This window comes from Shewanella sp. S23-S33 (assembly GCF_043359565.1).
Taxonomy (GTDB): Bacteria; Pseudomonadota; Gammaproteobacteria; order Enterobacterales; family Shewanellaceae; genus Shewanella; species Shewanella oncorhynchi.
The window spans coordinates 1-57,671 of the sequence record NZ_JBHFFD010000038.1 but is presented as its reverse complement, the minus strand read 5'-3'; the positions used below and the strand labels follow the sequence as shown (position 1 = coordinate 57,671).

The window sequence follows — 57,671 nt, the reverse complement described above, 5'->3', positions numbered from 1 at the left end:
AGGTAATAGATTATCTCATTGTGCAGAAATATTAATGCTATAAATGATTAACGGCAGAAAACGGAAATAGCCTGTAAGCTAAAATATTAAATAATATAAATTGAGTAGATATAGAGAAGTACAACGGAAATAAACAGAGGGACTGTTGAATTGGAGGTTCCCCTAGAGCCGACACCCCGGCACACGAGTCGCTTGCTGCGGTTGCTCCCTTCCGGGCCTGGCCGAGTTCACAAGTTATCATTGCGGGGGGACCCTAGGGTCACCATAACTTCGAACATTACTTTGAATGACATAAACCAAAGCATTGCTTGAACGCGAAGGATTATCCCCCATGGACCCTAAGGGATCAAGCGCTAATCGATAAGATCTCTTAATATCCCACCTAACTGCACAATCTATAAGCAAATGGAGTGATTGAAATGATAAAAGCCTGCAAATGCAGACTTTTATATATGTTTTACTGAATCTCTTATCATAAAAATCAGCAGGCTACAGCGCAATCATCGCCAAAGGTGGTTACAACTTGATCAAATGGCGATTTTGCTCAATTATCTTAGCCCCAACACCAGAGACATTCGCTAAGTCATCTATAGCATTGAACTTACCATTTTTAGTGCGATAGTCGACAATCGCTTGAGCCTTTGCGGCACCAATCCCTTTGAGTACGAGTAACTGCTCGGCTGAAGCGGTATTGATGTTGACTTGAGCGGCATCTGGCATAGCTTTCTTCACATCCGATGCCATTTCACCCGCTTCAGTTTTAGCCTGTACTTTCACGGCGGCCTTGGTTGGGGTTTCTGTTGCGATTGCTGGGCTTGCCAAAAAAGCCGTTAATGCTATGGCACTCATAAAAGCAGGTATACGATTTGTGGTTTTCATAACAATTCCTCTATTCCATGATTTGCGGCCTTTCGTCCTACTTCCGTGGCCTCAAATCAAAAATAGTCTAAGCTGTCCCGAAATACCAAATCGGCGTCATAAATATTCACTATCGCTAAACTTCTGTCTTCAGCTCAATGAGCCAGTGCTTGACTATGATAAAAAGATGCAAAAAGCATCCTTTTATCATTCAAATAGCTAACGGTCTTTAAAATAACAACATTCATTAAGCTAATCGAGCTAGCGCTTGGTTCAAGTCGGCGATGATGTCGTCACAATCTTCTAAACCAATAGAGATCCGCAGCAAATTATCACCAATCCCAGCGGCAGCCCTTGCCTCTGGCGTATAAGGTGAATGCGTCATCGATGCAGGATGTTGAATCAGGGATTCAGCGTCACCTAGACTCACCGCAATTGAGAACAACTTTAGATATCCGACAAAGGCCATGGCTTCTTCTAAATTTGCCGCCAGTTCAAACGCGATAACACCACCAGCACGTTTCATCTGCTGGCCAATGAATTTATGCCCTTGATGAGATTTAAGCCCGGGGTAATACACACGTGTAATGCTTGGATGTTCCGCCAAAAACTCTGCCACGCGCTGGGCACTATCGCAATGGCGCTGCAAACGCACATCTAAGGTTTTTAGGCCGCGTAAGATCAGCCAAGCATCATGTGGCGATATCACAGCGCCAATATCCTTTAAAATTTCATACTTCACTTTATGGAGCTGTTCTTCACTGCCACACACTATTCCCGCAATCACATCGCCATGGCCATTAAGATATTTAGTCGCACTGTGGACCACCAAATCAATGCCAAAATCCAGAGGTCTCTGCAGTAATGGCGTCATGAAGGTATTGTCGACAATACTGACCAACTGATGACGTTTGGCAATATTCGCAATTGCCGCTAAATCAAATACCTGCAAATGCGGATTGACTGGGGTTTCACAGAAAATGACCTTAGTATTGGATTTAATCGCCGCTTCTATTTCTGCTTCCGATGAAAAGTCCACTAGGGACACTTCAATACCAAAGCGGGCAAACTGAGTCGTCATTAGCGCATAAGTACAACCGTATACGGCATTCGACGCCACTAAGTGATCGCCCATCTGCAAATTAGCCAGCAATGCGGCGGATACTGCGCCCATACCAGAAGCAGTTGCTGCTGCGGCCTCAGCCCCTTCTAAAATCGCCATTTTACGTTCAAGCTCAGCGGTTGTCGGATTCCCTAAGCGCGTGTAAATATACCCCGGCTCATTACCCGCAAATCGCTCACCACCTTGCTGTGCAGACTCAAACACAAAAGTCGCACTTTGATAAAGCGGCGTCACTAAGGTACCAAAAGCCTCTCGCTCATGACCGCCATGAATAACCTGTGTTGCCGCCTTCCACATCTTGCCTGACTCATCTTGCATACCTAGCTCCTTGTCATTGGCATTGAGCAGTTCCCGTTCTTGATTGATTGTTGGTGTGGAGCGCTCAATGCCCGCATTATGGATAATCTAATAGATAAGTTAATGAAACATTAGCCCTATCGAATAAGCCCTACCATAACGCGGCCAAGCACTTAAGCCAGTAGCATGACGAAAATAGCAGCGATCAAAAGTGTAATTAACTTGTTACATAGCACTTAGTCATTCTCTTTATCTGCAAGAATCATAAAAAATGCGCTAAGGAACAAGTCCATTAGCGCATCTACTTTCGGCTATTTGAATCGTTTAATCATATGATATTCAATAGCATCTACTCTTTAGACTTATCTTTAGATGACCGCGATACCCTATCATCAACATCGGCGAACTGGCCTTTTAATGCGTCGCGGCCTTCCTTGGTAAACAGCTTGCCTGAAAACTGCTTAAGTTCGATCAACAATTCCTGATGCACTTTAGACAATTTAGGCCTTTGCTCTTCCCTAAACACAATCGGCCGACACAGCGCCATGGCTTGATATCCAAGGCGCGCTGTTAACATGCCGCCCCCTAAGCCTTGGGCCAAACGAGCAGACAATTTACCTGTCATTTCAACCGATAACAGCTGTGTTCCTAAATCGGTAACTAACTCAGTGGTGCCCGCGTAGATGATATTAATAATAATGCTGCGGATAAGTTTAATTCGGCTCCAGTAACCAAGTTCAATGCCATAACAGCGGGCGACATCTCGCAGCATACGTTGATTACGCCAGAGGATAATCGCCATATCGAGCACAGCTAAAGGACTGGCCGCCAGTAAAACTGCCGACTCGGCTGCATATCTTCTCACTACTTTCTTTGCCAGTTCATCCCGCTCAGTCAGCACTAAGTCCTCGAATAACAATACTTTCTCGGCATCATTATGTTCATCTTTTAATGAACGGCGAAGTTGCTGCAAACCTTGGCTGTCGCCATAGTGGCAAACGATATTATCGATAAAGCTGTCTGCTTCACCCATTTGCATGCTCTGCGCTAGCCTTGCACCTGTTTCTTGAGTATCGGCGACCTGTTTGAGTCGCTTGAGCTTACGGTATTCACTGACTGCGCCCGCCAATGCCCACGCACTGACAACCCCAAGCACCACACCATAAAAACTGAACAACCAAGGGCTCTCAAGCCAAGCATCCCTCAGTCCTAATCCTGTTTGAACTACTACGAGCAGCAATAAACTCGCGACTGCCAGACGAGCGAGCCAAGACCAACGGCGTGATTTTACAAGTTGAGGCGATACCGATTTAGCATCGATCATTTTAGGATGGGATGACAGCGTTTCATCCATCAATTCCTCAATATCAGCAGCCACTTCTTGCACTGGCGTATGGGGATCAAAGGCTTTCGCCCCTTTGAGCTCCTCTTTGCTAGGTTTGAGCTCCACTATTTGTGGGTCAAACAGTTGCTGCTTTTTCAGCGCCTTATGCTCAAATGAGTGTACAGAGGAATTAGAGGCCTGCTCATTTGGATTATCAGATAGCTTTAACGTCATTCCAACTTATCTCCCAGTAAGTACTGCAGCAAATGATCAAGACGAATATGGTCAAAATGCACTTGAGAGGGGTCAACATTGGCATTGCTCGGCGGTGCAAAGCCGACAAAGTTAAACCCTTGGTCACGCCAAAAATGCGCTTCAGGTAAGCGAGTGGGCACTTCGCCGGGAAACAAGGTCAGGGCTTTACCGTTGAGTCCCATCCCCTGCACGACTTCGACCTCACCGTCCTGAGTTGTCACCATGCCATGGCGAGTCGCCTTGATGGCGCTAATCGCCATCGTCTCCACTTTACAACCATCGAAACTGGCAAAATGCTGGCTGTGTTTCAACATATCGGTCAGCAGGGACAAAACATGGCTCTGCTGATCGCGGGTCACATGGTCAACCTTGCTCGCGGCAAACAACAAACGGTCGATGCGGGGGGAAAATAAACGCCGTAAATAACTCGATTGGCCAAACTGAAAGCTTTCCATAATGGCATTGAGCGCTGCGCCCATATCCTCAAATTGCTTTTTACCGCGATTCAACGCACTAAAACAGTCAACGAGTACTAACTGCCGATCAAAACCGGCAAAGTGGTTTTTATAGAAAGGCTTAACCACTTTAGCCACGTATTCTTGATAGCGTTTTTCCAGTACATGGAATCCACTGTGTTTATCGCTTTGCGAAAGCTCAGCAAACTTTTCATCATTAACCAATAACAGGGGGAAAAAAGCCAATAAGGGAGCCCCCTGCCATTCACCCGGCAATAACATGCGCCCAGGTTGCGCTTGGTAATAACCTTGCACGTGCACTAAATCATTGAGTAATAGCTGATATTGATCGGCAATCTGCTTTAATTGCTGCTCATCGGCGCTGGCGGCTAAATCCAATGATGTCAAAGATTGCTCAAACTCAGCATACAAGGGTGAGCTTTTAAGATTCTCGATGCGAACTTGTTGAGCGCGACACCAAGTTACAAAGTCTTGGCGCAGCATAGGTAAATCGAGTAACCATTCGCCAGGATAATCGACTATATCCAAATACAAGGTGGCGGTATCAGAAAACTTGGCCAGTAAGCCTTTCTTAGGTTGGTATTTAATAGCCAATCGTAACTCAGAAATAGTACGGGTAGAGGCTGGCCAAGTCGCAGGTTCGGAAGTGAGCGCTAACATGGCGCCTTGATAATCAAAACTAGCGATTTCAAGATCCGGCTGCATGGCACGCTTAACACCGAGTAAACGCTGATCGCGGCTCACCTGCCACAGTGGCAAAGCGCTGTTGTTACGTGCGTGAGGTAAGGTTGAGACAGGTCCAGAATTGAGTAACTGATTGACTAACCCCGTAATAAACGCTGTTTTTCCTGCACCAGAAAGCCCAGTCACGGCCAAACGTAAATGCCGGTCCGCGGTGCGATGTAACAGGGATTGGCCCTTTTGGGTTAATTTATGGAGCGAGGCATCAAGCATTCCCATAGAGACTTCCCTTATGTCGAATGATGTTAACTTATGTCAAGTGATGTTGACTATACACTGGAATGGAGCAGAGATTAAGCAACAAGGGCGGACATGGCCGCCCTTTAGAAGGGTTACAAACTATTGATTTGTCTTTTTAAATCAAAGTTGTCAGAGGTGACATGGCGTTCTAAATTTTGTAGCCTAACTTCTAGACTTCGAAATTGACGACTCACGTCGCTTAGCGCTTGCTTTGCGGGTTCTCCCGACTGCCACGGCTTCTTCTTCACCTCGATATCGTCTCTATCGTAATGCTTTTGCGGCTTGATGTCTAAAATCACCCACAAAGCGACATAGATGATAAATACCACACCTGAGCCGCCGAGTAAGAAGATAGACACAGTCAGCACTCGCACTAACCAAGTTTCAATCGCAAAGTACTCGGCAATCCCTGCACATACACCCGCTATTTTGCCTGACTGGGGAATGCGGTACAAAGTACGGCCATTAGATCCTCTCATGTTTCCCCCTCCATTCGGGCGATTCTGTATCCAGAATGGCCTCTAAGGTCTCGATACGCGCCGCCATTTTATCGGCCTTGGATATCAAATCATTGAGTTGTGAAAACTCTTCCTCAGTGAGTCCCTGGCTCACTTGTCGCTTACTGCGATAATGAAGAACTAACCATATTGGCGCGACTATCACCATGAAAATAATAATCGGCGCCATTAGCACGTCCATATCCATAACTCACCTCTGAATTGTTATTCTTTTGACTTAGTTGGCGCTTTACCTTTTACCTTGGCTTTGAGCGCTGCCAGTTCTGCATTCACAGAATCTTCCGCTTCTAGCGCCGCAAACTCATCGGCTAAGGTCTTCTTGCTGCCAAGATCGTAAGATTCAACTTGGGCTTCTAAGCCTTCGACACGGCGCTCATATTGCTCAAACTTGAGCATAGCATTGTCGATCTTGCTTGAATCTAGCTGCTTTTTCACTTCTAAGCGTGATGACGCGGTTTGAGTGCGCAAAATAATGGTCTTTTGACGCGCTTTTGCATCGAGCAGCTTTTCTTGCAACATACCCACTTCATCTTTCAAACGTGCGATATGTTCATCGATAACAGCTAACTCTTGATTCAGCGTATCGGCTAAACCGGTCGCTTTTTGTTTTTCAACTAAAGCGGCTTTCGCTAAATCTTCACGGTCTTTGGACAGTGCCAGTTCAGCCTTATCTTGCCAATCTTGCACTTGCTCTAACACGCGGTTGATACGACGTTGCAGCTCTTTCTTTTCAGCTAACACTTTAGCTGAGGTAGAACGCACTTCAACGAGTGTGTCTTCCATTTCTTGGATAATCAGTCGAACCATTTTTTCTGGGTCTTCGGCTTTATCCAGCAATGCGCTGATATTAGAGTTAATGATATCGGCGAAACGAGAGAAAATTCCCATAATCCTATCCTCAAATTGATGTTGGTCTCGTACAAGGTAATACACTAACCGTGCCAACTTTTACTTATTATTTAAATACAACAACTTAAACAAAATATTAACTTTTACTTCCTTTTACGCTTCAAGCCACTTATTATCATTTTCACCAAATTTTAGCGCGAAAGACTAAAAAATATCGTGGATAATAAATTTCAGCAAGACAACCTTATCGGTCAATCTAACGCCCTACTCGAAGTGTTAGAACATGTGTCGCAAATAGCGCCTCTGTCTAAACCCGTACTGATTATTGGTGAACGTGGCACTGGTAAAGAGCTTATTGCCGAACGCTTACATTATCTGTCTAAGCGCTGGGATCAAAGTTTTATTAAGCTAAACTGTTCATCTTTGAGTGAAAATTTACTCGAGAGTGAATTATTTGGCCATGAGTCAGGAGCCTTTACTGGCGCCAAAGGCAAACACGAAGGCCGCTTTGAGCGCGCCGACGGCGGCACCTTATTCCTCGACGAATTAGCCAACACCTCAGGACTTATCCAAGAAAAGCTCCTGCGCGTCATTGAATATGGCGAATTTGAGCGGGTCGGCGGCAGTAAAACCGTGCAGGCTGATGTTCGTTTAATCTGCGCCGCCAACGAAGATTTACCATCACTTGCTGACGCAGGCGAATTTCGTGCCGACTTGCTCGATAGACTCGCCTTCGATGTAATTACTCTGCCACCACTGCGTTGCCGCCCAGAAGACATAATGACGCTGGCGGAATATTTCGCCGTTGGCATGGCGCGCCAATTAAAACTGCAGCTGTTCAGCGGTTTCAGCGCCCATGCGGTCGAGCAATTAATGACCCACGACTGGCCGGGTAATATCCGTGAACTTAAAAACGTAGTCGAGCGCAGCGTTTACCGTAATGGTGGTGAAAATAGACCCATCGATCATATCACCCTCGATCCCTTTGCTTCACCGTATCGGCCCCAAACGCGGATCAAGACCCGCGAACGTCAAATCACCTCAGTCGCGCCAACAACCGTTGCCAGTACGTCGCAATCTGCGCCGATACTTGAGACTGAAGTACCCGCCAATACTGAGTCTTCAGTGCATAACTTTAATTTTCCGCTGGATTTTAAAGAGCAAACTGAGAAGTTTGAGATGGATCTTATCCAGCAGGCACTCTCAAGCAGCCAATACAACCAAAAGAAAACCGCCGACATGCTCGGATTAAGCTACCACCAACTGCGTGGCATCCTTAAAAAATACAATTTACTTGATAAAGCATAAGCAGATTGCCCACGGGGGAGATGCACTGCTAAAATAGCCGTTCATAGTCGATAAAATAATGATTTATAAATGAGTGTGCTAATTAGACGCCTGTGCCTAACAACTGCAGTTTCTTGCATGAGTTGGTTGTTGGTCGCGTGTGGCCCCCAACGACTCCCTTCTGGTTTGGTGTATTGCTCCGAAGGGAACCCTGAGTCTTTTAATCCACAATTGGTGACATCTGGCACGACAATCGATGCCACCTCGCATCAAATTTATAGTCGCCTAGTGGATTATGACACCCAGTCAGGCAAGCTTGTCCCTGCCTTGGCGACGAGTTGGGCCATGTCTGATGATGGCTTAAGCTATCGCTTCACTCTCAGGGAAAACGTGCAGTTCCAGCATTCAAAGCGTTTTTACCCAACTCGCCCCTTTAATGCCGACGATGTGTTGTTCTCCTTTAATCGTATTATCGATACCCAGCATCCTTATCATTTTGTCTCCCGCACGGGTTATCCCTTCTTCCAAAGTATTGGCTTTTCTCAGCAAGTTAAAGGGATAGAGAAGATAAACGATCATGAAGTGGTCTTTTACTTAACCCGCAAAGACGCTTCTTTTCTGTCGAATTTAGCCACCGACTTTGCGGTGATCTTATCCAACGAATACGCGCAGCAGCAGTTAGCTTTAGGTCATCCTGAAAACGTCGACCACTTTGCCATTGGTACAGGACCGTTCACCTTAGTGCAATACGCTAAAAACGAATATATCCGCTATCGCCGTAATCCCGATTTTTGGGGAGAGCCAGCAAAAATCGATATGCTGGTATTTGATATCACACCCAAAAGTACAGTTAGGCTCGCTAAGCTTATCGCAGGAGATTGCAGCGTTTCTGCGCTGCCCAAAGCAGGTGAACTGCCTGTTATTAAACAGCATCAAGAATTAAACATCGAATCACAACCAGGGCTTAACGTGGCATTTTGGGCCTTTAATACGCAAAAGCCACCGTTAGATGATGTTCGCGTACGTCGTGCACTGGCCTATGCTGTTGATAAACAAAATATCCTGCGAGCGGTTTATCAAAATACTGCCATTGAAGCCACCGGCGTTCTGCCGCCAGCATCATGGGCCTACGAAAATAACAAAGGACTTGTCGATTACAATCCGCAAAAAGCACGCGACCTATTAAAAGAAGCTGGTATAAAAAATCTCAGCATCAATATTTGGGCCATACCGGTTGCCCGCGCTTATAACCCCAATTCGTTGAAAACGGCCGAATTAATTCAATCCGATTTAGCAAACATCGGCGTAAAAGTGAATATCGTCAGTTACGATTGGAGCGTATTTAATCAGAGACTGAGCCGCGACGACTATGATTCTGTGCTGATTGGCTGGAATGCTGATAACAGCGATCCCGATAACTTTTTTAATCCGCTGCTGAGCTGCGCAGCAATGCAATCAAACAACAATCGTTCTCGCTGGTGTAACCCTGAGTTTGATGCCATCTTAAACAGCGCAAGGGAAGTATCAGATCAAGCGGAACGTAAAGTGATTTATCAACAAGCAGAAGCCTTTTTAGCTGAACAAGTACCTATGCTGAGTCTGGCCCATGCCAAACGTGTAGCGTTAACTCGCAGTGATATCAAGGATATGCAGCTTACGCCTTTTGGTGGGATTTCCTTCACCCATACTAGCCAAGCACCACAGGAGGCGAATTAATGTTTACATACCTACTGCGTCGCCTCAATTTATTTCTTGCTACTTCGTTAGTCATGGTGGGTGTCTTATTTTACGCTACAGGCTTGTTTCCAGTTGAGCGCACCTATGCACTCACTGGCATACATACACCGACGGCGACCCAACTGGTTCAAATAGAACAAGACTACAAATTAGATAAAAACCAAGCGTGGCAATTTATCGCTTACCTACAACAAAGGCTTAGCGGTAATTTAGGGATTTCAGTCACGTCACATCAAGAAGTCGCCGAAGAACTCAGTGCCGTCCTGCCCGCCTCCTTCGAACTTGCTGTGATGGCGGGCATTATCGCAATTTGCTTGGGCGTGCCCTTAGGCGTGCTCGCCTCCCAGAGTCAACATAAGCTCACCCAAAATACCATTATGGCGATTACCCTAACGGGCTACTCTGTACCCGTATTCTGGTTAGGTCTGTATCTTTCGCTTTGGTTTGGCGTCGATCTTGGTTGGTTACCAATTTCTGGACAAATCAATTTGCTCTATGAAATCAAGCCCGTCACTGGCTTTATGCTAGTGGATACCTTGTTGTCAGAGTCTGAATACGGCATGTCGGCATTTAAAGATGCCCTGCTGCATATCATTTTGCCTGCCACAACCCTGGCCGTGTTACCTTTTACTGTAGTGGTTCGTAGCACCCGTTCGGCAATGGTGAATGTGATGAATCAAACCTTTATCCGCGCCGCCGAAGCCAGAGGCATGCATACTGGCACGATTATACTACGCCACGCCCTGCCCAATGCGCTGATCCCCGTACTTAAACATTTAGGGCTAATGCTTGGCTCATTTGCCAGTTATGCCATAGTGGTTGAAATGATTTTCTCTTGGCCTGGTGTAGGATCTTGGCTGGTTTCAGGGATTTACCAACGGGACTATACTGTTATCCAAGGTGGGATTTTGGCCGTGGCCCTATTGATTATCTTCCTAAGTATCTTGATTGAAGTGCTGCACACAGCCTTTAATCCACTGAGCAGAAAAGACCTTTATGCCACCAGTTAAAATTTATCAAGAAGATCAAATTGCCTCTCCGACTATGCGGGTTTGGATTAACTTTTCGGCTAATCCTTTCGCCTTAGCGGGTCTGTGGACGATTGCATTTCTGCTCTTGCTAACCCTGTTTGGCCCTATGATTGCGCCCTTCCCACCAGAGGCACAAGATCCAAGAGCCTTGCTGTTACCACCCTCTTGGGACCCTTCAGGGACAGTGGCGCACTTTTTAGGGACTGACGATCTCGGCCGCGATATTTTTAGCCGATTATTACACGGCGCGCACTTGACCTTTGGCATGGCGCTGCTGATCGTCGTTACCGCATTATTCACAGGCTTTATCATAGGGTCGTTGTCGGGCATGATGCGGGGCTTAAAATCCAGTATTCTCGGGCACTTACTCGACGCGCTATTATCGATTCCTTCATTATTAATGGCCATTTTAGTAGTTGCTGTAATGGGACCAGGGCTTGAAAATGTGTTCTGGGCCGTCGGGATAGCCTTAACCCCACAATTTGTGCGCTCCATACACCAGTCAGTGCATGAAGAATTACAAAAAGAATATGTCACAGCCGCGCGTTTAGACGGCGCTAACTCGATGCAAATTTTTTGGTATGTCATTATGCCAAACGTGTGGGAAGTGGTGATTATTCAAACCACACTTGCCATTTCAGCTGCTATTTTAGATATCGCTGCCCTGGGTTTTTTAAGCTTGGGCGCACAGGCGCCGAGTCCAGAATGGGGCGCTATGGTCGCCCAAGGAATGGATAATTTACTAACAGCGCCTTGGGCCGTAACTATCCCAGGCTTAGCGATTCTTTTCAGTGTGCTTTCCATTAACTTGGTTGGCGATGGCCTACGGTCGGCGCTTGCGCCCATCAGAAACTAACTTATGCCCTTACTCGACGTACGAAATCTAACGATTGAACTCGATACGCCCCACGGTAGAGTGCGGGCGCTAGAAAAAGTCAGCTTAACGCTCAATGCGGGCGAAATTCATGGGCTAGTCGGTGAATCTGGCTCAGGACGAAGTTTGTTAGCCAGAGCAATTTTAGGCATCCCCGGCCCTAACTGGACTATCACAGCAGACCGCATGATGTGGGATGGCAATAACTTGATGGCCATGAGCTCAAAAGAGCGCCGTAATCTGATGGGTTCAGACATGGCGATGATCTTCCAAGATCCGTCTGGCAGCTTAGATCCAGCACAAACCGTCGGCAGTCAGTTAATGCAAGCTATGCCTAAAAATCCTAGCGCCTATTTTTGGCAACGGCGCAGGCATGCAAGACTTACAGCACAGAAATGGCTGCATAAAGTCGGGATCAAGAATCCGCGGCAGGTGATGTCTAGCTACGCATGGGAATTATCCGAAGGCGAATGCCAAAAGGTGATGATTGCGATGGCGGTTGCTAACCAGCCTCGCCTATTGATTGCAGACGAACCCACAAGCTCGATGGAGCTCAGCACTCAGGCGCAAATTTTCAGATTATTATCCCAATTAAATCAATTACAAAACGTATCGATTCTATTGATCAGCCACGAGCTGGAAACCTTAGCCCAATGGTGCGATCACTTATCCGTGCTCTATTGCGGTCAAGTCATGGAATCTGGGCCGACGGACGAAGTGATTAAGCAGCCTTATCATCCTTACACTAAGGCGTTACTCGAAAATATGCCCGACTATTCAGGCTCAGGTGGTCACAAGGCGATTATGCCTACCCTACCGGGTTCTGCGCCCGCCTTACAGCATTTGCCTATTGGTTGCCGTTTAGGGCCACGCTGCCCTGAAGCACAAAAAAAATGCGTTAATCAGCCAAATTTGAGTCATATCAAAGACCGCTATTTTGCCTGTCATTTCCCTTATCACGGCGAAACCCATAATGACGACCCCACTGCTTAAAGTTAATGACCTTTATAAAAGATATGATACTGGTTATAAGGGCTTTTCCCGCCAATATAACGATGCATTAGCGCCCGTATCCTTTGAACTCGAACGCGGTGAAACCTTAGCGATAGTGGGTGAGGCGGGTTCAGGTAAAAGTACCCTCGCCCGCATTTTAGTCGGTGCAGAGCCCCGCAGCGGCGGCGAGATTTTTTTCGAAGGTGAAGCCTTAGACAGCCGCAATGTGAAGCAAAGATGCCGCTTAATTCGGATGATTTTCCAAGATCCGAATACTTCACTGAACCCGCGCCTAACGATTGGTCAATTGCTCGATGAGCCGCTGCGTTTCAACACCCAAATGTCTGCGCAATCGCGGCACACCCAAGTGGTCGATACCTTACGAAAAGTAGGTTTATTACCCGAGCACGCGGAGTTTTATCCGCACATGATTTCCGAAGGGCAAAAACAACGAGTCGCAGTAGCACGAGCCTTAATGCTCAATCCTAAAATTATCATTGCCGATGAAGCCTTAACCGCTCTGGACCTTTCGGTGCGTTCGCAAATTCTTAATTTGCTGTTAAAACTGCAAAAAGATCTCGGCTTGTCTTATATCTTCGTGTCCCATAATCTCAATATTATTCGCCATGTCAGCGATAAAATTATGGTACTGCACAAAGGTGTAATGGTTGAAAAATCTGATACAGAACAAATATTTAACTCACCAAAACATGAATACACTCAGAGGTTGGTCCAAGAGCAGAGTCTGTTTGTTCACAAACGCTAAACTGCTCCAACCACTTAAATAATCTGGTGAATTGGCTAAAAATAGGTGCCATTTACCCGCCGAAATATTTATCCTATTGGTCATTTTGATAGAAGAAGCTTAAACATGATTATCAAACCAAAAATTCGTGGATTCATTTGTACCACTACACACCCTGTCGGTTGTGAAGTAAACGTTCAAGAACAAATCACCTTAACTAAAGCAAAAGGCAAGATCGCTAACGGCCCGAAAAAGGTATTAGTAGTCGGTTCATCAAGTGGCTATGGTCTGTCTTCACGTATCGCAGCCGCTTTTGGTAGCGATGCCGCAACGATTGGCGTGTTCTTCGAAAAGCCAGGTACTGAAGCGAAACCAGGTACTGCAGGTTGGTACAACTCTGCCGCTTTCGACAAATTTGCTAAAGCGGAAGGTTTATATTCTAAAAGTATTAACGGCGATGCCTTTAGCCATGAAGCTAAACAAAAAGTCATCGAGCTTATCAAGCAAGATCTTGGTGAAATTGACATGGTTGTTTACTCACTGGCATCACCAGTGCGCAAACTCCCTGATTCAGGTGAGCTTATCCGATCAGCTTTAAAACCCATTGGCGAAACTTACACAGCAACTGCCGTTGATACCAATAAAGACTGCATCATTGAAGCCACCGTTGAGCCAGCAACTGAGCAAGAAATTGCCGATACTGTCACTGTTATGGGCGGCGAAGATTGGGAACTGTGGATCAAAGCCTTATCTGAAGCCGGTGTATTAGCCGATAAATGCAAAACCGTAGCCTATAGCTATATAGGAACAGAACTGACGTGGCCAATTTACTGGCACGGCGCCCTTGGCAAGGCCAAGATGGATCTGGACCGCGCAGCAAAAGCGTTAAATGAACAACTGTCAGCCACTGGCGGCAGCGCAAATGTTGCAGTGCTAAAGAGCGTTGTGACTCAAGCGAGTTCGGCCATTCCTGTCATGCCTTTATATATCGCTATGGTATTCAAGAAAATGCGTCAGGAAGGTCTCCATGAAGGTTGTATGGAGCAAATCTATCGCTTATTCAGTGAGCGCCTATTCCGTGCCGATGGTGCAAAACCTGAGACAGACAGTGATAATCGCTTACGTTTAGATGACTGGGAACTGCGTGAAGATATTCAGCAACACTGCCGTAATTTGTGGCCACAAGTGACCACAGAAAACTTATCAGAATTGACTGATTACCGTGAATACAAAGCTGAATTTATTAAGTTATTTGGTTTTGGTATCGAAGGCATTGATTACGATGCCGACGTTAACCCATACGTTGAATTTGACGTTATCGAACTCTAATCAACTCGATAGCGAATCACTGCTTATCACAAACGTTAAACGCCACTTTTTAGTGGCGTTTTTATTTATAACTCCCAGATTAAGATGCGCTACACTAGCTGCAGTTGACCCCTAATAATCCCTCAATAAGGAAAATCAATGAAAATTAGCGCAAGAAACACCCTCAGCGGTACAATCAAATCCATAGAAATGGGCGCTGTAAACAATGAAGTAACAATCGAACTTGCACCCGGTGTCGTACTGACCTCTGTGGTGACTAAAGCTTCCTGTGAGCGCCTAGGGCTCAAAGTGGGTGATTCGGCTTATGCCCTCATCAAAGCCAGCAGCGTAATGATTGGCGTTGATGATTAACCATTCAATTCAGTAACGTGGCGATTGAAGTAATGGAATATGGAGTCTGACAGTGTTGCTATAGCAGATATCTTTCGAACTTCATTGGTAAACTTTATCGAATTAAAAAAACAAAAAGGCCAAGTGAACTCACTTGGCCTTTTCTATTTAATCAGTCGGATAGTAAATTTAATAACTCGCTATCCTCACTGAAATTATTCTTCTACAGGGTAAAGCACCTTGGCATTGGCTTTAAGCGAATCGATCAAGCCACGGTAGTCTGCTTCACTGTATTGTGCGTTCAGACGTTGTTTAAGTGCATTAACTAGCTCATCACTCACGCCTTCTGCAGCATTGACTTTATCCAGTGCAACCACAGCATAACCGTTTGCTAAACCAACGGTATCGACAACAGGAGTTGTACTTGGTGTTGGCATTTGGAACGCTTTGCCTACAATCGCAGCATCAACGTCTTGCGCGCCACGGCCTAGTTTCGCTTTAGACACTAAACCAAGATCAGTTGCACCCGCTTTAACTTGTGCCATCAGTTCCTGTGCTTTTGCACGGGCGGCTTCGTTTGCTTGGTCTTGCTTTAAGCGCTCAGTGATGTTGGCTTTCACTTCAGCTAAGGCCAAAGTGCCCGCATCGTGATGTTCTTTCACTCGGATAACAACCACATGGTTAGGTTCAAGCTCAATCACTTCACTGTTTAAACCTTTCAGCATCACAGTTTCAGAGAAGGCCGCTTTAACTAAGTCAGGCTTGTTTAGCTCAGCAGGTGCGTTATCGCGAGAAAACAGTGCTGTAGTCTTAACATCAACGCCAACAGCTTTTGCGGTTTCAGATAGTGTATCTGGCACTTCATAGCTGGTATCCGCTAATTTACTTTGTAAGCTATAGAACTGGTCAACCGCTTTCTTATCTTGCAATTGAGCCACTATCTTAGCTTTCACATCAGCAAACGGTACAGTCGCGCCAGATTGCACATCTAATAGCTTGATAATGTGGAAACCAAAGTCTGTTTTAACCACCGCAGAATGTTGGCCTTTATTTAATGCAAATAAAGCGGCATCAAATGCGGGGTCCATTACACCAGGTTCAAACCAATCCAGTTTACCGCCCTGCTCTGCACTCAAAGTATCATCAGAGTTAGCTTTAGCCAGATCAGCAAAATCGGCACCGCTATCTAATTGCTTAGCGAGATCTTCAGCCTTGGCTTTTGCTGCCGCTTCATCGTTACCTGGCATAACCAAAATATGCGCGGCAAGACGCTTCTCGTTAGAAACATATTGTGCTTTATGTTCTTCGTAATACGTTTGTGCTTCTTCATCAGAAACTGGATTATTTTTAGCAAAATCAGCAGCATTCAGTTCAACATATTCTAAGCTCACCATCTCAGGGCTCATAAACTGCCCTTGGTTTGCGTCGTAATAGTTTTTCACTTGCTCGTCAGTCACAACCGCTGTCGCTAAGAATGGTGCAGAATCGACAATAACATAGCGCACATCACGGGTTTGGCCTTGTAACTCAGCCAATTGCTTAGCTTCGCCAGGTAACACGAATTCAGTACCCACAAGGGCTGCAGTTAACTGACGACGGGTCATATCGACACGCATCATGTCTCTGAAAGTCTGTGGCTGATAACCTAACTGACGCAGAATCGCCTGATAACGATCGTTATCAAATTTGCCATCAGTTTGAAATGCCGGTTCAGCTCTCATTGCAGCAACAATTTGCTCGTCAGATACACGTAGACCCATAGCCTTAGCAGCTTGATCTATCAACTTGTCAGCCACTAAGCGTTCTAATACGCTCTGCTTAATGCTTTGTAAGTATTTTTCGTCAGCAGATAACGCAGCAAACATTTCACCTAGCTGTTGCTCCATGCGAGAGCGCTCGCTCTGGTACGCCTGCTCTAGCTCGGCTTTAGTGATCTTGTCACCGTTCACTTCTGCCGCAGGCACATCAGTTGTTGAACCTAAGTAACTACTGACTCCTGCAAATGCAAAAGATAAAATCACAAGTACGAGAATGCCTTTAGCAATCACGCCTTGCGAACCATCGCGGATCTTTTCTAACATCAGATTTCTCGCTTGTTGCGATTAACAAAATAAAAAGGCGCATCAGGTTGAGATGCGCCTTTCTGTAATTTATGGGGAATATTCAGACGCTACCACTGGTAAATTCTAAAACCCCGAGTAATGGTAGAAATTAAGCTTCATATTCCATTACTTTCAATTCGTAAAAAGCACTGATAAACAGTGCTTGTCATTACGAACGCCTTACAAAGGCTACGATATTAATGATTAATTAACAGCGTCTTTCAGTGCTTTACCAGCTTTGAATGCAGGAATTTTAGCTGCTGCGATTTTGATTTCTTCACCCGTTTGTGGGTTGCGACCAGTACGCTCAGCGCGTTCACGCACTTCAAAAGTACCAAAACCAACAAGAGAAATTTTATCACCTTCTTTCAGACCTTCGGTCACAGCAGCGATAAAAGAATCCAGTGCTCGGCCAGCAGCGGCTTTAGAAATGTCAGCACCAGATGCGATTTTCTCGATTAGTTCAGATTTGTTCATGTCATCCCCTTGAATGTAATTTTTTTGCGCCGCAACCAAATCCGTCTCTAGAGCGGTCTGCGGAGGCTTTTATAACAAGCTTGAATTCAAAGTTCAAGCTGAGTTCGAAAACCAAAGAATTAAAACTGGATACAGCTCAAAGCCAGTTGCGCCAAGGGCTTGGAGCAGCTGGCTCTCCACAGACCTAGGCTACCACAGGTCTGCGCTTTGTTAAGCCCCTTTTTTCATTTTTTTTAACGTGATAGCGCAATTTCTTGCGTTATGCCAAGTTTTTAACCACTTCGAAGCCTTCCACCGGCCTTTCTAGTGCCAGTTTTAACACTTCATCGACCCAACGCACGGGACGAATTTCTAAATCAGCAATCACATTGGCTGGAATTTCTTCCAAATCGCGCTCATTTTCTTTTGGAATAAGCACCAATTTTATGCCGCCGCGGTGTGCTGCTAGCAGTTTTTCTTTCAAACCACCAATAGGTAACACTTCACCACGTAAGGTTATTTCACCTGTCATGGCCACATCAGCACGCACGGGGTTACCCGTTAAGCTTGATACTAACGCGGTACACATAGCCGCACCAGCAGATGGACCATCTTTGGGTGTCGCACCTTCTGGCACATGCACGTGGATATCACGCTTCTCGTAGAAATCCGCATTGATACCTAATTGTTCCGCACGGGCCCGAACAACTGTCATCGCTGCTTGAATCGACTCTTGCATCACGTCGCCAAGGGAACCGGTATAGGTTAACTTCCCTTTACCTGGTACTGAGGTTGCTTCAATCGTCAGTAAGTCACCGCCCACTTGAGTCCAAGCTAAGCCAGTCACTTGACCGATTTGGTTCTTAGACTCGGCTTTGCCGTAATCAAAGCGCTGCACGCCAAGGAAAGACTTAAGATTCTCTTGGTTGACAGTCACAGACTTTACCGACTTATCGAGCAAAATCATTTTCACGACTTTACGGCAAATCTTAGACAATTCACGCTCGAGTGAACGCACACCCGCTTCACGGGTGTAATAACGGATAATGCCAACGATAGCACTATCATCGACTTTAATTTCAGTGGCTTTTAAACCATTGCGCTCGATTTGCTTATTCAGCAAATGTTGCTTAGCAATATTCAGTTTCTCGTCTTCGGTGTAACCCGATAAACGAATGACTTCCATACGGTCAAGTAGTGGCCCAGGAATATCCATGGAGTTTGACGTTGCAACAAACATCACATCGGATAGGTCGTAATCGACTTCGAGGTAATGATCGTTAAAGGTCGCATTTTGCTCAGGATCTAACACTTCTAATAAAGCAGAAGCCGGATCGCCGCGCATATCAGAACTCATCTTGTCGATTTCATCAAGCAAGAATAACGGGTTTTTCACGCCGACTTTAGCCATCTTTTGAATGACTTTACCCGGCATAGACCCAATGTAAGTACGGCGATGACCACGGATTTCCGCTTCATCACGCACACCACCGAGGGCAACACGCACATACTTACGACCGGTCGCCTTAGCGATCGATTGACCTAGCGAGGTTTTACCCACACCTGGTGGCCCCACTAAACACAGGATTGGCCCTTTAAGCTGACGCACTCGGCTTTGGACTGCCAAATATTCCAAGATACGTTCTTTGACTTTTTCAAGACCAAAATGATCGGTATCGAGTACTTCTTGGGCTTTGGCTAAATCACGTTTGATTTTAGAGCGTTGGCGCCAAGGCACAGCCGTCATCCAATCGACATAACTGCGAACCACCGTCGCTTCAGCCGACATTGGTGACATCATGCGTAACTTGTTAAGCTCGGCGAGGGCTTTCTCTTTCGCCTCAGCGGGCATATTAGCCTCTTCAATCTTACGATTTAAGGCTTCAAATTCGTCATGGCCCTCATCTAAGTCACCCAGTTCTTTCTGGATGGCTTTCATCTGTTCGTTCAGATAGTACTCACGCTGACTCTTTTCCATCTGTTTTTTAACGCGAGTCCGGATACGTTTCTCAACCTGTAATAGGTCGATCTCCGATTCCATCATCGCCATTAGATATTCCAGACGTTCGCCGACGTTGACCATCTCAAGCACAGATTGCTTATCTTCAAGCTTAAGTGGCATGTGTGCGGCCATAGTATCGGCCAGACGCGCCGCTTCATCGATACCCGATAAAGAGGTCAAGACTTCTGGCGGGATCTTTTTGTTCAGCTTGATATAACCTTCAAACTGACCAATAGCACTGCGCACTAACACTTCTTCTTCTTTGTCTTCCAGCGGTTCTGATTCCAGATACTCAGCTTTAGCCACAAAGAATTCTGTTTCTTGGGTATAACGGGTAATACGGGCGCGACGACCGCCTTCAACCAGCACTTTGACTGTACCGTCTGGCAGCTTAAGTAACTGTAAAATAGAGGCAACCGTACCCACTTCGAAGATGTCATCTTTTGATGGTTCATCGAGCTCGGCATCACGCTGCGCCACTAAAATAATTTGCTTATCCTGCGCCATTGCCGTTTCGAGACATCGAATAGATTTTTCTCGTCCGACAAATAACGGAATTACCATATGGGGATAGACCACCACATCTCGCAGTGGCAGCACGGGGAGTTCGATATGCGCTTCACGCTCTTGGGTCATAGTTCGATTCCGTTTTGGTGAAATGGATTAATACTGGAGTATATTGGGACGCTTTATGGAGTTTCAATGGCTAATACGAAAAAAGGAGTCCATTGGACTCCTTGTTTTTCAGTTTATTAGCGATCAGTACAATTATTGTTCGCCTGATGCCACTTGGGCCTCATTGTGCTCGTAAATCAAGATTGGGGCAGATTCCCCTTTCACGACTGATTCATCCACAACGGCCTTCACCACACCGTCAACGGATGGGATATCGTACATAGTATCCAGCAGAATACTTTCAACGATGGAGCGTAGACCACGGGCACCTGTCTTGCGAGACATGGCTTTGTGAGCAATCGCTTTAAGCGCATCTTCGCGGAACTCAAGCTCAACCCCTTCCATCTCAAATAACGCACTGTATTGCTTAGTTAGGGCATTTTTAGGTTGAGATAGAATTTGTACTAAAGCCTCTTCATCCAGCTCAGTCAGAGTCGCAACCACTGGCAGACGACCAATAAACTCAGGGATTAAACCGTATTTGACTAAATCGCCAGGTTCTACTTGCGATAAGGTTTCAGAGATCGTCGCTTTCTCTTTCTCGCCTTTCACCTGTGCACCAAAACCAATACCCGAGCCAACGTGCGCACGTTGCTCAATCACTTTCTCAAGCCCTGCAAACGCACCACCACAGATAAACAGGATCTTAGAAGTATCGACTTGTAAGAATTCTTGCTGTGGATGCTTACGGCCACCTTGTGGTGGAACCGCGGCAACAGTACCTTCAATCAGCTTAAGCAGTGCTTGCTGTACACCCTCACCCGATACGTCACGGGTGATTGATGGATTGTCTGACTTACGGCTAATTTTATCGATTTCATCGATATAAACGATACCACGCTGCGCCTTCTCAACATCGTAGTCGCACTTTTGCAGCAACTTTTGAATGATGTTTTCAACGTCTTCACCCACATAACCCGCTTCAGTCAGCGTAGTAGCATCTGCCATAGTGAAAGGCACATTGAGTGAGCGCGCAAGGGTTTCAGCCAGTAGGGTTTTACCGCTACCCGTTGGACCGATAAGCAAAATATTACTCTTGCCCAGCTCGATACCATCTTTAGGCGATGCATTTTTTAAACGCTTATAGTGGTTATACACTGCCACAGAAAGCACTTTTTTCGCTCTGTCTTGGCCAATAACATAATCGTCTAAATGTGCACGCAACTCATGTGGTGTCGGTAATTTATCGCTATCACGCTTTGGAGAGATTTCTTTAATCTCTTCACGAATGATGTCGTTACATAACTCAACACATTCGTCGCATACATACACTGATGGGCCAGCAATGAGTTTTCTGACTTCATGCTGGCTCTTTCCGCAAAAAGAGCAGTACAGCAATTTACCGCTGTCACCATTATTTTTGTTGTCGCCCATTAATTACCTCATTTGCAGTCTGCTCTACTGCCTGTCTTAAATTTGCTTAACTTTTACAAAGCATAGCTCAGTCAAAAGCAAAAATCAGCCGCGTTTCGTCATCACAGAGTCAACTAAGCCATATTCGACGGCTTGAGTTGCACTCATGAAGTTGTCACGATCGGTATCGCGTTCAATCACTTCGAGCGGTTGACCTGTGTGTTCAGCTAGCATTAGGTTAAGCTTATTTTTAATGCCTAAGATTTCTTTGGCATGAATAGCAATATCTGATGCTTGACCTTGGAAACCACCCAGCGGTTGATGGATCATCACGCGAGAGTTTGGTAAACAGTGACGCTTACCCTTCTCACCACCGGCTAACAAGAAAGCGCCCATACTAGCGGCTTGGCCGATACAGACAGTGCTAACATTCGGTTTGATAAACTGCATGGTATCATAAATCGCCATGCCTGCGGTGACAGAGCCACCTGGGGAGTTAATGTATAAAAAGATATCTTTATCTGGGCTTTCTGATTCTAAGAATAATAGTTGCGCCACGATAAGGTTTGCCATGTGTTCTTCAACTTGACCTACCAAAAAGATAATCCGCTCTTTCAACAAACGAGAATAAATATCGTATGAGCGTTCACCCTTAGCAGTCTGTTCGATCACCATAGGCACTAAAGCACTTTGTATGTCTGACGCATTATGCATTATTCACTTCCCTAAATAAAAATGGCTCGCATGAGGAGCCTCATACGAGCCATTATAAATGGCGAACAGCTAATCAAGTCAAGCTTAGCTTATGCGCGACCAGTAGCCTTGTTCATAAATTCTTCAAAAGCGACTTGTTTTTCGGTCACTTTGGCAGATTTCAACAGTGCTTCAACCGCTTGCTCTTCTAAAGCAACGTTGCGCATGTTTTGCATCAGCTCTTTGTTGCTGTTGTAATAAGCAACTACTTCACTTGGATCTTCGTAGGCAGACGCCATAGAAGCGATCAAGCCTTGTACACGTTCGTCTTCTGCTTTCAGTTCGTTCGTCTTGATGACTTCGCCTAATAACAGACCGATTTTAACGCGACGAGCAGCTTGTTCAGTGAACAATTCCGCTGGCAGTTCAGGCATGTTAGCAGTTTGACCACCAAAGCGTTGCATGGCTTGTTGACGCAGTACGTTAACTTCGCCATCGATCAGTGCTTTTGGCAGAGTGATGTCGTTGTTCGCTAACAGACCGTTGATCACTTGCTCTTTCACGTTAGCTTTTAACGCTTGCTCAAGTTCACGGTTCATGTTTTTACGGATTTCAGCTTTAAGGGCTTCTAAGCCACCTTCGCTGATACCGAACAGAGCAGCAAACTCATCGTTTACTTCTGGCAGGTTAGCAGCTTGAACTTCAGTCAGCGTAATCGCGAACTTAGCGGCTTTACCTTTCAGGTTTTCAGCGTGATATTCTTCTGGGAAGTTCACGTCGATAACAAATTCTTCGCCCGCTTTGTGACCTAAAATACCCGTTTCAAAACCAGGGATCATACGGCCGCTACCTAATTGCAGTTCGAAATCGTCAGCTTTGCCGCCTTCAAACTCTTCACCGTCAACTGAGCCAACAAAGTTCATTTTCACTTTGTCGCCATCAGCAGCTTCACGCTCAACAGCAGCGAAAGTCGCGTGTTGTTTACGTAAGGTTTCAATCATAGTGTCAACGTCAGCGTCAGTCACTTCAGCTTTTGGCTGTTCTACTTCGATTGCATCTAAGCCTTTCAGCTCAACTTCTGGATAGATTTCAAAGGTAGCGATAAATTCGAATTTTTCGCCATCAGTAGAACCAGGAACAAAAGTCGGTGCACCCGCTGGGTTTAACTTCTCAGCAATAATTGCTTCGATGAAGTTACGTTGCATCACTTCACCCATGATGTCTTGACGAATCGCTGCGCCGTAACGTTTGTTTATAACAGTAACAGGCACTTTACCAGGACGGAAACCTGGGATACGAGCACGCTTAGCTTCACGTTGTAAACTGTCTTTAACCAGCTTTTCAATTTGTTCAGCAGGAACAGAAATGGTCAGGCGACGCTCTAGGCCTTGGGTTGCTTCAACAGAAACTTGCATTGTTTTACCTCGAAATTTGTCTAACGTCCTTTGTAATAGCCGATTCATCAACTATTCAGGTATTCGTTTCTTGATCATTAAATTTGACTACAATGCCCACCACAACTGGCTTTAGGCACAGGTCGCTCATAGTTGATATCTATCAAGACGCGACATTATAGCCACCGTTTTCTGCAGAGTCGAGCCTCAACAGCCGAATCTGGGGTATAAAAAAAGCGACACAAGGTCGCTTTTTTTAATTTGTACTCAAAGTACTAAAAATGGGGTGACTGATGGGGCTCGAACCCACGACAACCGGAATCACAATCCGGGACTCTACCAACTGAGCTACAATCACCACTGAAACTGGTACGCCCGGCAGGATTCGAACCTGCGACCACCCGCTTAGAAGGCGGGTGCTCTATCCAACTGAGCTACGGGCGCATGGTTTACAGAATTTTCTGTATCCTAACCGATTTGGAAAGCATTTATGCTAACCCTATCATTTGCCTATTTTAGTTCAAATTATTTTGAATTCATCGAAGCAAACGACAATAAAGTGGTCGGTGATAGAGGATTCGAACCTCTGACCCTCTGGTCCCAAACCAGATGCGCTACCGGACTGCGCTAATCACCGAAGGTCTTACATTTTACTTGGTATCAACTCAGAGGGTTTCCTCTGGTCCACTCTCATCCAAAATCTGGATGCACTATCGGACTACGCTAATCACCTAAGGTCTTACATGACATTTTCAGCGCAAGATGAACACATCAGCCTGAGAACGGAGCGCATCTTATCCCCTCACTTTACACCCGTCAACGATTTTTTTATCGTTCGACTCTAGGTGCTGAATTATCAGGCTAATCTGGTTTTTTTTATCCACTTGGCAACGGCTTTAACCATGACACAGTAGCTGTGCCCTGTTAAAATAGCCACGATTGCCAATCTCTGTGTTAACTACTGTTTTCACCATCGCCCATATAAAGGATATCCTACACCCATGACAGCCCAAATAATCGACGGCAAGGCGATTGCTCAATCCATCCGCACTAAGCTCAGCGAAAAAGTCACCGCCCGCAAAGAGGCTGGACAACGCGTACCGGGTTTAGCCGTAATATTAGTGGGAGCCGATCCGGCATCACAAGTTTATGTTGGCAGTAAACGTAAGGCTTGTGAAGAAGTTGGATTTATTTCTCGTTCATACGATTTAGAAACAAACTGCACTGAAGATGAATTACTCAACCTGATTGATAGTCTTAATGATGATCCGACAATTGATGGCATCTTAGTGCAACTGCCATTACCCGCACATATCGAAGACTCAAAAGTCATCGAGCGTATCCGCCCAGATAAAGACGTCGATGGATTTCACCCGTACAACGTCGGCCGTTTAGCCCAGCGTATTCCGGTGCTGCGCTCTTGTACCCCAATGGGCATAATGACACTCATCAAATCCACCGGCGTTGATACCTATGGTTTAGATGCTGTTGTGGTTGGCGCATCGAATATTGTCGGCCGCCCAATGACCTTAGAGTTGCTGCTTGCTGGCTGCACCACCACTACTTGCCACCGCTTCACTAAGAATCTCGAACAAAAAATCCGTCAGGCAGATCTCGTGGTCGTTGCAGTGGGTAAACCCGGCTTTATTCCTGGCGAGTGGATCAAGCCTGGCGCGATTGTAATAGATGTGGGTATTAACCGTTTAGATAACGGCACCTTAGTCGGCGATGTGCAATATGACATTGCTGCGCAAAATGCCAGCTTTATCACTCCAGTCCCCGGCGGTGTCGGCCCGATGACGATTGCAAGCCTATTAGAAAACACCTTATATGCCGCCGAGCAGTATCATGACTAGGTTCTAGGTTCTAGGTTCTAGGTTCTAGGTTCTAGGTTCTAGGTTCTAGGTTCTAGGTTCTAGGTTCTAGGTTCTAGGTTCTAGGTTCTAGGTTCTAGGTTCTAGGTTCTAGCAAGCATAAAAAAACCTGCATGATGCAGGTTTTTTATTTACTGAAGATTTTCTTGAATTAAAAATATAGCGAATAAGCTTATTTCTTACGCCAAGTGGTGCCACTTGGACCATCTTCAAGCACAACGCCCAAAATATCTAAACGATTACGCGCCACATCCGCAGCAGCCCAATCCTTTTCGGTACGAGCACGGTTACGCTCAACGATTAAGGCTTCGATTTCGGCCACTTCATCGTCACTACCGCCGCCTTGAAAGAAGGCCTCTGGCTCTTGGCTTAATAGACCTAACACATCCGCTAATTGCTTCAAGGTGACCGCTAATGCCGATGCCTGTGCCATATCGGTCAGTTTTAAACGATTGATCTCACGCACCATATCAAATAGAACGGAATAGGCTTCAGGTGTATTAAAGTCATCATCCATCGCCGCTTTAAACTTAGCAATAAACTCTTCTGCAGGCGCCGCAACGACAGTTAAGTCGACATCTTTAATCGCCGTATACAAACGCTCTAAGGCTGAGCGCGCTTGTTTCAAGTTATCTTCTGAATAGTTCAGTTGGCTACGATAATGGCCAGATAATAAGAAATAACGCACAGTTTCAGCATCATAGTGACCAAGTACATCGCGAATGGTGAAGAAGTTGCCTAAGGACTTAGACATCTTTTCACGGTCAACCATCACCATGCCAGTGTGCATCCAATAGTTGACGTATGGCGTGTCATGGGCACAGCAAGACTGGGCGATTTCATTCTCATGATGTGGGAACTGTAAGTCAGAGCCGCCGCCATGAATATCAAAATGCAGACCTAAATGTTTGCTGTTCATGGCCGAACATTCGATATGCCAGCCAGGACGACCCGGTCCCCATGGGGATTCCCACGTTGGTTCGCCAGGTTTCGACATTTTCCACAACACAAAATCCATTGGATTTTGCTTGGTTTCGTCCACTTCAACCCGAGCACCGGCTTGCAGTTGATCTAAATTCTGGCCCGATAAACGGCCATAATCAGGATATGAGGCCACGCTGAAAAGCACATCACCATCGCTCGCCACATAGGCATGGCCACGGGCGAGTAATAACTCAACCATGTCGATGATTTCAGCAATATGAAGGGTCGCGCGCGGTTCAAAATCGGGACGCAACATATTTAAGGCATCGAAGTCTTGGTGCATTTCACCAATAAGACGCTCGGTTAAGGCTTCACAGCTTTCGTTATTCTCGTTAGCGCGCTTGATGATTTTGTCATCAACATCAGTAATATTGCGCTGAAAATTCACTTCATAACCCGCGTAACGCAGGTAGCGCACTATCATGTCGAAAGAAACAAAAGTACGGCCATGACCAATATGACAGAGATCGTATATGGTCACACCACACACGTACATCCCAATTTTCCCGGGATTAATTGGCTTAAATTCCTGTTTTTGGCGGGTAATACTGTTGTAAATCTTCAACATCGATATTCTCTTCAATGATACATTCAGGTGTAAAATCAAGGAGTCAGTCTATCACGGCCTGACAGGTTTTGAATACTGCACTTTGCGCGCAATCCGAGATAAGTTAGAATCGCGCCACTATTTACACAGAGTATGAAAACATGATCACATTACACACTAATTTGGGCGACATTAAACTGCAACTGAACGCTGAAAAAGCACCGTTAACAGTAGCAAACTTCATGAAATATGTTGACGAAGGTTTCTTCGACGGCACTATCTTCCACCGTGTGATTGACGGTTTTATGATCCAAGGTGGTGGCTTCAACGAAGACATGAGCCAAAAGCGTTGTAACGAGCCCGTGAAAAATGAAGCCAATAACGGTTTATCAAACCGCACTGGTACTGTTGCTATGGCCCGTACTTCTGATCCACATTCAGCCACTGCACAGTTCTTCATTAACGTGAACGACAACACTTTCCTCGATTTTAAATCAGAAACCTCACAGGGCTGGGGCTACTGCGTATTCGGCGAAATCGTTGAAGGCATGGATGTTATCGAAAAAATCAAAGCCGTTAGCACTGGTAACCGTGGTATGCATCAAGATGTGCCATTAGAAGCCATTGTGATTGAAAAAGTCAGCGTCGCGGCATAATACGGCGAATGCGAACTCTATTTATAGGTGATCTACACCTGAGTGCAGATCGCCTTGATATCACCCAAGCGTTCACTCGCTTTCTCGACACTGAACTCGATGATGCCGACGCCCTTTATATCCTAGGCGATTTGTTTGAAGTCTGGGTTGGTGATGATATTGCCTTGCCTTTTGCCCTCGACATCGCCGAAAAACTCAAGCAAGTATCACAAAAGTTGCCCGTGTATTTTATCCATGGCAACCGTGACTTCATGCTAGGCAAACAATTTGCGCGCGCCGCAGGCATGCAAATTTTACCCGAAGTCACTCGCCTCAATTTATACGGTGTCGACACTGTAATTTTGCACGGCGACAGCTTATGTACTTTAGATAAGGCCTACCAACGCTTTCGAAAACTGCGCAGTTTATCGCTGTCTCGTTGGCTGTACGGTTATTTATCCAAGAAAACCCGTCAGGGCATTGCTGATAAAATTCGCAGCAAGAGCAAAAGCAGCAATCAACAAAAAAGCTACACCATCATGGATGTAGAGCCCAATGCGGTCGATGTGTTATTTGCCAAGACACACACTAAGCATATGATCCACGGACATACCCACAGACCAGCCATTCATCAACTTGCTAATGGCTGTAAGCGTATAGTGGTTGGCGATTGGTATGAACAAGGCAGTGTGCTCAGTGTGAGCGCTGAAGGGATTTATTTACAGTCCTTACCCTTTGACCAGATGATGACCTAAAGGCATTGGCTTAAGTAGGCCTCATTTAGCGTTACTTAAGCTTAAATGGCTTAAATTTTTAGCTTTAATAGCTTGAAAATACTGTGATTAACGGTTTTTCGAACCGTTAATCGTTTCAGCTATATGGACTTAACTCTACTCGTTTGGGGAAGCAAAGCCGTTCAAATTAATTTAATAGAGGCGACCCACTGTGGAAACGAAACTCATCATCCTGCGCCAAAATCAACTCAGCTTCTAACTCGCCAAAGTACTTCACTCGCTCGCTAATATCCTCAGGTGAAACCAACTGAGCTAACGCAAGATAATCTTGATAATGTCGAGCTTCAGAGCGCAGCAGTGACACATAAAACTTACTCAGCTCACCGTCTAAATAAGGCGCGAGTTTAGCGAAGCGCTCGCACGAGCGAGCCTCAATATATGCCCCTACAATCAACTTATCCCGCAAAATATCTTTCTCATGGGTTGTCACATGACTCATCATGCCCTTGGCATAACGCCCCGCGCGAATATTGCGGTAATCAATACTGCGCTTGTGCATTAAATCCAATACTTGTTCAAAATGATGAAACTCTTCTTTAATCAAGCGGATTAAAGGTGAAACTAAATTCGCAGCAAACTTAAAGTTGGGCTTAGGTATAAGGTCAGTTACCAACTCATTCTTTTTCACATCACGGGCTAAAAAACTTTCCACATCATGTTCTTGCGAATAAATAAACTCTTCATAGGGTTTAGCCCACGCCAACAGAGCTCGACCACTGTCTTTATCTAACGCATATTTTCTTAGCAAAAAAATCGCTGTCTGAGCGGCTTTTAACTCACAGTTACAATGGTCGATCAGCAACTCATCCAAGGAATCTGATTTTATCGCGACATCAATCCAAGTTTGCGGTGTTTCACAGTGAAGAAATGCGTGGATGGGGGCAAGAAGTTGCAGCATGGACTCACTCAATATCATTCTGAATATCGCGCTATTTTACGCATATTTACTCATAAGCTATAGCATTAGGCTTAAGTAAACTTGACGCGCTGAACTTTTTGTTCAATAAATAATCTACACTCTAAAGAACTGAGATCCTGATCACACAGCCTCTCACTTCTCTATGTGTAACCAATCGATGGATAAAGAGACAGGACACCATTTTAACCTCGATTGTAGAGCTGTTATCAGCTCGTCTGACGTTTGGCGAGCCATTCATCAATGCTGAACAAGGATAATTATAATGATACTGAATCACTTAATGGGGCTATACACTCATCCAAAACAAGAGTGGCAAACAATTGAAAAAAACCATGAGGCACTGAAAAGTAGCTTAAGTCATGTAGTTCTTATCGCCTTAATTCCGGCGGTGTGCAGCTACATTGCTACGGCTTACATTGGCTGGAATCCTGGCGCAGGCGATCCTATTTACCTTACACCACAAAGCGCCCTGTTTATGTCTGCAGGCATGTATTTAGGCCTGATTGCAGGTGTATTCGCCCTTGCCTATTTAGCCTATTGGATGGCAAAAACCTTCGATGCTAACCCAACTTACACCCAAGCATTAGAGCTCGCGTCCTACACTGCAACCCCGTTGTTTATGGTCGGTTTAGCCGCATTATATCCAGTGCTATGGTTTATCATGATAGTGGGGTTGATTGGTTTAGCCTACTCAGTCTATTTACTGTACGCGGGGGTGCCTATCATTATGAATATCCCTGAAGAGAAAGGTTTTATCTACGCTAGCTCTATGGTGACAGCAGGCTTAGTACTCTTGGTGGGGCTAATGGCAACTAGTGTCATTTTATGGAGCTTAGGCTTTGGTCCTATGTACCAATAACCATTTTAATTCATCACAAATTTAATCAACAGCAACTCAAGCTCTACGTCGCAATTGATTTGTAGCAGAAAATAAAAAAGAAGGCCGCAAAGGCCTTCTTTTTTGAGTTGAATTAACGCTTTGAGCGAGTTAGCAGATCAGTTTGACTCATTCAGTCAAACAGCTCCACTTAAGCAAAATCACTCGAAAGAATCACGCAGCGCTACGGTTAAGTTAAACACTAAATTATCCGGCGATGAATCTTTGCTGTCAGCGCAGAAATAGCCTTCACGCTCAAACTGATAGGCTTGTTCCGCAGGTGCATTCACTAGGCTTGCTTCTGCAAAACCTTGTACAACGATCAATGATTCAGGGTTTAACACTTCATCCACAGTCTCTGCCGCAGCAGGATTAGGATCGGTAAATAAACGCTGATAGAGACGGAATTCAGCAGGCTTAGCTGTAGATGCCTCAACCCAATGGATCACGCCTTTAACTTTACGGCCATCAGCAGGGTTTTTACCTAAAGTTTCAGGATCATAAGTACAGTAAACCGTCGTGATATTGCCTTCGCTGTCTTTGTCACAACGTTCAGCTTTAATCACATAGGCATTACGTAAACGCACTTCTTTGCCTGTAACTAAGCGTTTGTATTGTTTGTTGGCTTCTTCTTTAAAGTCAGCCACATCGATCAATATTTCTCGGCCAAAGGCTAATTCACGCGTCCCCATGCTCTCATCATTTGGATGAGCGGCCGCTTGAATGTACTCAAGTTCACCTTCAGCATAGTTTTCAATGATGACTTTCAATGGACGTAATACGGCCATCGCACGCGGTGCATGTTCGTTCAATTCTTCACGAATACACGCATCTAACATGCCGACTTCAATCATATTCTCTTGCTTAGTCACGCCGATACGTTGGCAGAACTCACGAATTGAAGCCGGTGTGTAACCACGGCGACGTAAGCCTGCAATCGTTGGCATACGTGGGTCATCCCAACCTGACACGAGTTTACGGGTCACAAGGTCGTTCAGCTTACGTTTAGACATCAAGGTATATTCGAGATTTAAGCGGGAAAACTCGTATTGACGAGTACGATTCGGCGCTTGAAAATCGTTCAAATTATCCAACACCCAATCATATAAACGACGGTTGTCTTGGAACTCTAATGTACATAAAGAGTGGGTAATATGTTCTAACGCATCAGAAATACAGTGCGTGAAGTCGTACATTGGGTAAATGCACCACTTGTCACCTGTTTGATGATGATGGGCAAAACGAATACGGTAGATGATAGGATCGCGCATACACATGAATGGCGATGCCATATCAATTTTGGCACGCAATGCGCACTCGCCTTCTTTAAAACCACCGTCGCGCATCTTAGCGAATAAGGCGAGGTTTTCTTCGACAGATGTGTCGCGGAAAGGACTGTTTTTACCTGGCTCTTTTAACGTACCACGGTATTCGCGGGTTTCATCAGCATTTAAGAAACACACATAAGCCAAACCTTTATTGATCAGTTCAACCGCATATTGATGTAACTGATCAAAATAGTTTGATGAATAGCGAACATCCCCATCCCACTGGAATCCAAGCCAACGCACATCCGCCTGAATAGAATTTACATAATCAATGTCTTCTTTTTCAGGATTAGTATCGTCAAAACGTAAATTACACAGACCGTTATAGTCTCGCGCTATCCCAAAATTTAAGCAGATAGATTTAGCATGACCAATATGAAGATAGCCATTCGGTTCCGGCGGGAAACGAGTCTGTACACTCGTGTGCTTACCGCTTTGTAAATCTTCATCTATGATATTACGAATAAAGTTACTCGGACGTACTTCAGTGTCCACATGACTCATGGAATTCCTCTTTGCGAACAATGGCAATTTTAAGAAAACCAGCATGATCCTACAGATCACCACTAGTTACAATGCCTAGGGTTAAAAACTCTGGTTTTTGACTGTCTGGGGTTATAACCGCGATAGTAAAACAATAAAAGCAGCCATGAAAGCTGCTTTTATCTTTGACCTAACTAAGCTGACATTTATTATTCAGTCACGCCGACTCAGTAAATCTTACTCGGTGATAATGCGGATCCCAGGAATAATCTGCTGGCTTCTTTTACCTTTACGTTTCAACCACAGATAAAAAGCGGCTAATGCAAACAAGAAGAAACCAATCCACAGACTTGATTGAACTGGGTGCTGCGTAAAGGTAGCAGCTTGATAAACTACCGTTGCAGAACCATAAGCCAGTGAGAAAGTCCACGTTGCAGCAAACGTCGCCCACCGAGAACCAAACTCATGCACTAAGGCGCCCATTGCCGCAACACAAGGAGTATAAAGTAAGATAAACAGCAAGTAGGAGAAAGCCGCAACTTTACCACTAAAACCTGCTTGTAAAGCACCGAAAGTCGATGTCGCAACACCTTGTTCTTCAGCAACGGTTTCTTTATTGGTTAAATCACCGACCGACAGTTTAAGCGGATCTTCAAGATCTAAACCAAACAAGTTAGTTGGAATCGTTGCCAGAGCCGCATTAAAGCTTTCACTCAATGGTGCAAGTTCTTCATCTGTCGGCGCCGCGCTGCTGTATAGACTGTTTAAGGTACCAACAACCGCTTCTTTGGCGAAAATACCCGTGATAATACCGACGGTTGCAGGCCAGTTATCCTGCTCTATGCCCATAGGCGAGAAGATAGGCGTGATTTTTTGACTCGCGACACTCAGCAAAGATGCTTGGCTATCTTCATGGCCAAATGTGCCATCAACACCAATAGCATTGATAAAGTTCAATAAGGTCACGACCAGAACAATCGTTTTACCTGCGCCTAAAATAAAACTCTTAGTGCGTTTACCTGTACGAACCATAACAGCTTTCAGCTTAGGTAGTTCATAACTTGGCAGCTCCATCACCACAGCGCTACTGCTGCCGGGTAATAAAGTGCTTCTGAGTAATAAACCCGTACCGATAGCGGCAAAGATACCAATAATATACAGCAAGAAGACTAAATTCTGACCTGAATCAGGGAAGAAAGCAGCCGCAAATAGTGCATAAACAGGAAGACGTGCACCACAGGACATAAATGGTGCCATCATCCCTGTCACAATACGCTCACGCTCACTGCCTAAGGTTCGCGTCGCCATAATTGCAGGCACTGAACAACCAAAACCGACAATCATAGGAACGAATGCTTTACCAGGCAGGCCAATACGACGCATTAAACCGTCAACCACAAATGCAGCGCGCGCCATGTAGCCAGAACTTTCGAGGATCGACAAACCGAGGAAAAGCGCCGCAATAACAGGAATAAAGGTTGATACGGTTTGAATGCCTTGGCCGACACCTCCCGCTAAGATAGTGACCAACCAAGCCGGAGAGCCCATGCTCGTCAAGAATGAACCAAAGTGATCGACAAACAGTGCGCCAGCAAAAACATCAAAGAAATCAATAAAAGCACTGCCAATATTAATGCTGAACATAAACATCAAATACATCACAAACAAAAACACAGGAATGCCAAGCACAGGATGTAAAACGAGTTTATCTAATTTGTCACTGAGGGTGAGGAACCCTGACTCTTTCACTGAACCTTGAAAAACTTGTTCAACGAAATTAAAGCGCGTGGTCGCCACCATCACTTCAATATCATGGCCTTGCTGAGCGATAATCTGAGTACAGGAATTCACTTCATCCTGCAGTTCAGCATTTTTACAGCTACCACAACCCGAACCATTACCTAGCATAGCCAAAGCGCGGCCGCGACTTAATTGGGCATCTTTGCTGCAGAGTAACTGCACGCCCGCTTCAATTTGTTCATCATAGTGAAGCACTAATGGGGCTTCTGAGACTCGGCCTTGAAGTAAATCGAGTACCTGTGCCTGCACTTTAGCGACATCGGCAGGATCTCGCGAACACACGCCAATCACAGGGCAACCCAGCTCTTGGCTCATTTTCTTTAAATCGACTTTAATCCCACGTTTGACAGCCGAATCAATTTTATTCAGCACCACCACCATAGGGATAGCGAGTTCACGTAATTGGGCTGTGAGATATAAGTGACGTTCGATATTAGTGGCATCGACTAAATTGATAATGCCATCGACACGTTGCTCGGCAAGGTATTGCTGCGCAATTTGCTCATCAAGTGAACAATCGCAACTATTACCCGCAGGAAGAAGGTCGTAAATACCCGGTAAGTCTGTCAGATAGACGTCAGCACCGTTTAAGGTGAAATGACCAGTCTTTTTTTCGACCGTAACACCAGACCAGTTACCCACTTGCTGATTTGCGCCTGTTAGCGCGTTAAAGAGTGTAGATTTACCCGCGTTAGGGTTTCCTACTGTGACGCAATGAAACTGCTTAGCCATTCGTCTTTTCCACCTCAATGATGTCTGCCAAATCTCTGCGCATACAAAGTTTACTACCACGAATATCCAGTTCGAGACCAGAACCCATAGGTGCGTATCGGATCAATAAAAAACGCGTATTTGGCGTGATCCCCATGGACAACAACTTGCGCTTCACGGTTTGTGGCAGCGCCAAACGCCCCACTTCAGAAATAAGACCGCGATCGCCGGGACTGAGTTCGCTTAACTTCATTACGTATTCCACCTTGCAACAGGTTCAGCTCGAAAAACTGCGCCCATTGTAACCGAGCGATGACACTAATAACTTTACCTAGATCAAGATTTTTGATTGGTAACGATAATAGTTTTCAATTGTGTTGGGTATTATGTGATAAAAATTCCAATGAATAAACGACCAACCGAAAATAAAAATCCGCACCTTAGCATTAGTGACTATCAAGCGATGCACAGAAGTCAAAACGCTGTAAACAAATCCCACCCGAAGCAAGCGTGATCAAAATCACACTTAATCTATATCGCCTGTAAAATCATCCTTCTTTACAGTGAAAAGACCACGCAATGTTAAGCACGTGTCACACACTTGTTCTAATATTAACCAAGCTCAATAAGCTAAATTAGCAATGTCGAAAGCGTAAAAATAACAAATATAAATGCACTCGGGAAAACATAACCATGGAAATAGGGCTAAAGTTCAGAAGCATAGCTAAGGCTATGCTATGTATTTTGTTATCAATCGCGAGCGTTTCGGCCTCAGCGACCCCTTGGGATAACAAAAAACCAGAAGAAGTTGTTGCGACATTAGACAAAAAATTCGCCGAAGGTAAGTATTCCGCTAAAGGCGCTGATACTTGCCTGATGTGCCACAAAAAAAGTGCCGTGGTGGTGGCAATATTTGAGGGGGTTCATGGCAACCCCAATGTGAAAGATTCGCCTATGGCCGATTTGCAGTGCGAAGCCTGCCACGGCCCGTTAGGGAATCATAATAAAGGTGGCAAAGAGCCGATGATCACCTTTGGCGCAAACTCCCCTGTTCTCGCGCAAAAGCAAAACAGTGTCTGTATGAGTTGCCACAATGACAGTCACCGTACCGCATGGAAAGGCAATCACCACGATAACGCCGATGTCGCCTGTAGCAGCTGCCATCAAGTGCATACCGCAAAAGATCCTATCAGCGATAAAGCCAATGAAGTCACCATTTGTACCCAGTGCCATACCCAACAAAAAGCCGATATGCACAAGCGCTCGGCGCATCCATTACAGTGGCAACAAATGGTGTGCAGTGACTGCCATAATCCCCACGGCAGTTTAAACGATTCAAGCTTGAAGCAAATGAGTGTTAATGAAAATTGCTATAGCTGTCATGCCGAAAAACGCGGCCCTAAACTGTGGGAACATGCCCCCGTCACCGACAACTGCGCTAATTGCCATAATCCCCACGGCAGCGTGAACGAAGCCATGCTGATCAGCAAACCGCCACAACTGTGTCAGCAGTGCCACGCTTCGGATGGCCATAGCAGTAATGCCTATTTTGGCAATCAAACCAATGCCTTCACTTCTGGTAATTCCTGTATGAATTGTCATGGACAAGTGCATGGCTCTAACCATCCTTCTGGCAAATTACTGCAGAGATAACAAGGGAATGATCATGCGAACAGCTAAAATGTCTCACCCTAGCGCTTATTTCTCCCTCACTTTGCTGGCTTGGGCGATAAGCGGTGTTTTGACTCAAGCACACGCCGAAGGTTATGAGCTGCAAGAAGCGAATCGAAGTAGCATAAAGACAGAGGCATGGAGCTGTAAGCAATGCCAACCTAAGACAGGGCATATTGGCAATGTCAGTGCCAGCCTCGCTTACAACGATAGTGAGGACAGCCGTTTCGGTAACAGTAGTGGGACAGATAACGAGGGTCTCGTTGGCGCCGTCGGTGCGGATATGATGTACAAAACGCAGACGGGTTATCAAACCGAGCTGGTCGCGGATAAGTTAGGTTTTGATGCGGGCTCAGCCAAGCTCACAACAGGAAGGCCGGGAAACTATCAAATCAACTTAGGTTATAGAGGCTTAGCAAACTATAACCATAATCAACTCAAAAGCCCCTATACCTCAGTGCAAGATAAAATGTTATTGCCCGATAACTGGATAACAGGCGGCACAACGCAATCTATGCCTATGTTACAGAGCAGCCTTGTTAGCCAAGATTTAAGTATTCAACGTGATCGCTTTAGTATCGGTGGTTACTACGCGGGCAAAATATCACCTGAAGGTGACAATAACAGTCACTACAAAGCCTCGCTAAACTATCAGCATGAAGACCGCAGTGGCGCAAAAAAGACCAGTGCCAATATACTCACCAATAGCGTTATGCTAGCCCAACCAATTGATGACAGTACTGATGAAGTCGATGCGAGAATTTATTTTAACGGTTCAGGCTGGCAAGCAGGCATCAATAGCCAAATCAGCCAATATAAAAATGATCACCAAGCCATGCTGTGGCAATCAGCCTACACGCCCACCTTTGGTGCAGCATACCTAGGTCAGAATGCGGTCGACCCCGACAATAAAGCCTACAGAGTTGCCGCAGAAGCCTCAGGGGGGGCAAATGGTCAAAATGTATTGATGCACGCAGGCTTTAGCCGCATGACCCAAGATGACACCTTTATTCCTGCCACCATCAATGGCCCATCGCCCGTCCTGCCTGCGGATACCTTAAATGGCCAAGTCGATATTGTAGAGATGGACCTTAAATATTCAGGACGGATCAGCCAAGATTTAAGCATGCAGGCAAGTTACAACTATCAAGACAGAGATAACAAAACGGCTCAATTAGACTTTCCGCAGATCGTCACCGACAGTATTAATCAAGGCACAGCCCAAAATAGCCTTTATGATAAGCGCACCAAAAAACTCGAACTTAAAAGCAAATACCGTTTTACCTCAGCGGCTTATGCCGAAGCGGGTTACAGCCATAATGAAAACGATTATGCCGAACTCGACCGCCAATCCGTCGACGAGTCCGGCGTGTTTGCTAAACTAAGTTATCGCTATTCGCCCGCATGGTCAGCTTGGTTGAAAGGAGAAGCACTAGAGCGAGATGGCAGTGAATATCATCCCGTCGCAACCACTCAAAGTTCAAGTAATCCTTGGCTACGTAAATCCTACCTTGCCGATAGAAAAAGGCAGAAAGTCACCTTACACACGGATTATCAGAGCGATATTGGTCTATCTCTTGGTGCCAGCTTACACAGCATTAATGACGACTATCATCATACCTTCGTTGGTCTAACTCAGGTGTCCTATCTCGGTTACGACTTGTCAGCCCAATATGTGCTGAGCAGTGACCTCAATTTAACCGCCTTTGTTAACCAAGATTGGCGCGATTCAGACCAAGCGGGCAGTAATTCCTTCTCGACACCCGATTGGTACAGCACTGCCGAGGAAAAATCGACCTTGATTGGTGCAGGGCTTAGTTATCAAAACCTGTTCGATCATCACCTCGATATTGGTTTGGATTACAGCTATTCCGACGGACAGAGTGATACCGAAGTGACCTACGGCATCACCAGTCCCTATGGCGATTTTTACGCCCGCAAACACAATATTAATGCCTACGCCAAATATAAGTTTGCCGACAGTATGTCGCTGCGCGTCGATTGGTTATTCGAAAAATATCAAGATGCTAATTGGCAAAACCAAGGCACAAGCTGGGACACGATCCCCAACGTCCTCAGTTTTGGTGATATGGGCCACGACTACAACGCTCACTACTTAGGCTTGACCTTAAGCTACCAAATGTAACTTAGGCACTGACAGCGCATTCCAAGGATAGAAATATGAACAAGTTTGCAAAAATTCGCACTCAATTCAGTCTTATGCTGGCGTTAGTCTCGCTATTAAGCGCCTGTGGCGGTGATAACGGCCAAGATGGTAATCCCGGTGAGCCTGCGAAACCGCCTGCATTAACGATAACTAGCCTTAACATCATGGTCGATAAAGTCGCGATGACAGATGGCATTGCTCAAGTGGATTTTCAAGTAAGCAATCAAGATGATGAAGCCGTGATTGGTATCCCATCGGCGACATTTATTGCCGCGCAGCTTCTCCCCCAAGGTTATACAGGCGCGGGGAATAGCAGTGAATGGCAGCACTTTACCGCTGAAACCTGCGCGGCAACTTGTCCAGGCAGTCTCACAGATCATAAAAACGGTCACTACAGTTATACCTTCAGCGCCGCATTTAATGGCATGAATGGAGTGACGTTTATGCCCGAAGCGACCCAAAGAATGGTGGTCAAAATTGGCGGCGATAAACTTGCCGATAACACGCCCTTACCTATAACCAATCAGCATTATGACTGGCAATCTTCAGGTAGTAATGTCGCTTACACCCGCAACTTAGTCACAATAGAGACCTGTAATAGTTGCCACAGTAATCTTGCTTTCCATGGCAGTAGATATAATCAAATCGAAACCTGCGTCACCTGCCATAACAGCAAAAAAGTCAGTAACCCTGCGGATATTTTCCCACAAATGATCCACAGCAAACATTTAACCGGCTTCCCGCAACCCATTAGTGACTGCCAAACCTGTCACGTCGATAAGGCTGAGTTAACCGAACAGCAAAACTGGCGCAGAGTCCCGACCATGCAAGCCTGTGGTGCCTGTCATACACAGATCAATTTCCCCGCAGGCGAAGGACACCCAGTGCAAACAGATAACAGTAACTGCGTGGCGTGTCATAATGCCGACTGGACCGCAAGCGTACACAGTGATGAAGCTAAAACTGCGGCATTGATGCAATTTAGCCCAAGTATCACCAGCGCCAGTATGGATGCCAATGGTACGGTCACTGTTGCGGTTAAGCTGATGAATCCAGCCACAGGAACTGTGTATAGCGAAAGTGCCGATAAACTAAAATTTATCAATGATTTAAGGGTATATGCCAACTGGGGAACCAGTTTTGATTATGCGACCCGTTCAGCTCGCTCGATTAAACTGCCGGAATCCACACCCATATCAGGCTCTAATGGCATTTATATCTATACGATAGCGGGCCTTACTGTGCCAGCAGGCACTGAAACGGATCATGGCGGACTTGCGATTCAAGGCAGAGTCTGTGCCAAAGATAAAGTACTGGTTGATTGCACGACTGAACTGGCGGAAGTGTTAATGATTAAATCCAGCCACAGTTATTTTGATATGGCAGCATTGAGCAATGAAGGTCGCCGTAGCGTTGTGAGCAATGCAAGCTGCGGTAATTGCCATGGTGATCAAAAACTGAATATTCACGGCTCACGTAACGATCTCGATGGTCAATGCCAGCTATGCCATAACGCCAATATGCTGGCCGATGCGACGGCAGCCAATCCTTCAATCACGTCATTTGACTTTAAGCAGCTGATCCACGGTATTCACACCAGTCAATTCACGGGGTTTGAAAGCCTAAACTACCCAGGAAAAATCGGTAACTGTGCCCAATGTCACGTTAACGATACTGCGGGGATTTCTACCGTCGCCCTCCCCTTAAATTCAGCGGTACAACCCCTTGCCCTCGATAACGGCACTTTTACCAGCCCAATTGCCGCTGTGTGTAGCAACTGCCATTCAGATACCAGCACTCATAACCACATGGCTCAGCAAGGTGCTGTTTTTGCAGGTACAAAATCCGATGCAACCGCAGGAACTGAAACCTGTGCTTTCTGTCATGGACAGGGCGGAGTCGCGGACGTGTTGAAAGTGCATCCAATAAACTAACCCTATGATGCTGGCCTAAAAAGGCCAGCAACTGCAGATATAAAAGGAACTCATACGATGCAGTCATCTACTCCTAAAGAAATAGTCAGATCTCAGTCACATTACCCGCCTAAAGTGACTGATAAATACCAGTGACTTAGTTAGCCTTACAGATGGAAAACTAATTCCACACATCTTATGCGGGTAATGAGATTTATTCTTATTTGCCAAGCGTTTGATGATGATTACAACTATTGCAGGGAAATATCATGATGAAACGGTTCAATTTCAATACCGCAACAAAAGCGATGTTGGGTGCCGGTTTACTCTCTCTACTACTCACCGGTTGCGGTGGTAGTGACGGTAAAGATGGTGAAGACGGAAAACCTGGCGTTGTCGGTGTTAATATCGATTCAACTCCTACACTGAAAGCAAGTTTCACTAACGCCACAGTCGATGCAGGTAAAGTGACTGTTAATTTCACATTAGAAAATGCGAATGGTGTGGCTGTACTTGGCTTGAATAAAGATCACGACATTCGCTTTGGTATTGCGCAACTTAGCCACGTAACAGTAGCAACAGAAGATCCAGCAAAACCCGCTGACCGCGGTTACCAATGGCAAGCCTATATCAATACGAAAAAAGAACCTGGCACAGTGCCTTCTGGCGTGGATAACCTCAATCCATCCGCTCAATATCAAGCCAACGTTGAAGCTGCAGCCAAGTGTGATACATGTTTAGTCGATCATGGTGATGGCAACTACAGTTATACCTATCAAGCCAATATCGCCAATGTCACTGAGCCCTTAGCCATCACTTACAGCGCTGAAGCGACTGAACGTGCAACCTTAGAGCTTGAGTTACCACAACTTTCAGCAAACGCACATTTTGACTGGCAGCCTTCAACAGGTAAAACAGAAGGAATCCAAACACGTAACGTTGTTTCAATAACAGCCTGTTACACCTGTCACCAACCAGAAAGTTTAGAGTTACACGGCGGCCGCAGAGTTGATATTGAGAACTGTGCATCTTGCCATACGGCAACATCTGGTGACCCTGAATCAGGCAATAGCATTGAATTTACTTACATGATTCATGCTATCCATAAAGGTGGCGAACGTCATACTTATGATGAAACTGGAGCGGAAGTTCCTGCACCATATAAAATTGTGGGGTATGGCGGTAAAGTCATTGACTATGGCAAGGTTGGTTTCCCATTAAAACCTGCCGCGGATTGTGCGGCCTGTCACGTAGAAGGAACGAGCGCGCCAGCTAATGCCGATCTATTTAAGGCTGATTTAAGTAATCAAGCCTGTATTGGTTGTCACACTGAAAAACCATCTGCTCACCACAGCAGCAATGACTGTGTTGCCTGTCATAATGCAACTCAACCCTATGGTGGAACAGGCAGTGCGACTAAACGTCATGGCGATGTGCTGAAAGCTTACTCTGACACTAAAACTATGGGTATTAAGTTCAGCAATGTAGGTGTCAATGCCACAGGCAAAATCACTTTCGATGTTCAAGTTATTGATAAAGATGGCAATGCGATTGACAAAGCCTTCGTGAACCAGGGCTCGCGTGTTGTAGTTGCATGGGATTCTGATAAAGACTTCCCGAGTTCTGCTACGGCTTCTTACAGTAACCGTCGCATTGCTCTAAGTGAAGGTACCTATAACGAAGCCAATAAAACCTACTCATTGACTGGCACTAAGTTCAATTTACCCGCAGATGCAAATGGTAAAACATTCGAACTATGGTCAACATTGGAAGTATGTTTCAACAATGGTGGCTATGGCGTTGCGGATGTTGTGATGACAGATTGTGCGACAGCTAACACAAACAAAGTCCCTGTCAAAGAAGCTCCTTATCACTTCGTTTGGAAAGATAATGCTGTGGATAGCACAGCTAAAGCAGCTACTCGTCGTGATATTATTGACCCAACAAAATGTCAAGGTTGTCACAATCAAGAAATTCACCACTATGACAATGGTGTAAACTGCCAAACTTGTCATACATCAGACAAAACCCTTAAAGCCGATTCAAGCTATCCTGGTGGCAAAATCCCAACTAGCTTTGCTTGGAAAGCTCACGAACGTGAAGGCCATTATCTAAAATATGCAGGCGTACAATCGGGCACTGTGCTTAAAACCGATTGCGCTACATGTCATACTGTAGATAAATCAAACGTCATTACAGGTATTACCTTAGGCCGTGCACCTGAACGCACATGGCGTTTTGGTGACATCAACAATAACGGTACCGATATTTGGGTCTCTTCTGATGCAGGCGCATGTTTAAGCTGTCACCAGAAATATCTCTCTGATGCCGCTAAATCTCATATTGAAGCTAACGGTGGTATCTTAAACGGTACTAGCGCAGCCGATGTGCAAACCCGTGCATCTGAAAGCTGTGCGACTTGCCATACACCAGCTCAATTGAGTGAAGTCCACGGTAACTAAACAGAGATAACGCTCTCATTCAGAGCAATGTTTTTATCGTTATTAAAGAGAGAGGTTGTTACCTCTCTCTTTATATTCTTCCCTTTCAAAACCCTGCTGTTTTTTTGTTCTAGAATCATTTTTACCTCTCGCTTTAAATACCTCTTTAGAAATAGAAAGATCCAAGTCACACATTAGCAAAGGCCTTGGAGATTTTAAGGTCATGTTAGGTTAGCCTTTCCTTGGGGAATTCTATTTCCAGCATCCACTTAAGTCGCTTCTAGTGACCAAAAACACAGACATAGAATCTGTTGGCTCTAGAACATAGCGTTTAAGCAATGCCAAACCTATGCAGGGAAAAAAAATGATGAACGCACAAACAACTAAAATCGCACTGCTGTTAGCAGCAAGTGCAGTCACTATGGCCTTAGCGGGCTGTGGTGGCAGCGATGGTAATGATGGTAATCCCGGTGAACCTGGTGGCGAACCTGCTCCAGCGATTCAAACCCTTAATTTCGCCTTTGACAAATCTGTCGTCACTAACGGTATTCCGAGTGTTGAGTTTACCGTCACTAACGAAAATGATTTACCCGTTGTTGGCCTACAAAAAATGCGTTTTGCCGCAGCACAATTAATCCCACAAGGCGCAACGGGTGCAGGTAATGCGTCACAATGGCAGTACTTTGGTGATGAGACCTGTGATGTCGCTGCAACATGCCCAGGGACTTTCGTTGACAAGAAAAACGGTCACTACAGTTATACTTTTAGTATGAACCTGACCGCTAACACTAAAGTCACTTATAACGAACAGTTAGCTCAACGAGTATTAATCCGCGCTTATAACACTCCGCTTCCCGATGGTACTCAAGTACCAAACAGTAACGCCTTTGTCGACTTCACTGCCGATACTGGCGCACTGCCAACATACAGTCGCAAAATTGTCGCCACAGAAAGCTGTAATACTTGTCACCAAGATTTAGCCAATGTTAAACATGGCGGCGCGTATTCTGACGTTAATTACTGTGCAACTTGCCACACTGCAGGCAAAGTGGGCGTAGGTAAAGAGTTTAATGTTCTCGTTCACGCTAAACACAAAGACCTCACCTTAGGCTCATTAGAAAGCTGTCAAAGCTGTCACGCCGCAAATGAGGCTACGCCTGATTGGAGTAATTGGTCACGTATCCCAACTGCCGCCTCATGTGGAAGCTGCCATAGCACAGTGGACTTTGCTGCCGGTAAAGGTCACTCACAACAGCTAGATAACTCTAACTGTATCGCCTGTCATAACAGCGATTGGACTGCAGAACTGCACACAGGTAAGACTGCAGACAAAAAAGCCGTTATCGCTCAGTTAGGTATGTCAGCAGCACTTGCTGGTCAAGCTGATGATACTGCAGTATTAACCGTGTCTATCTTAGACAAAGATGGTAACGCAATTGATGCGGCAACCGTTCAAGATAAGATTAAACGTTTAGAGTCCGTTACCAACGTTGGCCCTAACTTCCCGATCATGGGCTACAACCCAAGTCCAGGTAGCGGTAAAGCGAAAATAGCGAAAGACTTAGTCAAAGATGGCGCATTGCAAGAAGGTGTAACCTTAGTTGACGGTAAATTAGTCTTTACAACACCCGCTCTGCCTTTCGGTGCAGGCGATACTGATACCGCCTTTACCATTATCGGTTTAGAAGTGTGTAGCACTGGTACAAGCTTAACCGCATGTACCGCAGACAGCGCAACAACGAGCATGAAAGCCGAACTAGCTTTTGGCACTAAGTCTGGTAAAGCACCGAGCATGCGTCATGTTAACTCAGTTGAGTTTGGTACCTGTCAAGGTTGTCACGGTGATAGCTTCGAAATTCACAAAGGCCACCATGCGGGTTTTGTGATGACAGAACAGCTATCACATGCAAAAGATGCCAGTGGTAAGCCAATCGTCGGTGTGGATGCGTGTGTCGCTTGTCATACCCCTGATGGTACCTATGCAAGTGGTGCTAACAAAGGTGCGTTGGAGATGAAATTACACGTTGTTCATGGTAAACAAGGTGTCATCAAAGAATGTACCCAATGTCATAACGACTTCAACCTAGATGCATTCAAGGTCAAAGGCGCTCTGGCAACAACTGCGGGTAAATACACCACGCCAATCACTGCCACTTGTACTTCATGCCACGCGCCAGAATCTATTGGCCACGGCTTAGAAAATATGGGCGCGATTGTGAACGGTGATTATGTTCAAGCCAATCAAGCGGCGCAGTCAGAAACCTGTTTCTACTGTCACAAACCCACACCAACAGATCACACTCAGGTGAAGATGTAATTTGCCCAAGCAGGGGGAGTTCGCTCCCCCTTTCTTGAATTTTGTTGGGACAAATTGGGAAGCCTATTATGAAGAACAGCCTAAAAATGAAAAACCTACTGCCGGCACTTGTCATCTCCATGGCAATGTCTGCAGTGATGTCTTTATGCATCACACCGAGTGCACACGCCTCAAAGTGGGATGACAAAATGACTCCAGAACAAGTCGAAGCCACCTTAGATAAGAAGTTTGCCGAAGGCAGCTACTCCCCTAAAGGTGCCGATTCTTGTTTGATGTGCCACAAAAAATCTGAAAAAGTGATGGACCTCTTCAAAGGTGTCCATGGCGCCATTGATTCATCAAAGAGCCCAATGGCTGGCCTGCAATGTGAAGCCTGTCATGGTCCTATGGGTCAACACAATAAAGGCGGCAACGAGCCGATGATCACTTTTGGTAAGCAGTCGACCTTAAGTGCAGAAAAACAAAACAGTGTCTGTATGAGCTGTCACCAAGATGATAAACGCGTATCTTGGAACGGTAGTCACCATGACAATGCCGATGTCGCTTGTGCCTCATGCCACCAAGTGCATGTCGCAAAAGATCCTGTGTTATCAAAAAACACCGAAATGGAAGTCTGTACTAGCTGTCACACTAAGCAAAAAGCAGATATGAATAAACGCTCGAGTCACCCACTAAAATGGGCTCAAATGACCTGTAGCGATTGTCATAATCCCCATGGGAGCATGACAGATTCCGATCTAAACAAGCCTAGCATTAACGAAACTTGTTACTCCTGCCACGCCGAGAAACGCGGCCCAAAACTGTGGGAACATGCACCCGTCACTGAGAACTGTGTGACTTGCCACAATCCTCACGGCAGTGTGAATGATGCCATGTTGAAAACCCGCGCACCGCAGCTGTGTCAGCAATGTCACGCCAGCGATGGCCACGCCAGCAATGCTTACTTAGGTAACACTGGTTTAGGTTCAAACGTCGGCGACAATGCCTTTACGGGTGGAAGAAGCTGTTTAAATTGCCACAGTCAGGTCCATGGTTCAAACCATCCATCTGGCAAGCTATTACAGCGCTAAGGAGACGAGAAAATGAAATTTAAACTCAATTTGATCACTCTGGCGTTACTAGCAAACACAGGTTTTGCAATAGCAGCCGACGGGTATGGCTTAGCCAATGCCAATACAGAAAAAGTCAAAATGTCCGCTTGGAGCTGTAAAGGCTGCGTTGTTGAAACGGGTACGTCTGGCACTGTGGGTGTTGGCGTGGGTTACAACAGCGAAGAGGATATTCGCTCGGCGAATGCCTTTGGGACTTCAAACGAAGTTGCGGGTAAATTTGATGCCGATGTCACCTTCCGTGGTGAGAAAGGCTATCAAGCCAGCGTTGAAGCTTATCAACTGGGCATGGATGGTGGCCGTTTAGATGTCAATGCGGGCAAACAAGGCCAGTATAATGTCAATGTAAACTATCGCCAAATCGCCACTTACAACAGTAATAGCGCCTTAACGCCCTACTCTGGTGTCGGCAGCGATAATTTAACCTTGCCAGACAACTGGGTAACTGCGGGTTCAAGCAGCCAGATGCCGTTACTGATGGACAGCCTAAATGCCTTAGAACTGTCGCTCAAACGTGAGCGCACAGGGTTAGGTTTTGACTATCAAGGTGAATCGCTGTGGAGTACGCATGTGAGCTACATGCGTGAAGAAAAAACCGGCTTGAAAAAAACATCAGGTGGATTCTTTAACCAATCCATGATGTTAGCTGAGCCAGTTGATTACACCACTGACTCCATTGAAGCTGGCATTAAACTCAAAGGCGATCGTTGGTTCACTGCACTTAACTACAATGGCTCAATTTTTAAGAACGAGTACAACCAGTTAAACTTCGACAGTGCTTTCAATCCAACTTTTGGTGCTCAAACCTCTGGCACACTCGCCCTTGACCCTGACAACCAGTCACACACAGTGTCGCTCATGGGTCAATACAACGACAATACCAATGTGTTAACAGGTCGTGTGCTTGCGGGACAAATGAGTCAAGACCAAGCATTAGTCACTTCAGGCTATGGCTATCAAGTGCCGACAGAGGCCGTTGATGCCAAAGTTGACCTCACAGGGTTGAACTTAAAAGTCGTCAGTAAAGTGACTAACTCACTGCGCTTAAGTGGTAGCTACGACTATAGCGACCGTGATAACAATACTCAAATTGAAGAGTGGACCCAAGTCAGCATCAACAATGTCAATGGTAAGGTGGCCTATAACACCCCTTACGATAACACTAGCCAACGCTTCAAAGTGGCGGCGGATTATCGTATTACCCATGGACTGAAGCTTGATGGCGGCTATGACTTCAAACGTGACGACCGTAATTATCAAGACCGTGAAACCACGGATGAAAATACTGTTTGGGCACGTTTGCGCGTTAACAGCTTTGAAACTTGGGATATGTGGGTTAAGGGCAGTTACGGTCAGCGTGATGGCTCGCAATATCAAGCTTCTGAATGGACATCTTCTGAAACCAACAGCCTGTTACGTAAGTACAATCTGGCTAACCGCGACAGAACCCAGATTGAAGCTCGAGTCACCCACTCGCCAATCGACAGCTTGACCATAGATTTCGGTGCCCGTTACGCATTAGATGACTACTCTGACACAGTTATTGGCTTAACTGAGTCAAAAGACACCAGTTATGATGCCAACATCAGCTACATGATCACCGATGATTTACTGGCGACAGCCTTCTACAATTACCAAATCATTGAGTCTGAACAAGCGGGAAGCAGTAATTACAGCACCCCAACATGGACAGGATTCATTGAAGACAATGTAGATGTGGTCGGGGCAGGCCTTAGCTACAACAACTTGCTTGAGAACAAGTTACGCATGGGATTGGATTACACTTATTCAAACTCCGACAGTAACACTCAAGTCAGACAAGGTATCACAGGCGACTATGGCGATTATTTTGCCAAAGTGCACAACATTAACTTATATGCTCAATATCAAGCCACCGAGAAAATGGCGCTGCGCTTGGATTATAAAATTGAGAATTATAAAGACAATGATGCCGCCAATGATATCGCCGTCGATGGGATCTGGAACGTCGTAGGCTTTGGCAGCAATAGCCATGACTACACAGCGCAAATGATCATGCTGAGCATGAGTTACAAACTCTAATCGATACTGTTCATAACACGAAAAGCCCGCATGTTGCGGGCTTTTGTTTAAGCGCAGTATTATCTTTTAAAGCGATAACATCATGGCAGATAACAGTAAAAATCTTGAATAAGATCAGACTCTGGCGCGAAAGTCCGCCCATAAAAACCTTAATCCTTGAGTTTTGGCTCACTTTAGCGGATCTTAATTCAATCTTTTAGTTAATCCTCTGAGCCCATGCGTATTTATTCTTCACTCTCCCAATCTCAGTGGCTGTTATCACTTTCTGCACTATTGGGGCTAAGCCTATTACCCTTACCCGCCATGGCGTTCGACCCTTCGGGTGGTGCAGCGAGCCTATTTATCATTTTAGGCCTAGGTGGTTTTACCTTAATCAATCTGTTTCTACAGGGCTTATTCTTTTTTGCGGGTCAGTATCGTAGCGCCACTTTTGCCAAACGCCATGTATTAAGCGCACTAATAGTGCCATTAATTGCCATTGCGTTAGCCATTTATGATCATAGAGGTTGGAGTGATTTCGCCCTTAACTTAGGCATTATCTGTGTCGGTATTGGACTGATTTTATTGCCACTACAGCTTTGCCAAATCGATAAGCCCACCAATCGCAATGCTGATTGGATAATCAGCCTAGGGGCATTATTTATCTTAACTTTGAGCTATGTGATTGCCCCCTTAGCCTTCTTTACGATTGTACTGGCCCACATCTGTTTAGCTTCAAGCCCAAATCAAATTCCTAAGATATTAAGTTATATCGGTTTAATCCTTGGCTATTCTCTTTTTGGCTACTGGATATATCAAACAGTGATGATGCTCCAATCCTGATTGAAATGAATGAGCAACGATAAAATTAGCGATTAAATTGACTAAGACGAATCTCACTAAAGCGCCATCGCCACTTTGCGTAACTGTACCGCCATCATGCTCGGCATCAATGGCTAAACTGCTGGCAAAAATCAGCGCCTGTACTTTATGTCAGGCCCATTTACCCTTAGCGCCCAAGCCGATATTGCAGGCCAGTACCCAAGCGCGGATTTTGATTGCAGGCCAAGCTCCGGGCATGAAAACCCACCATAAAGGCATACCTTTTGACGATGCCAGCGGTGAACGGCTGCGCACTTGGTTGAATGTCACGCGGGAGCAATTCTACGACCCCAATCTTTTTGCCATTATCCCTATGGGATTTTGTTTTCCGGGCAGTATCGAAAAAAACGGTAAAAAGCAGGGTGATAAACCACCGCGCCCCGAATGTGCTGCCACTTGGCATCAGGCCTTGCTCGCCCTAATGCCACAAATAGAGCTAATTGTGATCCTCGGCCAATATGCCATCGACTATCATCTACCGCGCGAATCGTCCGAGGCCGTAAACCCCACTTCGCCGATCACTAAGCATCAAACAACCGGCACTAACGTAACGGTCATCCCCAAACTGAAACCAATAACAGTGACCCAAGCATGCGCGCAATGGCAGCAATATTGGCCTAAGTATCTTGTCTTGCCGCACCCAAGCCCGCGTAATAATCTTTGGCTTAAGCAGCATCCTGAGTTTGAACGCGATATGCTACCCAGATTAAGAATGCGTATTGCATCCCTATTAAACCTTCAACCCCACTAGGCGCCTGTATGTATCTACTTGATTCTGTCATCGCTAAGCAAATTGTGAGCCGCACAATGAAAATCATTGGCCACAATATCAATGTGATGAACGGCCAAGGGGTGATTTTAGGCTCAGGCGACCCTAAGCGTATTGGCTCAACCCATGAAGGTGCGCTGCTAGCGATAGCCCAAAATCGCAATGTGGAGATCAGTCAAGAAGTCGCCTCAGGGCTGCATGGCGTTAAGCCAGGCATCAATTTACCCTTACATTATCAAGGACAAATTATCGGCGTCGTCGGCATTACCGGTGATCCACGTGAGCTCACCCATTATGGTGAGTTACTCAAAATGACCGCCGAAATGATTGTTGAACAAGCCAACCTGCAGGATAAATTGCAATGGGAGAATCGCCAGCGTGAAGAGTTTATTCTGCAACTGATCAAAGCTGAAACCGATGATGCACAGTTGCACCGCTGGGCAAGACAACTCGACATTGATATCAGCCTGCCAAGAGTCGCGGCCATTATTGAGATCAGCGAGAAAAACATCCAGAAACACCATTTAAAAACCGACACAACCCCAGCGGCCTTGTTCTTAGCTGAGGCATCCACTCAGCCCGCCGATGAACGTAGCCCCAGAGTCAGTGAAACCCTCAAGCAAGTGCTGCATCTTTTGCAATATCCTGACCGTGGTAACTTGATTGCCATGACCTCAATGTCGCAGTTGGTGATCCTAAAGCCTGCTTTTTTAGATGGAAAACAATGGGATCCTGAGCTTGAAAATCAGCGTATCGATAAGCTGTTGCAGCGCTTACCCGCCCAAATGGATTTAAACTTTAAAATTGCCCTAGGCCATTTCTTCCCGGAAAAAGGTGGGATAGCGCGCTCCTATCACACGGCTCAAGAAACCTTAGCACTCGGTAAGCAGCTCAATGCAGAAGGGAATAAATACCTGTTTGAAGATTATTCCCTACAAGTGTTACTTGCAGGGCTAAAACATGACTGGCGCGGTCAGGCGCTGGCAACGCCCTACCAGCAACTCGCCAAGGCGGACAAAAACGGCCAATTACGCAAAACCTTAGCGGCATACATCACCCACTTTGGCGATGCACAGCAATGCGCGAATGCCCTGTTTATTCATCGCAATACACTGAGATATCGCCTTGATAAAATTCAGCAAATCACCCAAGCCGACATTCAATCCCTGCATGGATTATTAAGCCTGTATCTTGGGCAATTAATTGATACTTCGACTCGCTTAACTTAACGCTCAAATGACTTAGCAACTCAACAGATTAGCCAGAAAAAAGCCCGCAGATGACGGCGCCGACCTGATGGCCAGATCAATTGAGTAAAACTTGGCCTGTACTAAAAAATTAATTGAAAGATTTATACCGTATCCCCTTTCCTATCCTTTCATATAGTATCGCGTCGATATGCAAGCGATCTCTACTTAGTCCATTGAAAGGAATGATAATGACATCAATCAAACTGACTTTACTCGCCAAAGCTTGTCTCATTAGCAGTATTGCGCTGACTTCACCTTCGTTAATCGCGGCCGAGAAAACCATTCCCGAACTGGTCGATGCCGTCAACGGCACACCCGATGCGGCAAGTCGCGAGGCGGGTAAAAATGTCAAACTGCGTAATCACACTAAGGGATTTTGTACCTCGGGCAGTTTTAAACCGAATCCACAATTACAACAAACGTTGGCAATTCCATTTTTTAATCAAGATAGTATCAAGGTCACAGCCCGCTTTTCCCTCGGCGGTACAAATCCGCAGATCTCAGATAAAACTGCTGGGCGCTTTATGTCACTCAAAATTGATGGCGATAAAGAGAACCTTAACTTTGTCACCACTAACGTTCCTGTTTTCTTTGCCAAAAATCTCGAAGAGTTTTTTAACTTTCAAACCAAAGTGAAACAAGGTCCTGAAGGTAAACAGTGGCTTATTGATAATCAACCCAGCGCCAAAGCTTTTTTCGACTATGTTAAACAGTTGCCTCCCAGCCCAAGTTTTGCCAACAGCCGCTACTTTGGTGTAAATAGCTTCCTGTTCAGCACGCCAAAAAACAGTGTTCTTCAAGGTGAAACGGTCGCGGGTAAATGGATTTTTGAACCTGTCGCAGGTACTGCCGCGCTGTCAGCCAGTGAACTTGCCAGTCTCAGTGATGATTTTTTAAAGGCAGAATTACTCGAGCGCATTAAAACCCAGCCAGCACAATGGAACCTCTATATTCAACTCGCCGAAATGGGTGATGAGATTAATGACCCAACCGTGATCTGGCCTGAAACTCGCCAGCGTTTACTGGTAGGCCAAGTGATGATTAACGGCGAGCGAGATAGCGATCCCCAAGTACAGCAGTGTGATAAAGGCATATTTAACCCACTGTTATTGCCTAAGGGCATTACTGCATCTGCCGATCCGATACTCAATGCCCGCACCGCAGCCTATGTCGAATCCTTTATTCGTCGTCAATAAAGATGTCGAGTTAAGTCCCTCCTGTTTAGGATTGGCAAATAGCCCTATTTACCAATCCTTATCGACAAGCCTCCTCTTACCGACAAAACGCCTCCTCCTGCATTCGAATTCACCTAAGCATTTTTGTGCATGAGCACAAAAATGGCGAAACATAACGCGGTAATTCCGTGGATTTAGCCAAAGCTATTCAAACATACCTGCACAATAATAGGATGACCTTAAAGCAGCCCTCATTTGGACTCAGGCCCAAATAAGCACTGCGCCCTACAATATAAGTCAAAAAACTTACTCAAAAACTTCAGCCAAGAACTGAACGGGACAAACTATGAACTTAGTGCTTATTCTCATCGGCGTGATTGCATTTATTGTTATCGCGACCTCAAAATTTAAACTCCACCCCTTTTTAACCTTAATTCTGGCCGCCTTTATCGCGGCCTTCGCCTATGGCCTGCCAAGCGGAGAAATCGCTAAAACCATTACCACAGGGTTTGGCAATATTTTAGGCTATATCGGCTTAGTGATCGTCTTAGGCACTATCATAGGGATTATTCTGGAAAAAAGCGGCGCCGCCATCACCATGGCCGATGTGGTGATCAAGATATTAGGTAAACGCTTCCCGACACTCACTATGTCAATTATCGGTTATCTAGTGTCTATTCCAGTCTTTTGTGATTCGGGTTTTGTGATCTTAAACTCACTGAAACAATCGATGGCGAACCGCATGAAGGTCTCTAGTGTCTCCATGAGCGTTGCCTTAGCCACAGGTCTGTACGCCACTCACACCTTTGTACCGCCAACACCAGGCCCTATCGCCGCCGCAGGCAACTTAGGCTTAGAGTCCAACTTAGGCTTAGTGATCGGTGTGGGTCTCTTTGTGGCCGCTATTGCGGCACTCGCGGGTATGTTATGGGCAAACCGCTTTGCCGATGTTGAACCCGATGGGGAAGGCGCAGAAGAGCTTAAAGCGCAGGCCAGTGACTATGAAACGCTGAAAAAAAGCTATGGCACGCTACCAAGTCCATTAAAAGCTTTCGCACCGATTTTTGTGCCTATCGTATTAATTTGTTTAGGTTCTATCGCTAACTTCCCTTCAGCGCCTTTGGGTAAAGAAGGTGTGTTTGATGCGCTCGTGTTCCTCGGTCAGCCCGTTAATGCCCTGATGATTGGCCTGTTTTTATCCCTGCTGCTGTTAAAGGGTGAGAATAAGATCAGCGAATTTAGCGAACGCATCAGCCAAGGGCTCGTCACTGCCGCGCCGATTATTTTAATCACAGGTGCAGGTGGTGCTTTTGGTGCGGTATTAAAAGCCACGCCTATAGGTGACTTTTTGGGTACATCACTGTCGGCACTGGGTATCGGTATCTTCATGCCATTTATCGTCGCTGCCGCGCTTAAATCGGCGCAGGGTTCATCGACGGTAGCGTTAGTCGCAACCTCTGCACTGGTTGCGCCTATGCTTGGCGATATTGGTCTTGGTAGCGATATGGGCCGAGTGTTAACAGTAATGGCGATTGGCGCAGGTGCGATGACCGTTTCCCACGCCAATGACAGCTTCTTTTGGGTCGTCACCCAATTTAGCCGCATGAGCGTCAAACAAGCCTATAAAGCCCAAACTATGGCGACCCTAATCCAAGGTGTGACGTCCATGGTAACTGTGTATGTGCTAAGCCTAGTGTTGCTCTAATATTAATAAGTTCTTGATTCAATATTGTCCCTTGGGCACATACCGTGCCCAAGATATATCTCTGTTATACGCCCTAATAATTGCAACAGATTAATGTGCCAGTGATGGATATAAATGCCCTTATATCACCTCAGTTTTAGCACAGGGATGTTGTTGCACCCAACGTAAGTGGCCTTGGGTTTAGTGTTCAACATTGAGCCCTGTTTTATCCCATTTAGCTGTAGGATTTTTAATGAAAATAGTTATCGCCCCCGACTCATTTAAAGAAAGCTTAAGCGCGCTCGAAGTGGCCAACGCCATAGAACAAGGCTTAAAACAAGTGATACCCGACTGCGACATAATCAAAATACCCGTTGCCGATGGTGGCGAAGGCACAGTGCAATCTATGGTGGACGCCACAGGCGGCAGTATTGTCAGCTTAGAGGTAATGGGGCCACTGGGGCATAGAGTGCAAGCACACTATGGCATTCTTGGTGAAGGCATTCTCGGCACTGCGATCAATACAAGTTCTGCTTCAATTTCACGTGCAGATCCAACGAACAAATCGCCACATCGAGGCGCGATTGCCGTGATTGAAATGGCCTCAGCCTCAGGTCTGCACCATGTGCCGAGGGAGAAACGTAATCCGCTGCTTACCACAAGTTATGGAACAGGCGAGCTGATTTGTGATGCGCTTAATCGGGGGATAAAGCACATCATTTTGGGGCTAGGCGGCAGTGCCACCAACGATGGCGGCGCGGGTATGGCCCAAGCGCTGGATATTTTATTGCTCGATGGCCAAGGTAAAACCTTGCCTTCTGGCGGCGCAGCGCTGGCGAACCTTGCTCAAATCGATGTATCAAACGCTCATCCACTTTTACGTGAGTGCAGCTTCGAAGTTGCCTGCGATGTTGATAATCCACTGTGCGGTGAACGCGGTGCATCGGCGATTTTTGGTCCGCAAAAAGGTGCGACGCACGAGATGGTTAAGCAGCTAGATGCCGCTCTTGCCCATTATGCCGATGTGATTGCCCGCAATGGCATTAGCGATCACCGCGATCATGCGGGGGCTGGCGCGGCTGGCGGTATGGGTCTTGGCGTGATGGCTTTTTTACATGCCGAGCTTAAACCTGGGGTTGAGATTGTAATGCAAACCGTTGGCCTTGCGGATAAAATCCGTGGCGCCGATTTAGTGATCACAGGTGAAGGCCGCATCGATGGCCAAACCGTATTTGGTAAAACCCCAATGGGCGTGTTAAAGCAAGCCAAACTGCAGGGCATTCCCACTATCGGTATCGCGGGCTGCCTGGGTGAAAACGCCAATGCCATATTGGATCACGGTATGGCGGCTATCTTCCCTATCATCCCGCACTTAAGTCCGCTTGATGATGTGCTGGCCAATGCCAAACTAAACCTTTGCAATACCGCCCGAAATATCGGCGCGGTACTCATGTTAGGCCAGCGCTAATTTTAGGGCTAACATGAATTTTAGGGCTAATGCTCAGGCTTGATGAGTGGCTCGTCGAGTTAAACATAAAGGCGCCATAACGGCGCCTTTGCTTATTTAGGCCGCAACGCTTTGGTAACACAAAATTTTAGTGCTTGATGCCTAAAAGGCCTTGCAGTAAAGTGAGCTCCCTTTTTGGTATTCCGCTGATTGAACATTTGAGAGTCACTGATCGCGCATCACTGGTCGAGAATCACTGGTACGTTATACTCTTCGAGCCAATTTGCGGTTTCACTATAAAAATTAATAGACGGCAAGCCCAATGACCCAGAAACTCCCTCGCCAAGCCACCGCATCCGAAGCAAGCTTGCTCCGCATTTTTACTGCACCGGAAGATGCAAGCTCAACGCTGAGTATTATTGAGCAAAAGCTCTCCGAGGACTTAGCAGGCTTTTTGGGTGACAGTATCGCCGCGCTCGAAAAACCCTTGTCGGAAATCGAAACCGATTTTCAAGCCTTTGAGATCCCAACTCAGCCACGTTTTGTCTCCGATTACACCGACGAAATCATGCAAAATTTGGTGGCGCATTCGGTACACACAGCGGCGCCAAGTTTTATCGGCCACATGACGTCGGCACTGCCCTACTTTGTGTTGCCGCTGTCAAAAATGATGGTGGGACTCAATCAAAATCTGGTCAAAATCGAAACCTCTAAGGCATTTACGCCGCTTGAACGCCAAGTGCTCGGCATGATGCACCATTTGATTTATGCCCAAGATACGGATTTTTATCAAAGCTGGATGCACAGCGCCAATCATTCCCTCGGCGCATTTTGCTCCGGCGGCACGGTTGCCAACATCACGGCCCTGTGGATTGCCCGCAACCAATTATTGAAAGCCGATGGCGAGTTTAAAGGCGTCAGCCGCGAAGGCTTACTCAAGGCACTGCGCCACTACGGCTATGACGATTTAGCGATTTTGGTCTCGGAGCGAGGCCACTACTCGCTGGGCAAAGCCGTCGATCTGCTTGGCATCGGTCGCGACAATATTATCAGCATTCCCACTGGCAGCGATAACAAGGTCGATGTCGCGAAAATGCGCCAAGCCGCCCTTGAACTTGCTAGCAAGAACATCAAAGTGTTAGCGATTGTTGGCGTGGCAGGCACCACAGAAACCGGTAATGTTGACCCACTGACAGAGTTAGCGGCGCTCGCAAAAGAGTTAAATTGTCATTTCCATGTGGATGCAGCGTGGGGCGGCGCAAGTTTATTATCCAATAAATACCGCCACTTACTCGCAGGTATCGAACTTGCGGACTCAGTCACTATCGATGCCCACAAACAAATGTACGTGCCCATGGGCGCAGGCATGGTGTTATTTAAAGACCCAGAGTTCGCCCACGCCATTGCCCACCACGCCGAGTATATTCTGCGCCGAGGTTCAAAGGATCTCGGTAGCCAAACGCTGGAAGGTTCACGCCCCGGCATGGCGATGTTAGTGCACGCTTGCTTACAGATCATCGGCCGCGATGGTTATGAAATATTAATCAATAACAGCCTTGAAAAAGCCCGCTATTTTGCCGAACAAATCAAAGCCCATGAGGATTTTGAGCTAATCACTGAGCCAGAACTTTGTCTGCTGACTTACCGTTATGTGCCCGCCAGCATCCAAGCCGCCATGCAACTTGCCTGTGAGCAAGCAGACACAGTAAAACTCGCTCGCTTTAACGAGCTGCTCGATGGCCTCACCCAGTTTATTCAAAAGCACCAACGCGAACAGGGTAAGTCTTTCGTCTCCCGTACCCGCATTCAGCCAGCCCGCTACTTTAGGCAAGCGACCGTGGTATTCCGTGTGGTACTAGCCAACCCCCTCACCAGCCATGACATTCTCAATCAAGTGCTGGTCGAACAAAGCGAAATCGCCGCACTAGATAACGAGTTTTTACCCACACTCATGGCGATGGTTGCTGAATAGTGAGTTGTTTAGCGAAAGCTTTTAATCTCATTTAAATACAGAGTGTTAATCAAAAACAGCCGCAAATTTCTTGCGGTTGTTTTGTTTGTAGTGCTGGGATGAAGGAAGGTTAAGTTAAAACCAAGCACTTCTGCTCTCGTTGCGGATACGGCGAATTCCATTGCTTCCGTGACACGCCGTGAAGCCATCCATGGCGGCTC

45 protein-coding genes, 3 tRNA genes, 1 other RNA gene and 1 pseudogene are annotated in these 57,671 nt (G+C 45.9%); 26 read left to right on the top strand and 24 right to left on the bottom strand.

Annotated features, from left to right (window positions below):
• Positions 1-159: 159 nt before the first annotated feature.
• From ffs to pspA, 8 genes are all read right to left on the bottom strand, one after another.
• Positions 160-257: signal recognition particle sRNA small type (ffs, locus tag ACHA99_RS10140), an RNA gene on the bottom strand.
• A 259-nt stretch (positions 258-516) separates the two neighbouring features.
• Positions 517-879, bottom strand: coding sequence for a ComEA family DNA-binding protein (locus ACHA99_RS10135; protein ID WP_173496509.1), 363 nt, complete (start codon positions 877-879; stop codon positions 517-519).
• 226 nt (positions 880-1,105) lie between these two features.
• Positions 1,106-2,299, bottom strand: a complete 1,194-nt coding sequence (gene megL / locus ACHA99_RS10130; protein WP_393942534.1) for a methionine gamma-lyase — start codon at positions 2,297-2,299, stop codon at positions 1,106-1,108.
• 328 nt (positions 2,300-2,627) lie between these two features.
• Positions 2,628-3,836, bottom strand: a complete 1,209-nt coding sequence (locus tag ACHA99_RS10125; protein WP_393942532.1) for a TIGR01620 family protein — start codon at positions 3,834-3,836, stop codon at positions 2,628-2,630.
• Complete coding sequence (locus ACHA99_RS10120) at positions 3,833-5,293, bottom strand: YcjX family protein (RefSeq protein ID WP_393942529.1); 1,461 nt, start codon at positions 5,291-5,293, stop codon at positions 3,833-3,835. Before ACHA99_RS10120 ends, ACHA99_RS10125 begins: the two co-directional genes overlap by 4 nt.
• Before the next feature lie 113 nt (positions 5,294-5,406).
• The gene (pspC, locus tag ACHA99_RS10115; RefSeq protein WP_028760457.1) at positions 5,407-5,793 is read right to left on the bottom strand and encodes an envelope stress response membrane protein PspC; all 387 of its coding nucleotides are present in this window, start codon (positions 5,791-5,793) and stop codon (positions 5,407-5,409) included.
• Complete coding sequence (gene pspB, locus ACHA99_RS10110) at positions 5,780-6,019, bottom strand: envelope stress response membrane protein PspB (protein ID WP_006081138.1); 240 nt, start codon at positions 6,017-6,019, stop codon at positions 5,780-5,782. The genes pspC and pspB overlap by 14 nt, the downstream gene beginning before the upstream one ends.
• A 17-nt stretch (positions 6,020-6,036) precedes the next feature.
• Positions 6,037-6,720, bottom strand: coding sequence for a phage shock protein PspA (gene pspA / locus ACHA99_RS10105; protein WP_006081137.1), 684 nt, complete (start codon positions 6,718-6,720; stop codon positions 6,037-6,039).
• A gap of 177 nt (positions 6,721-6,897) precedes the next feature.
• Here pspA and pspF point away from each other — a divergent pair, with 177 nt between their 5' ends.
• From pspF to ACHA99_RS10065, 8 genes are all read left to right on the top strand, one after another.
• Positions 6,898-7,989 (top strand): phage shock protein operon transcriptional activator, encoded by a 1,092-nt coding sequence (pspF, locus tag ACHA99_RS10100; protein WP_393942526.1) that lies wholly within the window; start codon positions 6,898-6,900, stop codon positions 7,987-7,989.
• A 69-nt stretch (positions 7,990-8,058) separates the two neighbouring features.
• Positions 8,059-9,684 carry an ABC transporter substrate-binding protein gene (locus ACHA99_RS10095; protein WP_028760460.1) on the top strand — a complete coding sequence of 542 codons (1,626 nt, stop codon included), beginning with the start codon at positions 8,059-8,061 and terminating at the stop codon, positions 9,682-9,684.
• The gene (locus ACHA99_RS10090) at positions 9,684-10,715 is read left to right on the top strand and encodes an ABC transporter permease subunit (protein ID WP_028760461.1); all 1,032 of its coding nucleotides are present in this window, start codon (positions 9,684-9,686) and stop codon (positions 10,713-10,715) included. The genes ACHA99_RS10095 and ACHA99_RS10090 overlap by 1 nt, the downstream gene beginning before the upstream one ends.
• Positions 10,702-11,592, top strand: a complete 891-nt coding sequence (locus tag ACHA99_RS10085; protein ID WP_105252931.1) for an ABC transporter permease subunit — start codon at positions 10,702-10,704, stop codon at positions 11,590-11,592. Before ACHA99_RS10090 ends, ACHA99_RS10085 begins: the two co-directional genes overlap by 14 nt.
• Before the next feature lie 3 nt (positions 11,593-11,595).
• Positions 11,596-12,603, top strand: a complete 1,008-nt coding sequence (locus ACHA99_RS10080) for an oligopeptide/dipeptide ABC transporter ATP-binding protein (protein WP_028760462.1) — start codon at positions 11,596-11,598, stop codon at positions 12,601-12,603.
• The gene (locus ACHA99_RS10075) at positions 12,584-13,369 is read left to right on the top strand and encodes an ATP-binding cassette domain-containing protein (RefSeq protein WP_393942523.1); all 786 of its coding nucleotides are present in this window, start codon (positions 12,584-12,586) and stop codon (positions 13,367-13,369) included. The genes ACHA99_RS10080 and ACHA99_RS10075 overlap by 20 nt, the downstream gene beginning before the upstream one ends.
• Before the next feature lie 105 nt (positions 13,370-13,474).
• Positions 13,475-14,677, top strand: coding sequence for an enoyl-ACP reductase FabV (gene fabV, locus ACHA99_RS10070; protein WP_393942520.1), 1,203 nt, complete (start codon positions 13,475-13,477; stop codon positions 14,675-14,677).
• 138 nt (positions 14,678-14,815) lie between these two features.
• On the top strand, positions 14,816-15,028 hold the full coding sequence (locus tag ACHA99_RS10065) for a molybdopterin-binding protein (RefSeq protein WP_006085368.1): 213 nt from the start codon (positions 14,816-14,818) through the stop codon (positions 15,026-15,028).
• A 194-nt stretch (positions 15,029-15,222) separates the two neighbouring features.
• Here ACHA99_RS10065 and ACHA99_RS10060 read toward each other — a convergent pair whose 3' ends face one another.
• The 9 genes from ACHA99_RS10060 to ACHA99_RS10020 all read right to left on the bottom strand — a co-directional run bounded on the left by ACHA99_RS10060 (position 15,223) and on the right by ACHA99_RS10020 (position 24,319).
• The gene (locus ACHA99_RS10060; protein WP_028760465.1) at positions 15,223-17,088 is read right to left on the bottom strand and encodes a SurA N-terminal domain-containing protein; all 1,866 of its coding nucleotides are present in this window, start codon (positions 17,086-17,088) and stop codon (positions 15,223-15,225) included.
• 225 nt (positions 17,089-17,313) lie between these two features.
• Entirely contained in the window at positions 17,314-17,586 is a 273-nt protein-coding gene (gene hupB / locus ACHA99_RS10055) for a nucleoid-associated protein HU-beta (RefSeq protein WP_006081127.1), read from the bottom strand.
• 259 nt (positions 17,587-17,845) lie between these two features.
• The gene (gene lon / locus ACHA99_RS10050; RefSeq protein ID WP_393942517.1) at positions 17,846-20,203 is read right to left on the bottom strand and encodes an endopeptidase La; all 2,358 of its coding nucleotides are present in this window, start codon (positions 20,201-20,203) and stop codon (positions 17,846-17,848) included.
• A gap of 132 nt (positions 20,204-20,335) precedes the next feature.
• The gene (gene clpX, locus ACHA99_RS10045; protein WP_028760467.1) at positions 20,336-21,616 is read right to left on the bottom strand and encodes an ATP-dependent protease ATP-binding subunit ClpX; all 1,281 of its coding nucleotides are present in this window, start codon (positions 21,614-21,616) and stop codon (positions 20,336-20,338) included.
• A gap of 84 nt (positions 21,617-21,700) precedes the next feature.
• A complete protein-coding gene (gene clpP, locus ACHA99_RS10040) occupies positions 21,701-22,309 on the bottom strand; it encodes an ATP-dependent Clp endopeptidase proteolytic subunit ClpP (RefSeq protein WP_063883148.1) in 609 nt (202 codons plus the stop codon).
• Positions 22,310-22,398: 89 nt separating this feature from the next.
• The gene (tig, locus tag ACHA99_RS10035) at positions 22,399-23,703 is read right to left on the bottom strand and encodes a trigger factor (protein ID WP_393942514.1); all 1,305 of its coding nucleotides are present in this window, start codon (positions 23,701-23,703) and stop codon (positions 22,399-22,401) included.
• Positions 23,704-23,964: 261 nt separating this feature from the next.
• Positions 23,965-24,040: transfer RNA gene (locus ACHA99_RS10030), tRNA-His, on the bottom strand.
• Positions 24,041-24,049: 9 nt separating this feature from the next.
• Positions 24,050-24,126 (bottom strand) — tRNA-Arg (locus ACHA99_RS10025).
• 116 nt (positions 24,127-24,242) lie between these two features.
• Positions 24,243-24,319 (bottom strand) — tRNA-Pro (locus ACHA99_RS10020).
• A gap of 364 nt (positions 24,320-24,683) precedes the next feature.
• On the opposite strand from ACHA99_RS10020, the gene folD reads away from it, so the two are divergent.
• Positions 24,684-25,538 carry a bifunctional methylenetetrahydrofolate dehydrogenase/methenyltetrahydrofolate cyclohydrolase FolD gene (gene folD / locus ACHA99_RS10015; protein ID WP_014610292.1) on the top strand — a complete coding sequence of 285 codons (855 nt, stop codon included), beginning with the start codon at positions 24,684-24,686 and terminating at the stop codon, positions 25,536-25,538.
• Between the two features lie 190 nt (positions 25,539-25,728).
• Here the strand turns inward: folD and cysS are convergent, their stop codons facing one another.
• On the bottom strand, positions 25,729-27,108 hold the full coding sequence (cysS, locus tag ACHA99_RS10010; protein WP_105252936.1) for a cysteine--tRNA ligase: 1,380 nt from the start codon (positions 27,106-27,108) through the stop codon (positions 25,729-25,731).
• A 140-nt stretch (positions 27,109-27,248) separates the two neighbouring features.
• Here cysS and ACHA99_RS10005 point away from each other — a divergent pair, with 140 nt between their 5' ends.
• The gene (locus ACHA99_RS10005) at positions 27,249-27,743 is read left to right on the top strand and encodes a peptidylprolyl isomerase (protein WP_105252937.1); all 495 of its coding nucleotides are present in this window, start codon (positions 27,249-27,251) and stop codon (positions 27,741-27,743) included.
• Positions 27,744-27,751: 8 nt separating this feature from the next.
• Positions 27,752-28,477 carry a UDP-2,3-diacylglucosamine diphosphatase gene (locus tag ACHA99_RS10000; RefSeq protein ID WP_168823649.1) on the top strand — a complete coding sequence of 242 codons (726 nt, stop codon included), beginning with the start codon at positions 27,752-27,754 and terminating at the stop codon, positions 28,475-28,477.
• Positions 28,478-28,643: 166 nt separating this feature from the next.
• Here ACHA99_RS10000 and miaE read toward each other — a convergent pair whose 3' ends face one another.
• A complete protein-coding gene (gene miaE, locus ACHA99_RS09995) occupies positions 28,644-29,414 on the bottom strand; it encodes a tRNA isopentenyl-2-thiomethyl-A-37 hydroxylase MiaE (protein ID WP_028760473.1) in 771 nt (256 codons plus the stop codon).
• Between the two features lie 283 nt (positions 29,415-29,697).
• Between miaE and ACHA99_RS09990 the strand changes: the two genes are divergently transcribed.
• Positions 29,698-30,294, top strand: coding sequence for a Yip1 family protein (locus ACHA99_RS09990; RefSeq protein WP_105252940.1), 597 nt, complete (start codon positions 29,698-29,700; stop codon positions 30,292-30,294).
• 179 nt (positions 30,295-30,473) lie between these two features.
• Here the strand turns inward: ACHA99_RS09990 and glnS are convergent, their stop codons facing one another.
• The 3 genes from glnS to ACHA99_RS09975 form a co-directional block, all read right to left on the bottom strand.
• Positions 30,474-32,144, bottom strand: coding sequence for a glutamine--tRNA ligase (gene glnS, locus ACHA99_RS09985; RefSeq protein WP_173245638.1), 1,671 nt, complete (start codon positions 32,142-32,144; stop codon positions 30,474-30,476).
• A 216-nt stretch (positions 32,145-32,360) separates the two neighbouring features.
• The gene (gene feoB, locus ACHA99_RS09980; RefSeq protein ID WP_028760476.1) at positions 32,361-34,655 is read right to left on the bottom strand and encodes a Fe(2+) transporter permease subunit FeoB; all 2,295 of its coding nucleotides are present in this window, start codon (positions 34,653-34,655) and stop codon (positions 32,361-32,363) included.
• On the bottom strand, positions 34,648-34,887 hold the full coding sequence (locus tag ACHA99_RS09975; RefSeq protein ID WP_028760477.1) for a FeoA family protein: 240 nt from the start codon (positions 34,885-34,887) through the stop codon (positions 34,648-34,650). Before ACHA99_RS09975 ends, feoB begins: the two co-directional genes overlap by 8 nt.
• Before the next feature lie 440 nt (positions 34,888-35,327).
• Here ACHA99_RS09975 and ACHA99_RS09970 point away from each other — a divergent pair, with 440 nt between their 5' ends.
• From ACHA99_RS09970 to ACHA99_RS09955, 4 genes are all read left to right on the top strand, one after another.
• Positions 35,328-36,287, top strand: coding sequence for a DmsE family decaheme c-type cytochrome (locus ACHA99_RS09970; protein ID WP_028760478.1), 960 nt, complete (start codon positions 35,328-35,330; stop codon positions 36,285-36,287).
• A 13-nt stretch (positions 36,288-36,300) separates the two neighbouring features.
• A complete protein-coding gene (locus tag ACHA99_RS09965) occupies positions 36,301-38,451 on the top strand; it encodes an MtrB/PioB family decaheme-associated outer membrane protein (protein ID WP_028760479.1) in 2,151 nt (716 codons plus the stop codon).
• 35 nt (positions 38,452-38,486) lie between these two features.
• Positions 38,487-40,406 carry an OmcA/MtrC family decaheme c-type cytochrome gene (locus tag ACHA99_RS09960; protein ID WP_393942509.1) on the top strand — a complete coding sequence of 640 codons (1,920 nt, stop codon included), beginning with the start codon at positions 38,487-38,489 and terminating at the stop codon, positions 40,404-40,406.
• A gap of 248 nt (positions 40,407-40,654) precedes the next feature.
• A complete protein-coding gene (locus tag ACHA99_RS09955; protein ID WP_393942507.1) occupies positions 40,655-42,847 on the top strand; it encodes an OmcA/MtrC family decaheme c-type cytochrome in 2,193 nt (730 codons plus the stop codon).
• Between the two features lie 42 nt (positions 42,848-42,889).
• Here ACHA99_RS09955 and ACHA99_RS09950 read toward each other — a convergent pair whose 3' ends face one another.
• Entirely contained in the window at positions 42,890-43,051 is a 162-nt protein-coding gene (locus ACHA99_RS09950; protein WP_393942505.1) for a hypothetical protein, read from the bottom strand.
• A gap of 139 nt (positions 43,052-43,190) precedes the next feature.
• Here ACHA99_RS09950 and ACHA99_RS09945 point away from each other — a divergent pair, with 139 nt between their 5' ends.
• From ACHA99_RS09945 to panP, 10 genes are all read left to right on the top strand, one after another.
• Positions 43,191-45,143 (top strand): OmcA/MtrC family decaheme c-type cytochrome, encoded by a 1,953-nt coding sequence (locus ACHA99_RS09945; protein ID WP_393942503.1) that lies wholly within the window; start codon positions 43,191-43,193, stop codon positions 45,141-45,143.
• A gap of 68 nt (positions 45,144-45,211) precedes the next feature.
• Entirely contained in the window at positions 45,212-46,213 is a 1,002-nt protein-coding gene (gene mtrA / locus ACHA99_RS09940) for a decaheme c-type cytochrome MtrA (RefSeq protein ID WP_028760483.1), read from the top strand.
• A gap of 12 nt (positions 46,214-46,225) precedes the next feature.
• Positions 46,226-48,313, top strand: a complete 2,088-nt coding sequence (locus tag ACHA99_RS09935) for an MtrB/PioB family decaheme-associated outer membrane protein (protein ID WP_198572183.1) — start codon at positions 46,226-46,228, stop codon at positions 48,311-48,313.
• Between the two features lie 216 nt (positions 48,314-48,529).
• Positions 48,530-49,135 (top strand): hypothetical protein, encoded by a 606-nt coding sequence (locus ACHA99_RS09930; RefSeq protein WP_393942500.1) that lies wholly within the window; start codon positions 48,530-48,532, stop codon positions 49,133-49,135.
• A gap of 109 nt (positions 49,136-49,244) precedes the next feature.
• Entirely contained in the window at positions 49,245-49,925 is a 681-nt protein-coding gene (locus ACHA99_RS09925) for a uracil-DNA glycosylase family protein (RefSeq protein ID WP_393942577.1), read from the top strand.
• 8 nt (positions 49,926-49,933) lie between these two features.
• Positions 49,934-51,172, top strand: a complete 1,239-nt coding sequence (locus ACHA99_RS09920) for a sugar diacid recognition domain-containing protein (RefSeq protein WP_393942498.1) — start codon at positions 49,934-49,936, stop codon at positions 51,170-51,172.
• 209 nt (positions 51,173-51,381) lie between these two features.
• Entirely contained in the window at positions 51,382-52,389 is a 1,008-nt protein-coding gene (locus ACHA99_RS09915; RefSeq protein ID WP_393942496.1) for a catalase family peroxidase, read from the top strand.
• Positions 52,390-52,714: 325 nt separating this feature from the next.
• A complete protein-coding gene (locus ACHA99_RS09910; RefSeq protein ID WP_393942494.1) occupies positions 52,715-54,073 on the top strand; it encodes a GntP family permease in 1,359 nt (452 codons plus the stop codon).
• Positions 54,074-54,305: 232 nt separating this feature from the next.
• Positions 54,306-55,520, top strand: coding sequence for a glycerate kinase (locus ACHA99_RS09905; RefSeq protein WP_393942491.1), 1,215 nt, complete (start codon positions 54,306-54,308; stop codon positions 55,518-55,520).
• Between the two features lie 301 nt (positions 55,521-55,821).
• Positions 55,822-57,471 (top strand): pyridoxal-dependent aspartate 1-decarboxylase PanP, encoded by a 1,650-nt coding sequence (gene panP / locus ACHA99_RS09900; RefSeq protein ID WP_393942488.1) that lies wholly within the window; start codon positions 55,822-55,824, stop codon positions 57,469-57,471.
• 8 nt (positions 57,472-57,479) lie between these two features.
• Here the strand turns inward: panP and ACHA99_RS09895 are convergent.
• Positions 57,480-57,671 (bottom strand): annotated as a pseudogene (locus ACHA99_RS09895) (hypothetical protein); the annotation flags it as partial.

Excerpts from the sequence above, each read along its gene's own strand:
- ACHA99_RS10005 (WP_105252937.1), top strand. The coding sequence starts at position 27,249 with ATGATCACATTACACACTAATTTGGGCGACATTAAACTGCAACTGAAC.
- panP (WP_393942488.1), top strand. The coding sequence starts at position 55,822 with ATGACCCAGAAACTCCCTCGCCAAGCCACCGCATCCGAAGCAAGCTTG.
- ACHA99_RS09965 (WP_028760479.1), top strand. The coding sequence starts at position 36,301 with ATGCGAACAGCTAAAATGTCTCACCCTAGCGCTTATTTCTCCCTCACT.
- clpX (WP_028760467.1), bottom strand. The coding sequence starts at position 21,616 with ATGGGCGACAACAAAAATAATGGTGACAGCGGTAAATTGCTGTACTGC.
- folD (WP_014610292.1), top strand. The coding sequence starts at position 24,684 with ATGACAGCCCAAATAATCGACGGCAAGGCGATTGCTCAATCCATCCGC.
- ACHA99_RS09950 (WP_393942505.1), bottom strand. The coding sequence starts at position 43,051 with ATGACCTTAAAATCTCCAAGGCCTTTGCTAATGTGTGACTTGGATCTT.
- ACHA99_RS09905 (WP_393942491.1), top strand. The coding sequence starts at position 54,306 with ATGAAAATAGTTATCGCCCCCGACTCATTTAAAGAAAGCTTAAGCGCG.
- ACHA99_RS10120 (WP_393942529.1), bottom strand. The coding sequence starts at position 5,293 with ATGGGAATGCTTGATGCCTCGCTCCATAAATTAACCCAAAAGGGCCAA.
- ACHA99_RS10135 (WP_173496509.1), bottom strand. The coding sequence starts at position 879 with ATGAAAACCACAAATCGTATACCTGCTTTTATGAGTGCCATAGCATTA.
- ACHA99_RS10075 (WP_393942523.1), top strand. The coding sequence starts at position 12,584 with ATGACGACCCCACTGCTTAAAGTTAATGACCTTTATAAAAGATATGAT.
- pspA (WP_006081137.1), bottom strand. The coding sequence starts at position 6,720 with ATGGGAATTTTCTCTCGTTTCGCCGATATCATTAACTCTAATATCAGC.
- mtrA (WP_028760483.1), top strand. The coding sequence starts at position 45,212 with ATGAAGAACAGCCTAAAAATGAAAAACCTACTGCCGGCACTTGTCATC.
- ACHA99_RS09910 (WP_393942494.1), top strand. The coding sequence starts at position 52,715 with ATGAACTTAGTGCTTATTCTCATCGGCGTGATTGCATTTATTGTTATC.
- feoB (WP_028760476.1), bottom strand. The coding sequence starts at position 34,655 with ATGGCTAAGCAGTTTCATTGCGTCACAGTAGGAAACCCTAACGCGGGT.
- ACHA99_RS09915 (WP_393942496.1), top strand. The coding sequence starts at position 51,382 with ATGACATCAATCAAACTGACTTTACTCGCCAAAGCTTGTCTCATTAGC.
- ACHA99_RS10000 (WP_168823649.1), top strand. The coding sequence starts at position 27,752 with ATGCGAACTCTATTTATAGGTGATCTACACCTGAGTGCAGATCGCCTT.
- miaE (WP_028760473.1), bottom strand. The coding sequence starts at position 29,414 with ATGCTGCAACTTCTTGCCCCCATCCACGCATTTCTTCACTGTGAAACA.
- pspC (WP_028760457.1), bottom strand. The coding sequence starts at position 5,793 with ATGAGAGGATCTAATGGCCGTACTTTGTACCGCATTCCCCAGTCAGGC.
- ACHA99_RS09970 (WP_028760478.1), top strand. The coding sequence starts at position 35,328 with ATGGAAATAGGGCTAAAGTTCAGAAGCATAGCTAAGGCTATGCTATGT.
- ACHA99_RS09955 (WP_393942507.1), top strand. The coding sequence starts at position 40,655 with ATGATGAAACGGTTCAATTTCAATACCGCAACAAAAGCGATGTTGGGT.
- cysS (WP_105252936.1), bottom strand. The coding sequence starts at position 27,108 with ATGTTGAAGATTTACAACAGTATTACCCGCCAAAAACAGGAATTTAAG.
- ACHA99_RS10065 (WP_006085368.1), top strand. The coding sequence starts at position 14,816 with ATGAAAATTAGCGCAAGAAACACCCTCAGCGGTACAATCAAATCCATA.
- lon (WP_393942517.1), bottom strand. The coding sequence starts at position 20,203 with ATGACCCAAGAGCGTGAAGCGCATATCGAACTCCCCGTGCTGCCACTG.
- megL (WP_393942534.1), bottom strand. The coding sequence starts at position 2,299 with ATGCAAGATGAGTCAGGCAAGATGTGGAAGGCGGCAACACAGGTTATT.
- glnS (WP_173245638.1), bottom strand. The coding sequence starts at position 32,144 with ATGAGTCATGTGGACACTGAAGTACGTCCGAGTAACTTTATTCGTAAT.
- ACHA99_RS09930 (WP_393942500.1), top strand. The coding sequence starts at position 48,530 with ATGCGTATTTATTCTTCACTCTCCCAATCTCAGTGGCTGTTATCACTT.
- ACHA99_RS09935 (WP_198572183.1), top strand. The coding sequence starts at position 46,226 with ATGAAATTTAAACTCAATTTGATCACTCTGGCGTTACTAGCAAACACA.
- ACHA99_RS10080 (WP_028760462.1), top strand. The coding sequence starts at position 11,596 with ATGCCCTTACTCGACGTACGAAATCTAACGATTGAACTCGATACGCCC.
- ACHA99_RS10125 (WP_393942532.1), bottom strand. The coding sequence starts at position 3,836 with ATGACGTTAAAGCTATCTGATAATCCAAATGAGCAGGCCTCTAATTCC.
- ACHA99_RS10085 (WP_105252931.1), top strand. The coding sequence starts at position 10,702 with ATGCCACCAGTTAAAATTTATCAAGAAGATCAAATTGCCTCTCCGACT.
- ACHA99_RS09975 (WP_028760477.1), bottom strand. The coding sequence starts at position 34,887 with ATGAAGTTAAGCGAACTCAGTCCCGGCGATCGCGGTCTTATTTCTGAA.
- ACHA99_RS10060 (WP_028760465.1), bottom strand. The coding sequence starts at position 17,088 with ATGTTAGAAAAGATCCGCGATGGTTCGCAAGGCGTGATTGCTAAAGGC.
- ACHA99_RS10090 (WP_028760461.1), top strand. The coding sequence starts at position 9,684 with ATGTTTACATACCTACTGCGTCGCCTCAATTTATTTCTTGCTACTTCG.
- ACHA99_RS09960 (WP_393942509.1), top strand. The coding sequence starts at position 38,487 with ATGAACAAGTTTGCAAAAATTCGCACTCAATTCAGTCTTATGCTGGCG.
- clpP (WP_063883148.1), bottom strand. The coding sequence starts at position 22,309 with ATGCATAATGCGTCAGACATACAAAGTGCTTTAGTGCCTATGGTGATC.
- ACHA99_RS09945 (WP_393942503.1), top strand. The coding sequence starts at position 43,191 with ATGATGAACGCACAAACAACTAAAATCGCACTGCTGTTAGCAGCAAGT.
- pspB (WP_006081138.1), bottom strand. The coding sequence starts at position 6,019 with ATGGATATGGACGTGCTAATGGCGCCGATTATTATTTTCATGGTGATA.
- fabV (WP_393942520.1), top strand. The coding sequence starts at position 13,475 with ATGATTATCAAACCAAAAATTCGTGGATTCATTTGTACCACTACACAC.
- ACHA99_RS09990 (WP_105252940.1), top strand. The coding sequence starts at position 29,698 with ATGATACTGAATCACTTAATGGGGCTATACACTCATCCAAAACAAGAG.
- ACHA99_RS10095 (WP_028760460.1), top strand. The coding sequence starts at position 8,059 with ATGAGTGTGCTAATTAGACGCCTGTGCCTAACAACTGCAGTTTCTTGC.
- ACHA99_RS09925 (WP_393942577.1), top strand. The coding sequence starts at position 49,245 with ATGGCTAAACTGCTGGCAAAAATCAGCGCCTGTACTTTATGTCAGGCC.
- ACHA99_RS09920 (WP_393942498.1), top strand. The coding sequence starts at position 49,934 with ATGTATCTACTTGATTCTGTCATCGCTAAGCAAATTGTGAGCCGCACA.
- tig (WP_393942514.1), bottom strand. The coding sequence starts at position 23,703 with ATGCAAGTTTCTGTTGAAGCAACCCAAGGCCTAGAGCGTCGCCTGACC.
- hupB (WP_006081127.1), bottom strand. The coding sequence starts at position 17,586 with ATGAACAAATCTGAACTAATCGAGAAAATCGCATCTGGTGCTGACATT.